Origin of the sequence: Bradyrhizobium sp. 61 (assembly GCF_023073075.1) — a bacterium.
Taxonomy (GTDB): domain Bacteria; phylum Pseudomonadota; class Alphaproteobacteria; order Rhizobiales; family Xanthobacteraceae; genus Bradyrhizobium; species Bradyrhizobium barranii.
In genome coordinates this window covers 111253-154010 of sequence record NZ_JADPIU010000063.1, presented here as the reverse complement: position 1 = coordinate 154010, position 42758 = coordinate 111253, and the positions used below count along the sequence as shown (strand labels likewise).

Sequence of the window (42758 nt, the reverse complement as noted above, 5' to 3'; positions counted from 1 at the left end):
GCAAGCGGTTGCTGTTTTCACCAAGGCAGGTGGCCGGCGACAACGCCGCGAAAAAAGCTGCAGTCAGCACAAGCGCACGGAGTGCCGTGGCGCCGATCACGACCTTACCTCGGGCGTGGAATCTGCTCATTTGGGTAGCGTGTAGTCAGTGGGTTCGTAAGGCAAGCCCAGATGGACGCAGTCACCGGAGAAGTTCGAGCTTATCGTTGGCCTTGGGGATGCCAAGACGCTCGGTCTCGTCGTCCGCTTCTGGCCCATCAGCGAAGTGGCGACACCTTTCATTGAGGTCCGCCTGGTGAGGTAGAGCGGACTGACTTTGCTCACTCTGAGTTCTTCGCATTTTGATCCAACTGAGACATTGGCGGTCCACTGCGCAACGGCTTTGAAGCCGGTTTCAGCCCTATCCGAATATTCGTGTTAGCCGCTAAGGCTGGTGGAAGGGCTGCGCGCTCAACGTTTCGGGGTGCGCCCGCGGATGTGGTCAAAGCCTTGCTTGATTGCGGCGAAGCGCGCTTCGATCATCGGCTCAAATTCGAGGTCGGTGAAGATATATGGCAAGTCCTTTTCGACGCCTTCGCGGACGAGTTCGCCGACATAGTTGGGTTCTATGCCCTGAGAGATGCGTTCCCGGAGCATATTGATCCACTCGGCACGTGGGCCCGAAGTCGGCAAGGGAGGAAGCGCCCCCTCGAAGCGTTTGGGGAGATTGCGTCTCGAGTCCATGATTTGAGTGCGGATGATCCCTGGACACAGCACCGATACGCCAATCCCTCGGGGCGCGAGTTCACGCCGCAGGCCCTCGGACAGCGCGACAACGCCATACTTGGAGACGTTGTATGCGTTGCTCTCTCCTGAAATGAGGCCAGCGATCGAGGCTGTGGAGACGATGTGCCCACCCTCGCCATGCTGCTCGATCAACGGCCCGAAAATCTCGATCCCCCAAATGGTCGCCATCAGGTTGACGCCCAAGGTCCAGTTCCACGACGCCTCGGTCCAGGCGCCATAAGGCCCACCGCCGCCGACGCCCGCGTTGTTGACGAGGATATGCACCTTGCCATAGCGAGCAGTCGTGGCTTCGGCGGCCGCCGCGAGTTCGGCTTTGAGTGAAACGTCCGCTTTCACGCCGTCGACATCGACGTTGGTGAGCCTCAGTTGCTCGAGCGCTGCGGACAGAGCCGCTTCTTCAATGTCGCAAAGCATGACCTTCGCCCCCGCTTGGGCGAAGGCGGTCGCGATCCCCAGTCCAATGCCTGACGCTGCACCGGTCACGAACACAGTCTTTCCAGCGAGTTCCTTCACGCGCGTTCTCCCCGTGCAAGCGGATACCCTCGCGCCAAAACGCCAAGTGTACCCGGACGCCATATGACCGCGTTTTCGAGGGATTGGGAAGCGTGCCGGATGTCCGTTCGTGGCCCATCATTGACATGGGCAACCAGGTATCAACGTCGTCTTCCATGCGCATAGCGGACGCGACAAGTCAGGAGCACACATCTGCTTCTGCGCTCGTGCCTTGGAGGCAACGCGGCGCTTCGGGGCGCGCTGTCACGAGCGTCGGCACCCGAGGTGTCTCCTCCGGCAGAACGATGAGCATGAAGACCCGAGGAGAATCACGCGTTGGCCGTGACGCGTAAGGTGTCATGGAAAGTTCGAGACGCCATCTCGACGGCGCCTCGAATCCAACCGGGTCATCTGGCCATCCGTTCGGACGTCCACGTGATCCGGTGACTTGCGGCTTTGCATTACCTGCAGATATGGCGGTTGCCGTCCCACCCGAGGTAGGTGCCCGTTGCCGGATCGTAGGATCGATAACGCTCCGCGCAGGAACGTGAAGCAGTGCCGTCTGCGCGAGCCATGGCGCTGTCCGCGCCTTGCGCAGGAGCTGCGCCATCCGGCAACTCGAGGCCCAGCCGACCGGCCGGCGTCAGCGTGCCGTTCAGGTTGCGATTGGGGTTCTCGCCTCGTACGTATCAGGATGGCTGCTCGCAAAGCCGGATTGCGCGTAGGCGGCGCTTGCGGTCAGGCCCGACAACAAAGCCACGGCAGCGAGAATTTTAAGTCCAGTCATGATCCATCTCCATCATTGCCCGGTGCAATCGTGCTGCCGGTGCGAGAGGAGTTGGATCGACATCTGCGCTGAACAAGCGCGCTTGATCGCATACCCGCGACCTGACGCGGTCTCGTCGTTCAAATGCAGAAAGAATCGTTTGCTTGTGGAACGCAAAAGAATGGGCCACCGCCGCCAGCAGCGCGCCTGTCTTTGCTCTCGTGCCCCGGACACAGCGCAGCGTCACCTCGACGGTGCGCTTGCGCGCGACCGGCGGGCGACGCTGGGGCTAGCAGCGGCCAGCGCTGGCCGACATCGGGTCCAGGTTCAACTGAAACAGAAAGCCAGCGGGCGGTATGGACTAGCGACGTCCTGATCGCTTGAGTTCGGCGACCTTAAACCTGTTGCCGGCGGCCAGGCTGCTGCAAAACCAGTGGGCCTTGTTTCGGTTTTCGCCCAGGAACACCTTGGTTTCAACGCAATCCAGGTAGGATTTATGGGTGATGGTGTCTCGGCACGTTGGCGAGAAAGGTCCATAGTCCGTACCGCCGCCCGACTCGCTGCATCCGACCCAGGGATCTTTGCCGCTTGGGAAGCTTGATGCACAGCCACCGTTGCAGCTCCTGGCGACTTTCTCCAGGCTGGCAAGCCTCCCCATCACCGAGCCCGGCGCATACGAAGGCGTGCTCGCGGTTGACGTTCGAGCGGTTGACGCAGTCCGACGCGGCGCCGTTGTGTTTGCTCCCCGCTCCGACACGTGCGGCTTTGCCACCTGTTTCGGCGCGTCGACCGTGACAGGGGGAATCGTGGCGGCGGAGCCAGTCGGGATTTGCGACGCTGCCGGGGCGCACAGCAAGGCAGTTGATAAGACAGCGACGGCTGAGGGCACGACAAAGCTTGACGAGAATTTCATGAGCATGTCCTTCCCAAATTCGGGACGGAGATGCCGCCCCGGTAAATGCACGGTAACATACATTTCGGATTGGGCAACCGAGGGTTGAGGTGGCATCTGCCTATAAACTCGCCATCCACACAAAGCGTGGCCCTCGGCGGAACGGCTCTGGATTGCTCCGTCGCAAGAGCTCCTCGCAACGACGGCGTGGAGAAGGAGCAGCGCGTCAACTTCGGTCTCGTGCCCCGACAGGAGAGGGCACAAATAAAAACGGGGCCGTGAGGCCCCGTCAAAAGTCCGTAGCTTATTCCGCGATCTTATTTGATCTTCTTACTTGATCTTGGCTTCGCGGAATTCGACGTGCTTGCGCGCGACGGGATCGTACTTCTTCTTGACCAGCTTGTCGGTCATGGTGCGCGAATTCTTCTTGGCGACGTAGTAGAAGCCGGTGTCAGCCGAGGACACGAGCTTGACCTTGATGGTGACCGCTTTGGCCATGTTCAGAACCTCAGGAATGAAGGGAATCTGGAGCCGGCCAAACGGCCCGCGTTGGCCGGCAACCTAGCCAGAAACCGCCTGATGTCAAGGTTTCGAAGCGTTTTCGAGCGAAGTGGGTACCGGTTCGCGTCAAGAAAACGCGTCAAAAACAACAACCTAGAGCCCCGAACGGGGCTCTAGGGCGGAAAACCACCCAAAACGGTCCCATTACGCCTCGAAGAACCGGTTTTTCGGCCGCGGCAGGCCCAGATTCTCCCTCAAAGTGGCCCCTTCATACTCTTTGCGGAAAATCCCGCGCCGCTGCAGCTCCGGCACCACCTTGTCGACGAAATCGTCGAGGCCGGCGGGCAGGAACGGGAACATGATGTTGAAGCCGTCGGAGCCGCGCCCGACCAGCCATTCCTCCATCTGGTCGGCGATGGTCTTGGCCGTGCCGACGAAGGATAACCCGCCATAGCCGCCGACGCGCTGGGCGAGCTGGCGCACCGTGAGCTTGTCGCGCCTGGCGAGGTCGACCATGCGCTGGCGGCCGCTCTTGCTGGCGTTGGTCTCCGGAATCTCCGGCAGTTGTCCGTCCGGATCGAAGCCTGAGGCGTCCGTGCCGAGGATGACCGAGAGCGAGGCGATGGCGCTGTCGTAATGCACGCGGCTGTCGAGCAGCGCGCGCTTCTCCTTGGCCTCATCGACGCTGTCGCCGACCACGACGAAGGCGCCGGGAAGAATCTTGAGATGTTCAGGATCGCGGCCGATCTTCTCCATGCGGCCCTTGATGTCGGCATAGAGTTTCTGGCCGTCGGCGAGGGGGCCGCCGCCGGTGAACACAGCTTCCGCCGTCTCTGCCGCAAGCTGCCTGCCGTCCTCCGATGCGCCGGCCTGCACGATCACCGGCCAGCCCTGCACGGGCCGCGCGATGTTGAGGGGGCCGCGCACCTTCAGATATTTGCCGTTGTGGTCGAGCACGTGCATCTTCGCGGGATCGACGAACACGCCGCTTTCGACGTCGCGCACGAAGGCGTCGTCGGCGAAGGAATCCCAGAGGCCCGTGACCACGTCGTAGAACTCGCGGGCGCGCTTGTAGCGCTCGGCATGCTCCATGTGGTCGTCGAGGCCGAAATTCAGCGCCGCGTCCGGATTCGAGGTGGTGACGATGTTCCAGCCCGCGCGCCCGCCGCTGAGATGGTCGAGCGAGGCGAAGCGCCGCGCCACGTGGTAGGGCTCGTCAAACGTCGTCGAGCCCGTCGCGATCAGGCCGATGCGCTCGGTGACGGCGGACAATGCCGACAGCAGCGTGAACGGCTCGAACGAGGTCACGGTGTGGCTGCGCTTGAGCGCATTGACCGGCATGTTCAGCACCGCGAGGTGATCGGCCATGAAGAAGGCGTCGAACTTGCCGGCCTCGAGCTTCTGGATCAGCGTCTTGATATGGCCGAAGTTGAAATTGGCGTCCGGCCAGGCCCCGGGATAGCGCCAGGCGCCGGTGTGGATGCTGATCGGGCGCATGAACGCGCCAAGCTTGAGTTGCCGTTGTGCCATCGCCCCGTATCCGTTCTGGGTGTCGTTAGGGAAGACATAGGGACGCCTGGGAACTCCGCCATTGGGGGAGGCGGGAAGATTTTTTCGTTTTTCGCGACGCGCTCAGCACAATCGCGTCATTCCAGGCCGCGCGCAGCGGCAAGGGCATGACGAATGCGGCCCGCATCGAACCAATCCCGCGCTCGCCCCGACCAAGCCAGGACCCGTGAGGAGACCTTCAATGGCAGGCGCAATGACCGTGGACGGCGGCACCGTTCGCATCGACCGGCCCATGCCCTGGGTCGGCCGCCTGCTGTCGCTGCCGCTGCTCGCAGCGAGCGGTTATCTCTTGTGGAACGTCGGCCTCGGCTTGCGCCAGGATTTTTCCGGCTTCGGCCGGCTCGCCGATGATCTCGTGCCGGTGCTGGTGTTCACGGGGTTGGGACTGCTCGTCGGCATCCCCGGAATGATCCTGCTGACGTACCGCACTTTCGTCGTGCTCAACGAGACGCTGCGCCAGATCGTCATCACCAGGCAGTTCGGCCCGCTCAATATCCGCAGCCAGCGCGATCTCGCCGACTATCACTTCGTCAGCATCACCGACGACTATGATGCGGATCTGACGACCTACGACGTCAATCTCTGCGGCAACAGAGGCACCGAGCCGATCACGCTTCAGAGCTTCACCAGGCGCGAGGAGGCGGACGAGCTCGCAAGCGAGATCGGCCGCGTCCTCAAGCTGCCGGCGCGCGACTATGTCGGCACCGAGCCTGATGATTCTTGATTAGGTCCAGCCACGGCCTGTTGCTACCCGTTGCGGAAATTGCCATCCTCGCGGCCGAACACCGCAATGGAAGGCCATGACCTCAGCGAATAATTCCGTTCCCGCGCTTCGACCGCGCGGCAAGGGCCACCAATTCCTGTTGTATGGCGACTCCTGTTCGGGCGTGCCGGGTGCATTGCACGAAAAGACCTTCGCCTCGGTCAATGCGGTCGTTCAACGCCTGAGGCCGCAGCCTGAATTCGTTCTCTTCCCGGGCGATGAAATCATCGGACTGACGCCGGATCCGGACGCGCTCCGCGCGCAGTGGCGCTATTGGCTGGATACGGAAATGGCATGGCTCGACCGTGCGGCCATTCCGATGTGGCACACAACCGGCAACCACACGACCTATGATTTGATGAGCGAGGCGGTGTTTCGCGCCGTGCTCGAGTTGCCGAAGAATGGGCCGCCGGGACAGGCGGGCCTCTCCTACTACGTGCGGCGCGGCGACCTGCTGATGGTGTTCGTCAACACGCTCTGGAGCGGCCTTGGAGGTGAGGGCCATGTCGAGCTCGCGTGGCGGGAAGCGACGCTCAGAGAACATGGCGATGCCCGACACAAGCTCGTCCTTGGCCATCACCCGGTGTTTCCCGTCAACGGCTTTACGGGGACGTATCAGCGCGAGATCGGCCACGAATACGCTCGCCCGTTCTGGGACATCCTGGTGAACGAAAACGTGCTCGCCTATCTGTGCAGCCACATCCTCGCCTTCGACGTGCAGGCGCATCGCGGTGTCCTGCAGATTTGCACCGCGGGCGCGGGAACGGCTCACAGGATGCCGGAAGGCGTCGAGTATCTGCATTGCATTCAGGCCGCGCTTGACGAGGAAGGCCTGCGTTATCAGGTGCTCGATACCGACGGCGTTGTCAGGGAGAGGATGGAATGGCCGCTGCGCGATCCTGATCCCGCCCTGTGGAGGGAGCTGCCGCTCGGGGAAACCGAAGCGCCGTTCAGCGGATGCGTGGCGAGCGGGCGGCGGATCGAGCTGAGGCTTATGGGGCAAAGCGCTGCGACCGATGTCGCATCGGCCCAGACGATTTTCACGGCTTTCGCGCCTGGTTCGATCGCGCCGTTCTGGCTTGGGCTTCGGGGACCGAAGCAAACCCTGACAGCCATCGTTGCTCGTGAGCCGGGGCGAAGCCCAACCTATTGGTTTGGACCTGATCTTCCGGCGGGCGAGGGTTTCGATATTCACGTCGCGATCTACCCGGACATGGGCCCGGGCGGTCTCTTGTATCGTCGTCACGATTCCACGCGTTGGTCGTCCTTCACCTCTGCGACGGCGCGAGGGTTGGAGCAGCTTGTGTGGCCGCAGCAATGGGCGATCGGCCACGGACAAGGTGGCAGCGAAGACCGCGCCTTCAGAGGTGCCGCGCTGAGTTTGCGGATCGCGTGAACGAGCCCGGGAGGGGTTCGGTGGCTGGATCAGCCCAAGATATCCTTCTGCATCTTGCCGCCGTAGAAATGGAAGAACGGCACCGGCGCATCGTGGCGGAGCGGGCCGGTGGCAAGGCGCGTGTCGAGCTCGTTGAGCACGTTGCGTGTCATCGGATGCAGATCGGCGAGCGGCTTTGAGCCGAGCTCGACCCAGACCAGCTCGACCAGCTCGGCATCCGCATGGATCACCCCCTCGACGCGGTGGGTGATCGCGGAGGCGTCCGCGGTGAAGAAGCGGGTATCGAACCGCTTGACGCGGCCGGGCGGGGTGATGGCGCGTGCGATCAGGAACAGGCTTGAGGGGTCGGGCAGCAGGCCCGCATCCGCGAACGGCTTCCAGGCGCCCTCGAGTTTTGCTTTCCCCTCGGTCTTGCGTCCGAGGCAGAGGCCGGTCTCTTCGCAGGCCTCGCGGATTGCTGCAATCGCAAGCGACTTTGCGCGCGAGGCCGGAGTCTTCGGGCTGCCCTTGGCGAGATTGGCTTCCAGCTCAGTGGTGATGGGTGCAGCACACGGCACGCGGTAATCGTCCTTGTCGACGCGGCCGCCGGGGAAGACGAACTTTCCGGGCATGAAGACCACCTTGTCGTGGCGCTTGCCGACCAGGACTTTTGGAATGCTGCCGCTGCGATCGACCAGGATCAGCGTCGCCGCATCGCGGGGGCGGAAATAGGGATGATGGTCGGCTTCCTTGCCCTCGTGGATCTTGGCCTTCTCGGCTCCCTGCGACGTATCCGTCATGTCCTCACCCAAACCGCTTTTTGATTATTTGCTTAGACCGGCGGAATACCATCCGGAGGGTTGTCGTCAAAGCCGTGCATGCGCAGAGCCCATTGCAAGCCGACCACAGCTCCCTTGACCGGCTGGAGCAGCGCGAGCGAGGCGACGAAGGTGAAGGGCAGATAGGCCGCGAAGCTGAGCCAGACCGGCGTGGTGTAGTTGGTCTCGATCCAGAGGATCGTGGGCACCACGATGTGGCCGACGATGACGATCACGAGATAGGCCGGCAGATCGTCGGCGCGATGCGGCGTGAAATCGAGGCCGCAGACCGAGCAATTGTCCGCGGTTTTGAGAAAGGCGCGGAACAGCTTGCCCTCGCCGCAGCGCGGGCAGCGGCTGCGGAAACCGCGCTTCATGGCCGTCCAGACGTCGCGCTTCTCGACGAGGCCGGTCTCGCGCGTCCAGATCTTTGGGGCCGTGCTCGTCGTCACCATGCCTTGCCCTTCTGCCCCCCGCCTTTTCCTTTGTTCTTGCCCTTGCCCTTCTTGGGTTTGCCGGACTTTTGCTTCGGCGGCTTGCGTTTTTTATCCGGACTGCGTCCAGGATGTGCCTTGAACGAGGGGCGGCGTTGTGGGCCGGGACGCCTGCGGTCGCGCGGTGCGGTCTCGCTGGAGGACGACAGCAGCTCGAAGCGCAGCGCGCCCGCGATGGGGGCCGCTTCGATCAGGCGGACGTCGACGACGTCGCCGAGTTGATACATGGTGCCGCTGCGCGTGCCGACGAGCGCGTGCCGGCTCTCGTCATAGTTGAAATATTCCGTGCCAAGGGATCGGATCGGGATCAGGCCGTCGGCGCCGGTCTCGGCGAGCTTGACGAACAGGCCGGCGCGGGTGACGCCGGAGACGCGGCCCTGGAAGCTTGCGCCGATGCGGTCGGCGAGGTGATGGGCGATCAGCCGGTCGACGGTCTCGCGCTCCGCCTTCATCGCGCGCCGCTCGGTCACCGAGATATGGGCTGCGACCTCGCCGAGGCTTTCCGGCGTCTCGCTGTCGGGCAGGGCGCCTTCGCCGAGGCCGAGCGCGCGAACCAGCGCGCGATGCACGACGAGGTCGGCATAGCGGCGGATCGGCGAGGTGAAATGCGCGTAGCGGCGCAGGTTCAGGCCGAAATGACCGTAGTTCTCGGAGGAGTATTCGGCCTGGGCCTGGGCGCGCAGCACGACCTCGCTCACCAGCGGGAAGTGGTCGTGGCCTTCGAGCTGCGCCAGCACGCGGTTGAACAAAGCCGGCCGCAGCGCGCCGCCTTTCGCGAACGGAACGTCCAGCGTCTCCAGAAACTCCGCGAGCGCGTGGACCTTCTCCAGCGTCGGCTCGTCATGCACGCGGTAGATCAGCGGGAGAGACTTCTTCTCGAGCATCTCCGCTGCCGCGACGTTGGCGAGGATCATGAACTCCTCGATCAGCTTGTGCGCATCGAGACGTTCAGGCACGACGACGCGATCGACCGTGCCGTCGCTCTTCAAGAGGATCTTGCGCTCGGGCAGATCGAGATTGAGCGGATCGCGCTCGTCGCGGGCGCGCTTGGCGCAGGCATAGGCGGCATAGAGCGGCCTCAGGATCGGATCGAGCAGGGGTCCGGTGGTGTCGTCGGGCCGGCCGTCGATCGCAGCCTGCGCCTGCGCATAGTTCAGCTTCGCCGCTGAGCGCATCAGGATGCGGTGGAAGCTGTGCGAGCGCTTGCGCCCGTCGGGGCCCAGCACCATGCGCACCGCGAGCGCGCCGCGCGGCTCGCCCGGCACCAGCGAGCAGAGATTGTTGGAGATGCGCTCGGGCAGCATCGGCACGACGCGGTCCGGGAAATACACCGAGTTGCCGCGATCAAGCGCGTCCCGGTCGAGCGCGGTGCCCGGCCGCACGTAGAAGCTCACATCGGCGATGGCGACATCGACGATGAAGCCGCCTCTGTTGTTCGGATCAGGATCGGGCTGCGCATGCACCGCGTCGTCGTGATCCTTCGCATCCGGCGGATCGATGGTGACGAGCGGGATATCGCGCCAGTCTTCACGTCCCTTCAGATTGGCCGGCTCTGCCGCTTCGGCTTCACGCTCTGCCGCGGGCCGGAACTGCAGGGGGATGTCGTGCGCGTAGATCGCGATCAGGCTGATCGCCTTCTCCGACTTGACCGAGCCAAGCTTCTCCTTGACCCGGCCTGAGGCCAGCCCAAAGCTGCGCGTGCGGACGATATCGACGCTGACGAGGTCGCCGTCCCGGGCGCCGTGCGTGTCGGCCGCGGCGATGTTCAGCTCGCGGTCGGCGGACTTCTTGTCGACCGGGACCAGCCGTCCGCCGCCTTCGGGAAGCTCGCGGAACACGCCGAGGATGCGGCTCTTCGTCTTGTCGAAGACCTTGATGATGTGGCCGCGATAGGCCGGGCCTTCGCTCTCGTCCGAGCGCTCGACGCGCAGCAGCGCGCGATCGCCTATGCCGGCCGCGGTGCCGGGCTTCGGCCGGCGCGGCATGACGATGAGGATTTTTGGCGGCTCGCCGCTTTCGACCTCGTCCCATTCGGTGGGGGAGGCGATCAGCTCGCCGTCACTGTCACGGCCGGTGATGTCGGCGACCAGCGTCGACGGGAGCGCGTCCGGCTCGGAAACCTTGTGGCGTTTCTTCTTGATGGTGCCGTCGTCGGCGAGCTCGCGCAGCATGCGCTTGAGCTCGATACGATCGGCGTTCTTCAGGCCGAACTCGCGCGCAATTTCGCGGGTCCCGACCTTTCCGGGATTTGCCTTGATGAAGGCGACGATGGCGCTCCGGTCGGGAAAGCCATGGTCATTCTTGCGTTTCACTTAACCTCTAATTCTTGATCTAGGTCTTGCCGGCACTCTTCTTGGCCGGAGCCTTGGGGGCGGCGGCCTTGGTCGGCGACGTTTTTGCGGTCGACGACACGGCGGCGCGCGCCTTGCTGGTGGATTCGGATTTGGGTTTGGCCGCCTTCTTGGCGGCCGGTTTCTTCGGCTTCGGCGCGGCGTCATCGCCGTCGGCGGCCTTCTCTGTAGCCTTCTTGGCCTTAGCCGGCTTCGCCGCCTTCTTCGGCTTCTTGCCGCCGCCCTTGGCCGCGCGCTCGTCGATCAACGCGATCGCCTGCGGCAACGTGACGGTGTCCTTTTCGAACTCGGCCGGGATCGTCGCGTTGACGCCGCCTGCCGTGACATAGGCGCCGTAACGGCCGCTCTTCACCGTGACGGTGCCGAGGGTCGGATGATCGCCGATCGCCTTGCCGGGGTCGGCGCCGAAGCGGCGGCTCGGGCCCTTGGCGACCTTTTCCGCGATCAGCGTCACCGCGCGGTTGAGGCCGATGTCGAAGACCTCGTCGCCGCTCTCCAGGCTGGCGTAGGTCTTCTCGTGCTTCACGAACGGCCCGAAGCGACCGAGACCTGCCGTGATCGGCTGACCGGTCTCCGGATGCTTGCCGATCTCGCGCGGCAGCGACAACAGCTTCAGCGCAAGCTCGAGCTCGACATCGCCCGGCGAGGTGCCCTTCGGGATGCCCGCGCGCTTCGGCTTCTCGCCTTCCTCGTAATCCTTGGGCTCGCCGAGCTGGATGTAGGGACCAAAGCGGCCGGCCTTGACCCAGACATCGCGACCCGTATCAGGGTCCTGGCCGAGCGAACGGTCGGCGGTGGTCTCGCTGTCGGCGGCGAGCTGGCGGGTGTAGCGGCATTCCGGATAGTTCGAGCAGCCGACGAAAGCGCCGAACTTGCCGGCCTTGAGATTCAGCCGGCCGTTGCCGCAGCTCGGGCACTGCCTGATATCGCCGCCATCGGCGCGGGGCGGATAGATGTGCTGGCCCAGCATGTCGTCGAGCACGTCGAGCACCTGGGCGACGCGCAGATCCTTGATCTCGTCGACGGCGCCGATGAAGCCGGTCCAGAAGTCCTTCAGCACCTGCTGCCAGGAGATCTCGTTGTTGGAGATGCGGTCGAGCTGCTCCTCCAGATTGGCGGTGAAGTCATATTCGACGTAGCGGCTGAAGAAGCTTTCGAGGAAGGCGACCACGACGCGGCCCTTGTCCTCGCCGTGCAGGCGCTTCTTCTCCAGCTTGACGTAGCCGCGGTCCTTTAGGACCTGGAGGATCGAGGCATAGGTCGAGGGACGGCCGATGCCGAGCTCTTCCATGCGCTTGACCAGCGAGGCCTCCGAGAAGCGCGGCGGCGGCTCGGTGAAGTGCTGGGTGACGGCGAGCGACTGTCGCTTGAGCGCGTCGTTCGGGCTCATCGCGGGCAGGCGGCGGGAGTCCTCGTCTTCCTCGTCGTCGCGGCCTTCCTGGTAGAGCGCGAGGAAGCCGTCGAACTTGACGACCTGACCCGTCGCCCGCAGCTCCAGCGTGCGGCCGCCGGCCTTTGCGGTGATGTCGACAGTGGTGCGCTCGAGCTCGGCCGATTCCATCTGGCTCGCGATGGTGCGCTTCCAGATCAGCTCATAGAGTCGGGCCTGGTCGGCATCGAGCTTGCGGCTCATGCTGTCGGGGCGGCGCGACATGTCGGTCGGGCGGATCGCTTCGTGCGCTTCCTGGGCGTTCTTGGCTTTGGCCTGGTACTGGCGCGGGGCCTCCGGCACGTAGGCGTTGCCGTAATCCTCGCCGATCACCTTGCGCGCCTGGGTGATCGCGGACGGATCGATCTGCACGCCGTCGGTACGCATATAAGTAATGAGTCCGGTGGTCTCGCCGCCGATGTCGATGCCTTCATAAAGGCGCTGGGCGATGCGCATCGTGTGCGCCGGCGCAAAGCCGTATTTGCGGCTGGCTTCCTGCTGCAGCGTCGAGGTGGTGAAAGGGGCCTGCGGATTGCGCCGGGCGGGCTTGGCATCGACCGAGGTCACGGCATAGGCGGCTGCTTCCAGCGCCTTCTTGAAGTCTTCCGCTTCCGCGCCGGTGCCGATGTCGAGCCGCTGGATCTTCTTGCCATCGGCACCGACGAGGCGCGCCTCGAAGGCATCGCCGCGCGGCGTCAGCAGCGTCGCGATCAGCGACCAATATTCGCGCGCGACGAACTTCTCGATTTCGAGCTCGCGGTCGCAGACGAGCCGCAGCGCCACCGACTGCACGCGGCCGGCCGAGCGGGCGCCCGGCAGCTTGCGCCACAGCACGGGGGAGAGGGTGAAGCCGACCAGATAGTCCAGCGCGCGGCGCGCCATGTAGGCGTCGACCAGCGCGCCGTCGATCTGGCGCGGATTCTTCATCGCATCCGTGACCGCCTGCTTGGTGATGGCGTTGAACACCACGCGCTCGATCTTCTGATCCTTCAGCGCGCGCTTTTCCTTCAGCACCTCCAGAACGTGCCAGGAGATGGCCTCGCCCTCGCGATCAGGGTCGGTCGCCAGAATCAAGCGGTCGGCGTTCTTCAGGGACTTGGCGATATCGTTGAGCCGGCCGGCCGCCTTGGGGTCGACCTCCCAGATCATCTTGAAATTTGCGTCCGGATCGACGGAACCGTTCTTCGCCGGGAGGTCGCGGACATGGCCGAACGAGGCCAGAACCTCGTAGGACGAGCCCAGATACTTGTTGATCGTCTTGGCTTTCGCCGGCGACTCCACAATGACGATATTCATGTAGTTCCAGTAGCTTACGGGGAAATTACGAGCCGCTTTCGATGAGATTCGGATCGGCCGTTTCGACCCGAACATGGGTGGTGAGGCCCTCGCTGTCAAATCGAGGGGTGTTGAAAGCATCACAAATGGGAAAAGTTTCATATCGAGAAAGTTGCAAAATACCACCTTGGAGTTGCGGTCAATGTCGGCGTAGAGTCCTCCCGGGGCATGGATTCGGGTGGGGTCTGGTGACTAAGCCAGGAAAGAAACGGGCGCGCGCCGCGTCAGGCGTGGCGGGAGGCTCGCGCGGTGAGGAACCAGGGGAGGGCGGCGTCGAAGAGGCCGTCGCCTTCATCGCCGAGCAGGTCGGGGCGTTGCGCAAGCTCGCCGAGCGCCACAAGCTCGATGTGCTGCATTATCTCCTGGGGATGACCAAGCTGGAGGCCGACGAGCACCTGCGGCTGCGGAGCAAGCGCAAGCTGTCGTAGCGGCGCTCACCATCCAATCCGTCATCCTGAGGTGCTCGCGTAGCGAGCCTCGAAGGATGAGCGGCCGAGATGCCGCAGCCGGGCCGTCGCCCTTCGAGGGCCGCTGAAGAAGCGGCCACCTCAGGGTGACGGCGATATATGGAGGCGCGCTGCATCGACGTCGTCATTGCGAGCGCAGCGAAGCAATCCAGAGTCTTTCCGCAGAGGGATTCTGGATTGCTTCGCTGCGCTCGCAATGACAAGGGGATCAGCCGCTACGGCCCGCCATTCTCGCCAGTCGTCGGCCGAGATATTCGGCCGTGCCGAGGTCGCTCTGCGGTAACGAGGCGTCGACCAAGTGTGTCGCCAGGCCAAGCTGACTGCCTAAACGATTCCGGCCACTCAGATCCTCCCCACCCGGAATATCCAGTCCGCACCAGAGCATGCCGTGCTGCGCGGCGAGAATGGAGAAGTAGGTCAATGTGTGGAGTTGATCGCCGCTTGCGCAGGCGCCCGTGGTGAACCCGGCTGCGATCTTGTTGGCCCATCTTTGCTGGCTCCATCGATCACTTGAAGCATCTGCAAAGGCTTTGAATTGAGCCGCTGGTCCGCCCATGTAGGTTGGGCTGCCGAATGCTACCGCGTCGGCGCCGTCAATCGTTTCCAGGAACCCCTCATTCTGAAACCGGCCTGACACGATGTCGTCGCCTGTGATTCGGCAAAGCGCGACGTCTGCCATGCCATCCGCTCCGCGCGCCAACGCATGCGCCAGCTTCTCGGTGGTGCCGGAGATGGAAAAATAGACGATAGCGAGCAGGGGCATGGCGGTGCCACTTTGGGGTGTTCAGCCATCTTTGACGCCGTCGATATTTTGTACAAGTCCCCCCAACGCAGTCATTGCGAGCGCAGCGAAGCAATCCAGAATCCCTCCGCGGTGAAATCCTGGATTGCTTCGCTGCGCTCGCAATGACGGTGTGGTGGCAGTGTGCCGCGATCAGGCTGACCGCCGCCGCGGTGCCGGTCGGGGCTTCAGCGTGATGTCGGCCAGGCTGAGCAACCGTCCATCCTCGGCGTGCAGCTCGAGCTTCTTCACCGGGCGGCCTTTGACGCGATCGACCATGACGGTGTCGATCTCCTCGGGCGTGTCGTCGAACTCCTCGCTCCATTGCCGGAGCGCGACCAGGATCGGGAAGAGGCCAAGTCCCTTCGGCGTCAGCACATACTCCTGGTAGGCGCTGCCGTCGGAGGCGGGGGCGGTCGCCAGTATGCCGTGTTCGAGCATTGAGCGCAGCCGCGCCGACAGGATGTTCTTGGCCATGCCGAGCTTGCCCTGAAACTCGCCGAAGCGGCGCATACCGAGCATCGCTTCGCGGATGATCAGCAGAGTCCACCAGTCGCCGATCGCCTCCAGCGACCGCGCGACCGGGCAGCCGTCACCCTCAAAACTCGTTCGTTTCACCATCGTCTGAGGTCTCCTCACATTCGCACGATGTCGGCGCCAATCACGCGCTTGTGTGGTTGCATCATAAAACCATACGGCTAGATTGCAATATGGTTTCATAATGAAACTACTGGAGAGGCGAGCATGAGACTGAGCGGCAAGACGGCACTCATCACCGGCGGCAACAGCGGAATTGGATTGGCAACGGCAAAGCTGTTCGTGGCCGAGGGCGCGAAGGTGATCATCACCGGGCGCAACAAGGAGACGCTGGAGGCCGCAGCAAAGGAACTCGGGCCGAACGGGCTCGCGCTGGTTGCGGACGCGACCGACGTCGCCGCGACTGAAGCGGCGATCAAGAAGGGCACCGAAAAATTCGGCAAGCTCGATATCGTGTTCGCGAATGCCGGCATCCCCGGCAGCACGCCGCTGGGCTCGACGACGCTGGATGTCTTTGAGAAGGTGATCAGCACCAACCTCACCGGCGTGTTCTTCACGGTGCAGTCGGCGCTGCCCTATATCAACGACAACGCCTCGATCATCCTCAACGGTTCGGTGATCTCCGTGCTCGGCGTTCCCGGCTACTCCGCTTACGGGGCCGCCAAGGCCGGCGTGCGCGCGCTGGCGCGGATCATGGCCTCGGAACTGTCGCCGCGCGGCATCCGCGTCAACGTCGTTGCGCCCGGCGCGACCCGCACGCCGATCTGGGGCGCCGCGATCGCAACGCCTGAAGCGGAGAAGGCGTTCGAGAAGCGCCTTGGACTATCCACGCCGCTCGGCCGCATTGCTGAACCGGATCACATCTCGAAGACGGTCCTGTTCCTCGCCTCCGACGATGCCGGGCACATCCAGGGCCAGGAGATCTTCGTCGATGGTGGCGCGGTTGCCTCTCCCGCGGGCGCACCGATCTATCGCGGCTGATCAACGTTTGCGAAAATTGAATCGGTCGGCGCGACGACATCGGTTGCGCCGGCCTGTTCCTACACCTCGGTGGCTGTATTCCTCTGAACCTTCCGTGAGGCGTTGAACCTTCGCTTGCGCTGCCAAGACCCTTTTGCGGGCAGGGTCATAAGACTCACTTTCAGGGAGCCCGCGATGTCAAAAGCAGCTCGTATTTCTTCGTCGATTTCAGAACCACGTATTTACACCGAACATTCCGCCATTCCAGCCAAGCACTCCGATACGTCCGAGTTCATCGGGGTGGCACTTTTCTCAGGCATCGGGCTTTTCATTTCGCTCGTCGCCGTCATTCTTGGCGTTCAGGGCGCCTGGTTTTAGCGCTGTCGAATTCTCAGCCGCCGCCGGGCTCCGGCAGCGGCTGGTGTCGGCGTAAGTCTTACGCCGCCTGCAGGCTGGTGGCAGCCTGAAGCGCTCCGGCCAGCGCTTTCTCACGATGCTCAGGGCCAACCTGGATGCCGTCGGCGACGATGAATTCGGGGCTCGTGATGCCCATGAACGCGAACACGCCACGTAAATAGGTTTCGAGGTGCTCGAGCGAGGCGGCCGGCGTGCCCGGGCCATAATAGCCGCCGCGCGAGATCGCCACGATCACGCGCTTGTTGCCGGCAAGGCCCTGCGGGCCGTTCGCGTCGTATTTGAACGTTTTCCCCGCCACCAGGACGCGGTCGATCCAGGCCTTGAGCTGGCTCGGGATCGTAAAATTGTACATGGGCGCGCCGATCACGACGATATCGGCATCGAGGAACTCGTTGAGCACGGCCGCGCTCGCGGCCAGGTCGGGACCGAGTTCCGCCGGCGCCGGCGCGCCTTGCGCGGCCGCAAGGTGCGAGCCGGAGAGGTGGGCGAGCGGAATCTGCGTCAAATCGCGGTAGACGAGGTCGAGCGACGGCGTCGCCTGCCTGAGACGGTCGACGATGGCGGCGGAAACCTGCCGTGAGACGGAGTGGGGGCCGAGCACGCTGGAGTCGATATGGAGGAGTTTCATTGGGGTTCACCTATGGTATAGATTTGTAACCCGCACTACATGAGTGACTGTCAAATTCCCCGCAAGAACGCACTTTTTTGAGCCATGGGCACATCTTTGAGACCTGCACACACCGATTTTCCTGCTCCCCAGATGCCGGATCGCGACCACGCGGACTGCCGCGGGGTCGCCTCGATCCTGGCGCGCGTCGGCGACAAATGGAGCGTGTTCGTCATCATGATGCTGAGCGACGGGCCCAAGCGCTTCAACGAGCTGAAGCGGATGATCAACGGCATCTCGCAGCGGATGCTGACCTTGACCCTGCGCGGGCTGGAGCGCGACGGCCTCGTCACGCGCACGATCTTCCCGACCATTCCGCCGCGCGTGGACTATGAGCTGACCGATCTTGGCCGCGGGCTCCAGCAACCCGTGATGGTGCTTGGGCTATGGGCGAAGGAGCACCAGGCGCAGATCGCGGCGGCACGCACGCGGTTCGATGAGCGCAACGACACCTAGAGAAGAGAGACGAGACCGCCGCCGTGGCGTTCGAGGCGGCCCGCAAGCTCGAGCTCCAGCAACACGGTGCGCACGATCGCCGGCGAGGCGCCGGACATCCGCACGAGATCGTCGATCGAGATGGGGACGGGGCCGAGCAGGCCGGTGATCTGGTCGCGGTCGTGTGATTGTGGATCGCTCTCGAACGGTTCGCTGTCGGGCTCGCTCGCCGGATGCATCAACGGACGCTCCATGATCGGTGCGACTGCATTGACGATGTCGGACGCTTCGGTGACGAGCGTTGCGCCCTGCTTGATCAGATCGTTGGTGCCGGCGGCGCGCGGGTCGAGCGGCGAGCCGGGCACCGCGAACACCTCGCGGCCCTGTTCGGCCGCCATGCGCGCGGTGATCAGCGAGCCCGAGCGATGCGCCGCCTCGACCACGACCACGCCGAGCGCGGCGCCGGAGATCAGCCGGTTGCGGCGGGGGAAGTCGCGGGCGCGCGGCTCGTGGCCGAGCGGCATCTCGGAAATCGCAGCGCCCGCGTGATCGAGGATCAAGGCGAGCAGGTCGCCATGCTCGGGCGGATAGATGCAGTCATGTCCGCCGGCGAGCACCGCGATGGTGCCGCTCTCGACACTGGCGCGGTGCGCCGCCTGATCGACGCCGCGGGCGAGCCCCGAAATGACGATGAAGCCAGCTTCGCCAAGCTCACGGGCCAACTGACCGGCGAATTTCAGTCCCGCGCCGGAGGCATTGCGCGAGCCGACGATCGCGATCATCGGACGCATCAGCGTCGTGGTGTCGCCGCGCACGGCGAGCAGTGGCGGCGCATCGTCGAGTGTCGCGAGCCGCGCCGGATAACCGTCCTCGCCGGGTGCAAGCCAGGCGATGCCGAACTTGCGGCTTGCGGCGAGCTCGGCCTTCGCCTCGTCCACGCTACAGATGCGCCCCGATCGCTGAGCACCGCCGCGGCGCGCCAGATCGGGCAGCCGCTCGAGCGCGGCGCGCGCCGTGCCGAAATGGTCGGCCAGCGATTTGAAGGTGCGCGGCCCGACATTGTCGGAGCGGATCAACCGCAGGCGGTCGATCCGTTCAGCCTCGGTCAGCTCAACGCTCGGATTGATGGCGTCCACGGCGTCTCCTTGTGGGAGCAGCATGGAACAACCTGAGGGCGTGGGCAACAGTGGCGTGTGGTTGTTTCTATCGCCCCAATCATGGGCGGAGGAGGAAAGGAGCAACGCGCTGCCTTATTCCTCAAGGCTTTTGCTATTCGATGACCTCGTCCGCGCGCACCTGCAACGACTGCGGTATCTCGAGGCCGAGCGCCTTGGCGGTCTTCAAGTTGATGACCGTCTTAAACTGCGTCGGCTGCTCGATGGGGATGTCGGCCGGGTTCGCGCCCTTCAATATCTTGTCAACGAAAACAGTGGCGCGGCGAAACATGGAGGTGAAGTCTACCCCGTAGCCTACCAGTGCGCCCCCCCGGGACGCGACGATGGGTGCGGCAATCGATGGCACGCGGCACTTGTCGACAATCGCCGCGACCAACGCCGAATTGGTGACAAACGCATTGGCGTCCGTGATGACGAGACCGTCCATGGCGGTGGAGCCGAAGATTGATAGCGCGTTGTCGAGGTCGCCGGGGACGTCAAGCTCGATCGGTCGCAGCTCAACCTTCATTGCCCGCGCGGCGTTCGTCATGGCACTCATGGTGCCGTTGTTCAGGGGGTTGCCTCGCTGCATGAGCACCCCTGCGCGGGTCATCGAGGGAGCTATGCTCGCAAGAACCTCTAACCGCTTCGCAGCTAGTTCTGTAAGGAAAAAGGTCTGTCCCGTAATGTTGCCACCGGGATGAGCCATGCTGGCTGCAAGGCCCAAGGTCACCAGATCGGGACCCACGATCATCACGGTTGGAATTGTGGTCGTCGCACGGTGCGCGGCAAGAACCCCGGGAAATGTGGCTGTCACGAGAACGTCGACGCCGAGGGCGACCAGTTCAGCAGCCAGCGCCGGAAGCCGGTTATCGTCGCCGTCGGCGTCGCGATATTCAACGTGGACGTTCTCGCCCTCAACCCAACCGAGACCGCGAAGCGCAACGAGGAACGCGTCGACCTCCGAATTTCGCGGTGGGGGGAGGAAAAGGCCGATCCGCGAGACGCGCTTCACTTGCTGAGCGCGTGCGGCCGTTGCCCACGCCAACGCCCCGCCAGCCAAAGTGATGAATCCGCGTCGTTTCATAGCACCGCTAAATCGCTTATCCTCTGGCAGAGAGTAAGCATTTTTCGACATTGGTCCAGCCGCGTCAATGAACAGGTTGGGTCAGAAGGCGCACAGCCTAAGCCGAGACGGCGTGAGCGTCCGACAGTCCGGCAATTCGAATCTCATCGCCTTGATTGTCGGGGCAATTTAGAACTAACGCAAAGGTTGCGGCGTTTCCGCGTTAGTGCCACGCGGCCCGACATTGTCAGAGCGGATCAGCCGCAGGCGGTCGATCCGCTCAGGCTCGCTTCAGCTCCACGCTGGGATTGATAGCGTCCACGGCGGCTCCTTATGGAGGCAACATGGAACAACCTGAGGGCGTGGGCAACAGTTGCGTGCGCTTGATCGGGCTTCAAAGGCGCTGCCGGAAGACCCGACGTGGTCGACGGGTCTTCCGCAAGGTCGTCGATTCAACGCGCGTGCGCCGCCTGAGCGACAGCGACGCCGCTCCGCGAGACGCGAGCGTCAAGGCTGAGCGCACCGGCACCGAAGGCAAAGATCTGGAGCAGGCCGCCTGCCATCATCACGTTCTTGAGGAAGTGGATCATCTGATTCTGGTCGGCAAAGTTGTTGTGGAACGAGACTGCCGCGGCCAGCGAGAATATGGCGAGCGCCAGCGCGACCGAGCGGGCTTGATAGCCCGCGATCAGCAGAAGACCGCCACCGAGCTCGACGAGAACTGCGATCGCATATGCCAACGGGGGCACCGGCAATCCCGCAGAGGCGATGTACGCGGTCGTCGCGCCATAAGCGGTGAGTTTGCTGAAGCCGCTCATTGCGAACGGGAGGCCGATCAGCAGCCGGCCAACGAGGGAAGCATAACGGGTCGTATCCATGGTCATCGCTCCTGTGCTTGGTTGAGGTCCGACGGCGGTGGCGCACCAAGCGTTTGTGGTCCGTAAGAGAGTGCGCGCCGCAGGGCCCTGCGTTGTGACCTCACACTGGCCCGATCGAATTGCGATAAAAATAGAAATAATTGAAAGATACTGTTTCCATTTTTGATCTCACCGGCGCGGCGCCCGCGGAGGCGAATGCTCTGGTCGAGCCGCTGGTCCCGGTCGACTGCACGCATGGTTCGACCGCGTCCACGTGCGCTTGCGCGACCTCGTCCCGATGCTAAAAGCGATGGCAATAAGAAGGGTATTGCCATGATCTCACTCGCCGACCTCCAGCGCCGCATCGAAGCGGGCGAGCTTTCGCCCGATGACGCCATCGCCCAGTCGCACGCGGCGATCGAGGCCAGGGAGAAGGACGTCCGCGCCTTTGTCCGTCACGACAAATCCGCGAAGGCGCAAGCCTCCGGCCCGCTGCGCGGCATCGCCGTCGGCATCAAGGACATCATCGACACCGCCAACATGCCGACCGAGATGGGCTCGGAGATCTATCGCGGCTGGCAGCCGCGCTCGGACGCGCCGGTCGTGATGATGCTGAAGCGAGCAGGCGCGACCATCATCGGCAAGACCACCACCACGGCGTTCGCCTCGCGCGATCCGACCCCGACGCTCAATCCGCACAATCTCGGCCATACGCCGGGCGGCTCGTCCTCGGGCTCGGCCGCGGCCGTCGGCGCCGGCATGATCCCGCTGGCGCTGGGCACCCAGACTGGCGGCTCGGTGATCCGGCCCGCCGCCTATTGCGGGGCTGCGGCGATCAAGCCGTCGTTCCGGATGCTGCCGACCATCGGCGTGAAGTGCTACTCATGGGCGCTTGATACTGTCGGCCTGTTCGGATCGCGCGCGGAGGATCTCGCGCGCGGGCTGCTGGCGATCACCGGCCGCACTGAATTCGATGGCATCGCCGCGGCCAAGGCGCCGCGCATCGGCGTGGTGAGGCAGGAGTTTGCCGAGGCCGTGGAGCCGGCGGCGGGAGAGGGCTTGCAGGCTGCGATCAAGGCGGCCGAGAAGGCCGGTGCCAGTGTCAAGACCATCGATCTGCCGGAGTCGGTGCAGGAAGCCTGGCGCATCCACCCGATCATCCAGGATTTCGAGGCGCATCGCGCGCTGGCCTGGGAGTTTTCGGAGCATCACGACGAGATCGCGCCGATGCTGCGTGCCAGCCTCGATGACACCGTCGGCTTGACGCCGAAGCAGTATGACGACGCGCGTCGGATCGCCCGCCGTGGCCGCCGCGAGCTCGGCGAACTGTTCGAGGGGTTTGACGTGCTGCTGACCTATTCGGCGCCGGGCACCGCGCCGGCCAAGGAGCTCGCCTCGACCGGCTCGCCCCGCTACAACCGGCTCTGGACGCTGATGGGCAATCCTTGCGTCAACGTGCCGGTGCTGAAGGTCGGCGGCCTGCCGATCGGCGTGCAGGTGATCGCGCGGTTCGGCAACGATCCGGGCGCGCTTGCGGCGGCGTGGTTCCTGGAGGATGCGCTGGCGAAATCAGGCTAGCGCAGGCTCAGCGGCGGGCAGCACGCGTTCGGCCTCGGCGCCTGTCGCGCCTTGTCCGAGCCAACGCTCGGCGGCCTCGCGGCCACTCCGGTGCAGCGTACGAATGAAGCCGCGGCCGAGATCGGTGGATGAGCGCTGCGCCAGGCCCTCAATGGAGTCTTCGGCCGCGATCCTGGAGAGCCGCAGCGAAGGTGCGGCTGTGGCTCGCGCCCATTCCAGCGCCGCGATCTCGGCGTTGAGAGCGGCGTTGGCTGCGATCTGGTCGAGCCTGCGGTCGATCGCGGCGAGCGTGATCGGCACGTAGCTGTCGCGCGTGGGCGTGACCTGGACGAGCAGCAGATCGGAGGCTGTCGATTCCTGCGCCAGGCGCACCAGCGGCGGATTGCCGCCAATGCCGCCATCCCAATAGGCCTCGCCGTCGATCTCGACGGCGCAGTGAACCAAAGGCGGGCAGGTCGAGGCCAGCGCGACGTCGGCGGTAATGCAATCGTTGCGGAAGATCTGCTGCTGCCCATCGCGGATTCGCGTCGCGGCGATCAGCAGTTTTGGGCAGGCCGCGTCGCGCAAGGCGGCAAAATCGATGTCGCGCGACAGTGCCAGCCGCAGCGGATCGAGATCGAACGGATCGAACTGGCCGGAGCGCAGCGTCGGACCGAACGCGACCGAGCTTCCCGCCGGCGAGAATCCACCGACCAGCATCAAGGAGCGGAACGAGGCCTCGTGCATCAGGCGGGCCCAGAACCGGTTCAACCGCGAATGGGCGCCTTCGCGTCCGCCTTCGGCGAGGCCGGAGGCGAGCAGCAGCGCATTGATGGCGCCGGCACTGGCGCCGCTGATGGTGTCGATGTGGATGGTCGGGTGTTCCAGCAACCGCTCCAGCACGCCCCAGGTGAAGGCGGCAAAAGTGCCGCCGCCCTGAAGGGCTAGCGACAATCTTTGCGGCGGCCATTGGCCGGAGTGCGGCTGCATGGGCGCGACCGGCGCGGCAATGGTCACAATCTCGACTGGCGCTGCGGCTTGCGCGACGGGCGCAGGCTGGGTCACTGGCGGGGGAACGGGAGCAGGTTCGGGCGCGGGCCGCGGCGAGGGCGCATCGCACCAGACATTGGTCGCTGAGAGCAGCCGGCTTGCTGCGGTGCTGGAAGCACCGTGCGAACCGGACCCGTCATGCGCGCCGACAATCTTCTCGCTCATTCTGAGCTACCGCGTAACGCCATTTCCGCTGTCAGGATGACAGGCGTGGAACTCGTTCGCCACTCCGGCCGCGAGCAGCTTCCGAGTTGCGAACAGGAATTGGCACATAATGCGGAGGCGGTGCGGCGATATCCGTACTTTTTCCGGCCTTGGGATTTTGTTTTGACGCGTTTTCTTGACGCGAACCGGTATCCACTTCGCTCGAAAACGCTCTAGGCCTTCTCGCCGATCCGGCTTTCCTTGCCGGATTGCAGTCGCTTGATGTTCTCGCGATGCGCGTAGAACAAGAGCAGCGTCAGCGCGGCGAACAGCGATGCAAGCGCGAGGTGCCCGAACCACCACAGGAAGATCGGGGTGATGAATGCCGCCACCAGCGCGGACAGCGAGGAGTAGCGGGTGGTGAAGGCGGTGGCGAGCCAAAGCAGGCAGAACACGATTGCGCCGGGCCAGAACAGGCCGAGCAGGATGCCGATATAGACGGCGACGCCCTTGCCGCCTCTAAACTTCAGCCAGACCGGGAAGAGATGGCCGAGGAAGGCGCCGAGCCCGGCCACCATGGCGGCATTGGGTCCCGCGATGTAGCCGGCGATCACCACCGCGACCGTGCCCTTGAGCGCGTCGAGCAGCAGGGTGCCCGCGGCAAGGCTCTTGCGGCCCGTGCGCAGCACGTTGGTGGCGCCGATGCTGCCGGAGCCGATCGAGCGAATATCCTGCGTGCCGGCGAGTTTGGTCAGGACCAGCCCGAACGGAATCGAGCCGAGCAGGTAGCCGATGACGAAGGCCACCGGCAGGAAGGCTTCAAGCCCCATGGCCGCATCTCCATGCTGAACTGCGACGCCACGCATGAATTTGCCCGTCAGACATGTTCGTAGACCGTCCGTCCGCCGACAATGGTGCGCACCACGCGGCCTGTAAAGCGGGCCTCGTCGAACGGGGTGTTCTTGCAGGGCGATTTGAGGTCGGCGGGATCGACCACCCAGGGGACGTCGGGGTCGATCACGATGACGTCGGCCGGGCTGCCCGTGCGCAGGGTTCCACCCGGCAGGCCCAGGATCTCGGCCGGCCGCGTCGACATGGCCCGGATCAGCGTCTTCAGGTCGAGTTCCTCATTGTGCACGAGGCGAAGGCCCGCCGGCAGCATGGTCTCGAGCCCGATGGCGCCGGGTGCGGCTTCCGCGAACGGCAGGCGCTTGACCTCGACGTCCTGCGGATTGTGGTCGGACATGATGATGTCGACGAGGCCGGAGGCGACCGCTGCGACCAGCGCGCGGCGGTCGTCCTCGGTCCGCAGCGGCGGCGACAGCTTCAGGAACGACCGGTAGGGGCCGATGTCGTTCTCGTTCAGCGCAAGATGATTGATCGAGACGGAGGCGGTCACGGCGAGGCCGGCGTCGCGGGCGCGCGTCAGGACGTCGAGCGAGTCGATACAGGTCAGCGATGCCGCGTGATAGCGCCCGCCGGTGAGCGCGACGAGACGCATGTCGCGTTCCAGCATCACGGCCTCCGCCGCGTTCGGGATGCCCATCAGGCCGAGCCGCGAGGCGAACTCGCCCTCGTTCATCACCCCTTCGCCGACGAGATCGGGATCCTCGGTGTAATGCACGATCAGCGCGTCGAAATCGCGCGCGTAGGTCAGCGCGCGGCGCATCACCTGCGCGTTGATCACGCTCTTGTCGCTGTCGCTGAAGGCGATCGCGCCGGCGGCCTTGAGGAGGCCGAACTCGGTCATCTCCTCGCCGTGCATGCCCTTGGTGAGCGCCGCCATCGGCAGGATGTTGACGATCGCGGTGTCGCGGGCGCGGCGCATCACGAAGTCGACGGTCGCCGAATTATCGATCACCGGAGACGTGTCGGGTTGGCAGATGATGGTGGTGATGCCGCCGGTCGCAGCCGCCTGGCTCGCGGAGGCAAAGGTCTCGCGATGGCTGAAGCCGGGCTCGCCGACGAAGGCGCGCATGTCGACCAGGCCGGGGGCCACGATCTTGCCGGCGCAGTTGACGACGTCGGTGCCCTCGGGGACGCCGGCAGCGCCAATGCCGCGGCGGGTCTCGCGGATGATTCCGTCGGCAATCAGGACATCGCCGGGGCCGTCGAAATCCCTGGAGGGATCGACGACGCGGGCGTTGGCAAGCAGGATGGGACGGCGGTCAGTCAGCATGAGCATCACGCGTTCGGCAAGTTGCGGGCGAGCGCTTCGAGCACGGCCATCCGTACCGCCACGCCCATCTCGACCTGTTCGCGGATCAGCGATTGCGCGCCGTCGGCGACCGCGGTGTCGATCTCGACGCCGCGGTTCATCGGGCCGGGATGCATGACGAGCGCGTCCGGCTTGGCGTAAGCGAGCTTTTTCTGGTCCAGCCCGAAATAGTTGAAATATTCGGAAGTCGACGGCACGAAGGAGCCGTTCATGCGCTCGCGCTGGAGCCGCAGCATCATGACGATATCAGCGCCGTTGAGCCCTTCGCGCATGTCGCGCGCAACCTCGACCCCCATCCGCTCGATGCCGGGCGGCAGCAGCGTGGAAGGGCCGACGACGCGGACACGGGCGCCCATGGTGTTGAGCAGGATGATGTTGGAACGGGCCACACGCGAATGCAGCACGTCGCCGCAGATCGCGACCACGAGGCCCTCGATCCGGCCCTTGTTGCGGCGGATGGTCAGGGCGTCGAGCAGCGCCTGCGTCGGATGCTCGTGCGCGCCATCGCCGGCATTGATCACGGAACCGTCGACCTTGCGCGCCAGCAGTTCCACCGCGCCGGAGGCGTGATGCCGAACCACCAGAATGTCCGGGTGCATGGCGTTGAGCGTCATCGCGGTGTCGACCAGCGTCTCGCCCTTCTTGATGGACGAGGAGGAGACCGACATGTTCATGACGTCGGCGCCCAGCCGTTTGCCGGCGAGCTCGAACGAGGACTGGGTCCGGGTCGAGGCCTCGAAGAACAGATTTACCTGCGTCCGTCCACGCAGGACGGTCCGCTTCTTGTCAACCTGGCGGTTGAGCTCGACATATTCTTCGGACAGGTCGAGGAGGCCGGTGATGTCGGCCGCGGAAAGGCCCTCGATGCCCAGCAAATGCCGGTGGCCGAGGACGAAGGTCGATTTCGATGTCATTAAAGCGAGAGCTATAGGCGCGGATGGCTGGGGGGGCAAGGGCCAATGCCGGGGCGGGGAGTTATCCCCTGATCTGTCGGTGCGGGCTCATCCTCTCCGTCATGCCCGGCCTTGTCCCGGGCATCTACGTGCTTCATTCGCATTTGACGTAAAAGGCCGTGGATGGCCGGGACAAGCCCGGCCATCACGATGTGGGGAGCTCCAGTTGAAAACAATTTTGACCGCGCTCTTGGCAGCAACCGTGATCAGCGCAGCCCACGCCCAGTCGCTCCCCGGCGGCTTCGTCTATCTGCGCGACATCGATCCCGGCATCATCCAGGACATCCGCTACGCCAGCTCGAACAATTTCGTCGGCCGTCCGCTCGCCGGCTACGGCGCCGGCGAATGCGTGGTGAAGCGGGAGGTGGGGCTGCGGCTGAAGGCGGTCCAGCAGGAGCTGGCAGCGCAAGGCCTGTCGCTGAAGATGTTCGACTGCTACCGGCCGGCGCGGGCCTCGCTCGACATGGTGAAGTGGTCGCAGAACGGCTACGAGACGGCGGCCGAGCGGCGCTACAATCCGAAGATCCCGAAGAGCGAGCTGTTCCGCCTCGGCTACATCGCGAGCCGCTCGCAGCATTCCACGGGTGCGGCGCTCGATCTCACGCTGGTCGATCTCAAGGCTGACAATTCCGCCAGATACGATCCGTCAAAAGCCTATGCCGATTGCACGGCGCCGGTCGAGGCGCGATTGCCGGAGGGCAGCGTCGACATGGGCACGGGCTACGACTGCACGGACATGAAGGGGCACACTGCGGCACCGTCGATCAATCCGGAGCAGCGTGCCTGGCGCAAGCGGCTGGTGGCCGCGATGGAGAAGCAAGGCTTTGTGAACTATGCGAAGGAGTGGTGGCATTTTTCCCTGCCGGGGGCGGACGGGGCGGCCTATGATTTCCCGATTCCGCCGCGAACGAAGTAGATCGTCGTGCGACGGCCCCGGAATGACGGTGCCGTCCCAACGAAAGCGCTTGAATGGACTCCCTCAATCCCGATCTCCCGCCGATGACCGTGACGCCAGCCGCACCGCGCGTCTGGAAATTCTGGGGCACGGCGGTGTGGGGCCTGCTCATCTTCGTCGCGATGTTTCTCGGCCAGGTCGGTGCCATCCTCTATCTGGCCTGGGAACGTGGCGATCCCCTCGACCTGATGTCGATACAGCGTGTCGGTCGCGAGCCCGCGGCGCTCGCGCTGTCGGTGACCATGGGCCTGCCGGCGACGCTGGCCGCGGTGTGGCTCGCCATCCGCATCAAGAAGGCCTCGTTCGTCGACTATCTCGCGCTGCATTGGCCGTCCTGGAAGCAAATGCTGTTCGGCGCCATCGGGCTTGTCCTGATCGTGGTCGCCTGGGAGACGATGTCGCGGAGCCTCGGCCGCGAGGCGACGCCGGGCTTCATGACCGATCTGTTGAAATCGGGCCGCGACAAGGGCGCGGCTGTGATGCTGCTGTTCGCGTTCAGTGTCGCTGCGCCGATGTCGGAGGAGGTTTTGGCGCGCGGCTTCCTGTTTCGCGGCTGGTCGGCGAGCTTCCTGCGCGTGCCCGGCGCGATCATCCTGTCGTCACTGGTGTGGACGGTCGTGCATCTGCAGTACGACATGTACTTCCTCGCCGAGGTCTTCTCCATCGGCCTGTGGTTCGGCTACATGCGCTATCGCGCCAACTCGCTCTGGCTCACCATCGTGCTGCATGCGCTGAACAATCTGACGGCGGTGGTGCTGACGATGTGGCTGGGGAGCTGAGGCCTCGCACGAGGGTCTAAGCCACCAGCGCGATCGCGATCGGCATCGTGACCGCCGCCAAAATCGTCTGCAACGTGATGATCTGCGCCAGTAGCGGCGCATCGCCGCCCATCTGGCGGGCCAGCACATAGGCGCTGGGCGAGGTCGGCACCGCCGCGCAGATTGCGACGATCGCCAGACTGTCGCCCGAGAGCCCGAACCAGGCGGCGAGCGCGAGCGCCAGCACGGGCATCAGCGCCAGCTTGAACGCCACGCCGATGGTTGCGCTCACGCTCGGGCGGAGCAGGCCCTTGAGCTGCAGGCCGGCGCCGGTGACGAGCAGGCCGATGGCGAGCGAGGAACGGCCGAGGGCATCCGCGACCTCGTGCCAGATTCTTGGCAGCGGCAGATGAATGACGTTGATGACGAGGCCGATCACGCAGGCCCAGATCAGGGGATTGCGGACCACCGTCATGACGATGGCGCGGGCGGACTGCTTCTCGGGTGAAGCATAGTGCGCGAGCACGGCGACGCTGAACACGTTGACCAGCGGAATGATCGCGACCATCGCCACGGAGGCCAGCGCCAGCCCGACGTCGCCGAACATGTTGGCGGACACCGAGAGCGCCACATAGGTCTGCCAGCGCGGCGCGCCCTGGAAGATCGAAGTGAAGGCGGGACCGTCGATGTCGAACCGCGCGAGCGCCGGGCGGAGCGCGAGGCAGAGCAGCGACATCGCGAGCACCGACAGCAGTAGCGCGCCGCCGACGCCGGCGACCGGCACCCTGGCGAGGTCGGCCTTCACCAGCGTCTGGATCAGCAGCATCGGGAACAGCACGAAATAGGTCAGCCGCTCCAGCCCGTGCCATTGCGTGTCGAGCCGCATCAGGGTGCGCCTGAGCACCACGCCGAGCACGATGAGGATGAAGACCGGCAGCAGCGCCGCGATCACGACGGCCATGGCAGGCGCCTATTCCTTTTTCAGAACGAAGTCGGCCCCGCGTGTCCCGTAGCGGCGCCTCTTCGGCGTGATGGTGTGTTTGGGGTCCATCCAGTCGCCGGCGATCTCGTTGTCCGTGCTGAAGCGCGCGACGTACAGTCCGCCGAGGACGGCATCGTCGCCCTTGAGATATTCGGTCTCGGTCCACTTGATCAGCGGGCCGTCGACTATTCCCTTCACTTTTGTCCGGGTGCCGTCAAAGCTTGGCCACTCCATGGCGCCCGTGAATTCAGCCCCAGAGATCGCGTCGATGGTGAGCTTGACTGGAAAACTGCCGTTGATGTCGTGCGAATACTGGTTGAACGTCCCGGACCACGTGCCTTTGAGCTCCGACACGGCATGATCCTCCGCGGAAGAGGAACCCTGCACAGCGAGGAGAACCAGGAGGACGGCGCCGATCGAAATTTTTGCTCTCGTCGGCAATGCCATGTTGTCGCTTCCGGGAATTAGGCTTGTCGCAAATTGGCGAGGCGGTCGAGCGCGCCTTGCAGGATGAAGATCGCGGCGTGCTCGTCGATCACTTCGGCGCGCTTGGCGCGGCTGACGTCCATGCCGATCAGCTCGCGCTCGACCGCTGCGGTCGACAGACGCTCGTCCCAGAGGCCGATGGGGAGTGTGGTCAGCCCGGCAAGGTTGCGGGCGAAGGCGCGGGTCGATTGCGCGCGCGGGCCCTCGCTGCCGTCCATGTTGATGGGCAGGCCGAGCACGAAGCCGACCGCCTTGCGCTCGGCCGCGATCGCGAGCAACCGCGCCGCGTCCTGCTTGAACGCCTTGCGCTGGATGGTCTCGACGCCCGTCGCGAGGCGCCGGTCCGGATTGGACACGGCAACGCCAATGGTCTTGGTGCCGAGGTCAAGGCCGACCAACCCGCCGCGTTCGGGCCAGTGGGTTGCAGCATCGATCAGGGGCAGGATAAGAGCCGGCATGGGACTAGCGCTTATCACGCGTCGCGCCGCGGAGTGAACCCGGAACATGGATGCACTGACACTATTCGGCCTGTTTGCCGTGACGGCGATGCTGGTCTGCTATGCCCTGGAGGATCGCAGCCATTGGTTCGTGCTGCTGTTCGCGGCGTCCTGCGCGCTCGGCTCGGCTTACGGCTTCCTGCAAGGCGCCTGGCCGTTTGGCCTCGTCGAATCCATCTGGGCCTTCGTTGCATTGCGGCGATGGCATCTGAGGCCGCGATGACGGACAGGTCGGGCGAGGGCGCCTGCCGGGCGGCAGGCCGATCCTCGCCCGCTTTGGACGTCGCCGATCAGCGGATCGCAATCGGGTTGATCATGGCCTGCACGCCGCCGGTCCAGCGCGGCTGGCCGAGCACGAACAGGAATTCATAGCCCTTGTCCTTTGCGAGCGCCGCCGTGTCCATGTTCTCGAGGATGTAGGTCCCGTTCATGGCGAGCAGGATCTGGTGCACCTCGAACACGTTCTTGGACTCGAACGGCAGCACCTCGAGCGCCCAGGTGTCGGCACCGATGGCGACCACGCCCTTGCGGGTCAGATACTTCGCGCCTTCGACGCCGAGACCGGGCTCGCCGGCCGAGTAGCGCTTGTCGTCCTTGCCGATCAGGCTGAGCCAGCCGGTATGGAAGATGACGACATCGCCCTGGCGGATCTCGACGTTCTGCTGCTTGGCGGCTTCCTCGATCTCCTTGACGTTGAAGGCGGTGCCTTCCTTCACGATGTCGGTCTTGAAATAGGCGGCCATGTCGAGCAGCACGCCGCGCGTGACCATCGGTGGGACCTTCTCGATACCGAGCTTCTTCAAGCCATTCGGATCGGCGAAATCGGCGAGCTTGTTGCCGTTGTAATAGACGTGCTCGACGCCGAGATGGCCGAGACCGTCGAGCTGGCTGCCGATGCCGACCCACGTATCAAGGATGTCGTCGTTATAGGTCGCCTTGTTCGGACCGAGACCCGGGCTGCCGGCCTGTCCGGGCTGAACGATGGTGAGCTTGAACGTGCGTGGCGGATAGGCGGGTGTCTGTGGCGTGACGGGAATGCCGAGGGCGTAGGTCTTGCCGGTCTTCACCAGCGAGGCGGCCTTCACCACCAGCTCCGGCGTCATGTAATTGGCGGCACCGATCTCGTCGTTCGGTCCCCATTTCGATTTGGTCCAGTCCTGTGCGCTTGCAGTTCCTGATATCGCCGACAACGCGGCGACACAGCACAACACGAGCGTATTGCGCATCGATAGTCCTCCCGATGTTTTGGCTTCGTTATGTTTTCGCGCTGGCCAGTGACGCATCCTAACGTAGAACGGATGCGTGCTTCAAAGCATTTCGAGGTGCTGCGCTGCGGCGGCTGAACGCAGCGCAGACTAATTCAAGCGCGATGGATTTGTGACGAATTTCGTCGCGTGGAACGCTGCGCCGGTGTCAGGCCGCGATGACGTCGTTGTCTTTCTTCAGGCAGGACATGAAACCTTGAAGCGCGCTGTATTGATGTCCGCCGCTGCGCTGGATGAAGAGCGTCTCGACGCGCGCATGTGACGGGCTCAGCGCGTGGATCGACACGCTACCGGCCATCGCGCTGCGTTCGACCACGGCGCGCGGCAGCAGCGTTACGCCCATGCCGGCGGCGACACAGCCGATCATGCCGTCGAGCGTGCCGAGCTCGAAGCGTGCGGCCGACGGCCAGCCGAACTCGACAAAGATCTGTTCGAGACGCTGGCGGTAGGTGCAGCCGGTGCGGAACACCAGCGCAGTCGGACCGGACTCCGGCGTGCCGGCGCGCAGCTCGGCGAGCGAACCCCAGCGCCGCGCGCCGACCAGCACCAGCTCTTCGCGAAACGCGCTCGTCGCAGTGAGGTCGGCATGTGCGATGGGACCCGCGACGAAGGCGCCGTCGAGCGTGCCTTCGAGCACGCCCGCGACGAGGTCGGCGGTGGTCGCGGTGCGCAGGCTCAGCCGCACGGCAGGGAAGTTGCGGTGGAAATCGGCGAGGAGGGACGGCAACCGCACGGCTGCCGTGGTCTCCATCGAGCCGATCGCGAGCGGTCCCTTCGGCTCGCCGTCGTCACGCGCGGCAAGCACGGCCTCCCGTGATAGCGCGGCCATCCGTTGTGCGTAGGGCAGGAGGCGTTTGCCGGCGCCGGTCAACGTCATGCCGCGGCTGTGGCGCTCGAACAGCGGTGTGCCGATCTCCGCTTCCAGCGCCTTCACGCGCTGGGTGACGTTGGATTGCACCGTGTTCAGCTCTTCGGCGGCGCGGGTGATGCCGCCGGTACGGGCGACCGCGGCAAAGGTCTGGATATCGCTGAGTTCCATGGCGTCGTTTCGCTTTTGTGATGGCAGCGTTCGCAACAATTCATTTTTCGAGAATGCTAGTCGCGCCTAGTCTTCCTGTCCAGATCAGGGAGGGGCTATGCCCATTGAGACGTCGCTGACCAGGCTGCTGGAGATTGAGCATCCCATCCTGCTGGCGCCGATGGACATCGTTGCCGGCAGCCGGCTTGTGACGGCCGTGAGCCGTGCCGGCGGTTTCGGCATTCTGGGCGGCGGCTATGGCGAGAAGGTGTGGCTGGAGCAGGAGACTGCGAAGCTCGCGGGGTTGTCGGCGCCATTCGGGATCGGCTTCATTACCTGGAGCCTCGCCAAGCGGCCCGAGCTACTCGATGTCGCTCTTGCCGCAAGACCGTCTGCGATCATGTTGTCGTTTGGCGATCCCGCGCCGTTCGCGCCGAAGATCAAGTCCGCAGGCGCACGCCTGATCTGCCAGGTGCAGGATGAAGCCATGGCGCGGCAGACGCTCGATGCCGGCGCCGACATCCTGATCGCGCAGGGCACGGAGGCGGGTGGTCACGGCGCCTCTCGCACCACCGTCGATCTCGTGCCTGCAATCGTCGATCTTGCCGCGGGCCACGTGCCTGTCGTCGCGGCCGGCGGCATCGCCGACGGGCGCGGTCTCGCCGCCATGATGATGCTGGGCGCGAGCGGCGTGCTGCTCGGCACGCGCTTCTATGCGAGCCAGGAGGCTGATGGTGCGGAGGAGGCCAAGCGACGCATCTGCGCAGCGAACAGCGGCACGACCGTGCGCGGCATCATCTTCGATCTCTCGCGCAACAATGTCTGGCCGGCGCCGTTCACGGGAAGGTGCCTCATCAACGACCACGCCAGGCGCTGGATCGGCCGCGAGGTCGAGCTGATGCAGAATGTTGCCGCAGTCGCGGCGGACTATGCTGCGGCAAAGGCCGCCGGCAATTTCGACGTCGCGGCGGTGATCGCGGGCGAGGCGGTCGGATTGATTCATGATATTGCACCGGCCGCCGAGATCGTGGAGCGGATTGCGATTGAAGCGGAGCAATTGCTCGCCGGCCGGCGCAACTCGGTTTCTTCTTTTCCTTCTCCCCTTGTGGGAGAAGGTGGCGCGGATGCAATCCGCGCCGGATGAGGGGTCTGTCTCCGCGGATGCAAACCCCTCACCCGTCTCGCCGCTGCGCGGCGATCCACCCTCTCCCACAAGGGGAGAGGGAAGAGCGAACATGAGGCAAGAATTATGTGGCCTGACCGTCGACTGATCGATCTCTTCAAGACCGAATTCCCGATCGTGCTGGCGCCGATGGCCGGCGTGATGGATGCCGAGCTGGTGATCGCCGTGGCAGAGGGCGGCGGGCTCGGCTCGCTGCCGAGCGCGATGCTGTCGCCGGAGAAGGCGCGCGAGCAGGTCAACATCATTCGCCAGCGGGTGAAGGCGCCGGTGAACATGAACTTCTTCTGCCACACGCCGGTTGACCTCACGGCCGAAGCCGAAGCGCGCTGGAAGCAGCGGCTCACGGGCTATTACACCGAGCACGGCCTCGATCCCGCCGCGCCCATCAACGCCGCGAACCGTGCGCCGTTCGACACCGCGTTCTGCGAGGTCGTCGAGGAGCTGAAGCCGGAGATCGTCAGCTTTCATTTCGGCTTGCCGGAGCAGGGGCTGCTCAAGCGCGTCAAGGCGGCCGGCTGCCTCGTCATCTCGTCCGCCACGACGGTGAAGGAAGCAGTCTGGCTGGAAGAGCGCGGCGTCGATGCCGTGCTTGCGCAAGGCGCCGAGGCCGGCGGCCATCGCGGCATGTTCCTGACCGACAAGATCTCCGAGCAGCCCGGCACCTTTGCGCTGGTGCCGCAGGTCGCCGACGCCGTGAAGGTGCCTGTCATCGCGGCCGGCGGCATTGCCGACGGGCGCGGCATCGCCGCGGCCTTCGCGCTCGGCGCCTCCGGCGTGCAGATCGGCAGCGCCTATCTGCGCTGCCCGGAATCCAAGGTCAGCGCGGGCGGGCGCAAGGCGCTGGCTGAAGCGCGGGACGATTCCACCGTCATCACCAATGTCATGACCGGGCGTCCGGCGCGCGGCGTCCAGAACCGCCTGATGCGCGAAGCCGGCCCGATCTCGCCCGAGGCGCCGCCTTTTCCCCATGCCGCGACCGCGCTGGGGCCGCTCAAGGCAGCTGCCGAAAAGCAGGGCAGGGTGGATTTCACCAATCTCTGGGCCGGCCAGGCCGTGGCCCTGGGCCGTGAGGTCCCCGCGGCCGAATTGACCCGGGATTTTGCCAAATCGGCCCTGGCCCGCATGAAGGGACTGGCTGGCTAAGGTCGCGCCGCCGGTTGCGGCGCAAAACCGGCCTCTGCTATACGGCAGTTAGATTTTGCCGTGAGAGGCCTTATATAATGTCCGTCGACGACGCTACCGTCCGCCGCATCGCGCATCTGGCGCGCATTGCGGTTTCCGAGGGCGAGGTTCCGCATCTGCGGGGCGAGCTCAACGCCATGCTCGCCTTTGTCGAGCAGCTCTCGGAGGTCAACGTCGAGGGCGTGGAGCCGATGACCTCGGTCACCCCGATGCAGATGAAGAAGCGGCAGGACGTGGTCAATGACGGCGAGATCGCCGACGATATCGTTGCCAACGCGCCCGCGACCGAAGGTCACTTCTTTCTTGTGCCCAAGGTGGTCGAGTGACGTGGCGTTTTCGAGCGAAGTGGAAGCCGGTTCGCGTAAAGAAAACGCGTCAAACTAAAGAGCCTTAGGACCAAGTCCGATGTGCATGCTTTGCGACGATGAGAAGGCCTATCAGGCCTACATGAACTATCTCGACAAGATGGAGCGGCAGGGCAAGGCTGCCGATCCCAACGTCGCCGTCAATGCCGTGCTCGACGAGATCGAGGCCGCCGCGAACGCCGCCGCCAAAAAAAAAGACGACCCGGCCAACGACAAAACCCTGTCTCCGTTCTTCTGCAGCCCGATCAATAAATGACCGATTTGACATCGCTGACGCTCGCCGAGGCCCGCAAGGGTCTCGCGGCCAAGACTTTCACGTCCCTCGAGCTGACCGACGCGCATCTGAACGCGATCGAAGCAGCACGCGTGCTCAATGCCTTCGTGATGGAGACGCCCGATCGCGCGCGCGACATGGCGAAGGCCGTGGACGAAAAGATCGCCAAGGGTGAGGGCGGCCCGCTCGCCGGCATTCCGCTCGGCATCAAGGACCTGTTCGCGACCAAGGGCGTGCGCACCACGGCGTGCTCGAAGATCCTCGGCAATTTCGTGCCGACCTATGAGTCCACGATCACCTCCCAGCTCTGGCGCGACGGCGCCGTGATGCTCGGCAAGCTCAACAATGACGAGTTCGCGATGGGCTCGGCCAACGAGACCTCGTGCTTCGGCCCCGTCGGCAATCCCTGGCGGCGGGAGGGAAGCAACACGACGCTGGTGCCGGGCGGCTCGTCCGGCGGCTCGGCCTCGGCCGTGGCGGCGTTGCTGTGCATGGGTGCGACCGCGACCGACACCGGCGGCTCGATCCGCCAGCCGGCCGCGTTCACTGCGACCGTCGGCATCAAGCCGACCTACGGCCGCTGCTCGCGCTGGGGCATCGTCGCCTTCGCCTCCTCGCTCGACCAGGCCGGTCCGATCGCGCGCAGCGTGCGCGATAGCGCGATGCTGCTGCGCTCGATGGCCGGGCACGATCCGAAGGACACGACGTCGGTCGACATTGCCGTGCCGGACTATGAGGCCGCGATCGGCAAGTCCGTGAAGGGCATCAGGATCGGCATCCCCAAGGAGTATCGCCTCGACGGCATGCCGGCCGAGATCGAAAAGCTCTGGAGCGAGGGCGCGGCCTGGCTGAAGGCGGCCGGTGCCGAGCTCGTCGAAGTGTCGCTGCCGCACACCAAATACGCGCTGCCGGCCTATTACATCGTGGCGCCGGCGGAGGCGTCCTCCAACCTCGCGCGCTATGACGGCGTGCGCTACGGACTGCGCGAGCAGGGCAAGAACATCATCGAGCTCTACGAGAACAGCCGCGCCGAGGGTTTTGGCGCGGAGGTGAAGCGCCGCGTCATGATCGGCACCTATGTGCTCTCGGCCGGCTATTACGACGCCTATTATCTGCGTGCGCAGAAGGTGCGGACGCTGATCAAGAAGGATTTCGAGGACTGCTTCGCCAAGGGCGTCGACGCGATCCTGACGCCGGCGACGCCGTCGGCCGCCTTCGGCATCGGCGAGAAGGGCGGGGCGGATCCCGTCGAGATGTATCTCAACGACATCTTCACGGTGACTGTGAACATGGCGGGTCTGCCGGGCATCGCCGTGCCCGCCGGCAAAGATGCGCAAGGCCTGCCGCTCGGCCTGCAGCTGATCGGCCGTCCGTTCGATGAGGAGACGCTGTTCTCGCTCGGCGAGGTGATCGAGCAGGCCGCCGGCCGCTTCACGCCCGCGAGGTGGTGGTGAATGTCGCAGCGTTCATCGCGAGCCTCGACGGCGCGGCGCCCGCGCCGGATCTGAACGCGCCGCTCGCCAGCCTCTGGTGGGCCGCGAAGGGCGACTGGGATCAGGCGCACAAGATCGTTCAGGACGAGAGCAGCCGCGACGCCGCCTGGGTGCACGCCTATCTGCACCGGGTCGAAGGCGATCTCGGCAATGCCGGCTACTGGTATCGCCAGGCCGGCCAACCCGCGGCAAAGGATTCATTGGAGGCGGAGTGGGAGCGGATCGCTGCCACGCTGCTCGGGAGCAGGACATGAGCACGGCCACGCACAAGCTTCTCAAGGGCGCCACCGGTGACTGGGAGATGGTCATCGGCATGGAGATCCATGCCCAGGTGACGTCGAACTCAAAACTGTTCTCGGGCGCCTCCACCACGTTCGGCGGCGAGCCGAACAGCCACGTGTCGCTGGTCGATGCCGCGATGCCGGGCATGCTGCCCGTCATCAACGAGGAATGCGTCAGACAGGCTGTCCGGACCGGGCTCGGGTTGAACGCGCAGATCAATCTGCGTTCGGTGTTCGACCGCAAGAACTATTTCTATCCGGACTCGCCGCAGGGCTACCAGATCAGCCAGTACAAATCGCCGATCGTCGGCGAAGGTGAGGTCGTGGTCGAACTGGATGGCGGCAAGACCGCGACCATCGGCATCGAGCGCCTGCATCTTGAGCAGGACGCCGGCAAGTTGCTGCACGATCAGTCGCCGTCCATGTCCCATGTCGATCTCAACCGTTGCGGCGTGGCGCTGATGGAGATCGTCTCCAAGCCCGACATCCGCGACGCCGAGCAGGCCAAGGCCTATGTGACCAAGCTGCGCTCGATCCTGCGCTATCTCGGCACCTGCGACGGCGACATGGAGAAGGGATCCTTGCGCGCCGACGTCAACGTCTCCGTGCGCAAGCCGGGCGCACCGCTCGGCACCCGCTGCGAGATCAAGAACATGAACTCGATCACCTTCATCGGCCAGGCGATCGAGTACGAGGCGCGGCGCCAGATCGAGATCCTCGAGGACGGCGGGGAGATCGACCAGGAAACGCGGCTCTACGACCCCAACAAGGGCGAGACGCGATCGATGCGGTCCAAGGAAGAGGCGCATGACTACCGCTACTTCCCCGATCCCGACCTGCTGCCGCTGGAATTCTCGCAAAGCTTCGTCGACGAGCTGAAGACAGAGCTGCCGGAGCTGCCGGACCAGAAGAAGGCGCGCTTCGTCGCTGACTTCGGCCTGTCGGCTTACGATGCGAGCGTGCTGGTCGCCGAGCGCGAGAGCGCGGTGTTCTACGAGACGGTGCTGGACACGCTCGGCAACCGTGCCCGCGACGGCAAGATGGCGGCGAACTGGGTGATCAACGAGCTGTTCGGCCGTCTCAACAAGGAAGGCCGGGATATTACGGCCTCTCCCGTCAACGCCGAGCAGTTGGCTGCGATCATCGACCTGATCGGCGAGGGCACGATCTCCGGCAAGATCGCCAAGGATCTGTTCGAGATCGTCTGGCAGGAGGGCGGCGATCCGCGCGCGCTGGTCGAAAGCCGCGGCATGAAGCAGGTCACCGACCTCTCGGCGATCGAGAAGGTGGTCGACGACATCATCGCGGCCAATCCCGACAAGGCCGCGCAGGTCAAGGACAAGCCGCAGTCGCTCGGCTGGTTCGTCGGCCAGGTGATGAAGGCGTCCGGCGGCAAGGCCAACCCGCAGAGCGTCAACGACCTCTTGAAGTCGAAGCTCGGCATCTGACGTCACACGTTCGAACGAGGTGACGGATACGCTTCGTCACCTCGCTTCCGGTTCGCGCTGCGACGCTCGCGCGCACCCTCGGCGGCAAACTCCATCCCGACCGACGGCGATGCGGCGGCCGAATCGCCGCCACGCGATTCGCGCAAAACGGCGGCTTCCACACGCGCTGACGAGCGCTTGCGCCGTTAAGCATGAAAATATTTTCGTTGCCAAAACTCGCGACTCAGAGTCCGCGAAGCGCCCTTTCGCGGCGATCGCGGGATCGACGATGCGCATCATCGCATCGCGCATGCGCAATGCGCGCGTGCAGAAAAATACTTGCCGTGTAGTGTTTTTCTGCAATCGCATCTCGCGCAAACATCGACGATGCGGGCACTCCCCGCGATCGCAAGCACGCGTCATGCAGTGCGCCCGCATCGCGCTCGCCAAGCGCAGGCGCGTTGTGCCGTCAACACTTCTTTAAGCGAGAAGCTGTTTTTTTCGTCGTGTTGGTGTATTCGGGATGAGTGTGCATTCGATCCCCGACTGCATGCAGCGATTACAGCCATCTCACACATCGGAGGGCAACATGGCCAAGAAAGCGAAGAAGGCGAAGAAGGCGAAGAAGGCGAAGAGCGCAGTGAAGAAGACTGCGAAGAAGACCCGCAAGGTCGCGAAGAAGAAGTAACTTCGCTTCTGAAGTTGCCGGCTCCTAGAGAGCCGGCACGTCATCAGCGCCTTCTAACAGGTTCTGGTCGGCGATAGAGGGTGTCGGCGAGACATCAGGCCAACGGTCGGATCGTTCTCTTTCGCGGGTTCGCTCGCCAAAGTACGGTCCGGCAGAAGAAACAAGTTTTCTTCGTTCGGTGCGGTTCTCCTTCTCAAGGGCTCCGCAATTTCACAAGCGGCCTTCGGGCCAACGTGGAATCTGGTCCTGACGTGTTCGCCGACGCCCTCGTTCTTTTGAGGCCGGGGTATTGCCGGCATTCCCTTTTCCCACATTGCTGATCTGACCGTGACGTGGCCGCGCTGCCGTGGGGCAGGCGAGGGCTGCGGCGAACTGTCGTTTGCCGCGACGTTCGCCGCGCAGGCGCAATGCGAAGCCGTCGTTCCGATTGCTAAAGTCGCGCGCTTCGCGCTGCGGGGCCTGCCGGCCACGGGGTGGCGCCGCCACGCGAGGCGCCCGTGTGGCCTTGCCGGCGCGCCCCTCCCACAACGCGCCCCGCCCATGAATTGTAACCGCAGGGCGCGCGTCACCGCGCGCGATGGTTATCGTTCTCTCAAAATCCCAGGGTAAACCGAATCTGACGAATCGCAGAAGTGCCTGCAAAGCGGAGACTTCTTGCATTCGTCGCGTGCGCCCCGTGCGGGTGCGTTTACGTCTGCTTCATCGCGATACTTAAACTGCCATTCAAATTTGCCCGCCATCATCGCCTTCAACAAGCCGGCAAACGGCATGGGGATGAGTTGAACAGGTCTTTGGACGGGAGCCGCGCTCTGGGGAACGAGGCGGCAGAAAAAAAGGGGATGCGTTATGTTTCAGGGTACTTTCGATCTGGAGACGGCGACGCCGATCGACGCGAGCGCGCTGTCGGACGTGTTGTTCGAGCGCGGGATCTATTGGGCGAGCGGCCGCTCCGGCCTCGTCGACCTCGTCGCCGCACATAAATGGTTCAACCTCGCCGCGCTGAAGGGCCGCAAGGACGCCGTGGCGCTGCGCCAGGAAGTCGCCGGGCAGATGTCGGACGCAGAGATCTCGGCCGCGCAGCGCGAGGCGAGGGCGTGGGTCTCGGCTCACTGAGCCGAGAATCGCATTCGCACCCTTGTCTTCACGGGCAGCCCGATTGCGCTCAATCAAGTTCCTTCGTCGAGTCGCCACCTGGACCCGCGCGGCATGACCGAGCCGCCGCCCGACGACTCCGCTCTGGAACCCGGACGGCCGCACAAGACGGGCCTCTTGCCGGGGATATAGAGGTCTTGGGCCTTCCGTCCCGGCGCAGCTCCGGCGTCTGGTTCAATATCTGAGCCGGCGAGGTGGTGCTGAATGCGCCCTGGCAGCGGCGGATCCGGCAATCCCGTGGATGGATGCACACATATATAGAGAGCGCGAATCGGCTGCGCGTGCCGCGCTGATCCATGCGCCAGGCTTTCGCGGTCGTCCGGCGGTCGCTTTCAGGTGAAAGAACGCACAGACCTTGATTCTGCCGCTTGCGGCTCGCCGCCGTGTCGGGCATACCCGGCATATTGGAGACGTGGCCGAGTGGCTGAAGGCGGCGGTTTGCTAAACCGTTATAGGCTTGTAAAGGCCTATCGAGGGTTCGAATCCCTCCGTCTCCGCCAGCCGAGCTGTCCGCTCCGGTCTCAATCATCCCCACCATCGATAAAGAGCCTTCGCAGCGCGCCTTGAGCGTTGCCGCGACCATGTCTGCGCCTGGTGGAGAGTCGCGGGAAGACCTGTGTGCCTTCTCCTTGAGTCTCCTTCTGATTCCACGATTCGTGCGCGTCAAAGCCTGTTCAGGCCGGAGTTCCGTCCACAATGCCTCAGGTGGGGAATTTTGACGGCAAACGGAACCGTCCTAGAAAAATAAGCAAAAACAATATGTTGCGAGAGCGCTTCGATCACATCTGCGTGTTATTTGTGCAACACCCTTCGGAAAACAAACGTCATGGGCCCGCTACGGAGCGTTCTCTTGTTGTGTGTGCAAAGACGTTCGGTAATTGTGACTGAGCGACGGAGGGGGGCATCCCGAGGTCGTCCCGTTTTAGGTGGTTCGCTTAAGTCCCTCGCGTTCAGCGGGTGTGTCCGAAGGCGCGAAGCGACTAAGCGGTGAGTTAAGGGACAAGGGAACCAACCTTAGGGTGTCGTCACCCAGCGGATCCGGAACCTTCCCTATAGAGCAAACTTGGAGGTTTAACATGAAGTTGGTTAAGAGCCTTTTGCTCGGTTCAGCGGCAGGTCTGATTGCCGTTGGCGGAGCACAGGCAGCCGATCTCCCCGTGAAGGCCAAAGCGGTCGAATACGTGAAGATCTGCTCCCTGTACGGTGCCGGATTCTACTACATCCCGGGCACTGACACCTGCATCAAGCTGGGTGGTTACCTGCGTGCTGAAGTCGCGATCAACGCTACCGATTTCAACGGTAACTTCAGCAGTGTTAACGGTTCTGCGAACCGTCTGACGAACTACTACGTCACTCGCGCCCGTGAAGACTTCAACGTCGACACGCGCACCGCGACCGAATACGGCGTGGTTCGTACCTTCGCCGACGTGGTGTTCTCGTGGACGACGGATAACTACTCGGGCAACGGCACCGGCAACGGCTCCACCGTTTACTCGCAGCTCGGCAGCACGGGCGTTGGCGGACCCAACAATGCCACCTCAGGCGCAATCGCCGGCGGTACGCTCGGCGTGTACTACGCCTTCATCCAGTTCGCGGGCTTCACGATGGGTAAAGCTGTTGCCCAGTTCGACGCTCCCTGGACCAACTATCCGGGTAACAACTTCGACGGTCTGACCGGCGGCGGCGGCACGGTCACTGGTGTGAACCAGTTCACCTATACTGCCGACTTCGGTCAGGGCATCACTGCCGCGATTTCGGCGGTGGATCCGACGGCCTACTATCAGAGCAACCTGTACAACACCAGCGCCGGCGTTTCGGTCGCGAACTTTGGTACCGGCGGCTACGGCATCAATGCCTTCGGCGGCACGCGGGCTCCTGACATCCAGGGTATGGTCCGTATTGACCAGGCTTGGGGTCT

43 protein-coding genes and 1 tRNA gene (1 of these 44 running past the window's edge) are annotated in these 42758 nt (G+C 64.3%); 20 read left to right on the top strand and 24 right to left on the bottom strand.

Annotated features, from left to right (window positions below; all coding sequences use genetic code 11):
* Positions 1–450 precede the first annotated feature (450 nt).
* From IVB46_RS21895 to IVB46_RS21880, 5 genes are all read right to left on the bottom strand, one after another.
* Positions 451–1299 carry an SDR family NAD(P)-dependent oxidoreductase gene (locus tag IVB46_RS21895; protein ID WP_135215738.1) on the bottom strand — a complete coding sequence of 283 codons (849 nt, stop codon included), beginning with the start codon at positions 1297–1299 and terminating at the stop codon, positions 451–453.
* Positions 1300–1739: 440 nt separating this feature from the next.
* Positions 1740–1853, bottom strand: a complete 114-nt coding sequence (locus tag IVB46_RS21890; RefSeq protein ID WP_247343452.1) for a BA14K family protein — start codon at positions 1851–1853, stop codon at positions 1740–1742.
* 80 nt (positions 1854–1933) lie between these two features.
* On the bottom strand, positions 1934–2065 hold the full coding sequence (locus IVB46_RS44910) for a hypothetical protein (protein ID WP_256468619.1): 132 nt from the start codon (positions 2063–2065) through the stop codon (positions 1934–1936).
* A gap of 1201 nt (positions 2066–3266) precedes the next feature.
* Positions 3267–3434, bottom strand: coding sequence for a 50S ribosomal protein L33 (rpmG, locus tag IVB46_RS21885; protein ID WP_007603295.1), 168 nt, complete (start codon positions 3432–3434; stop codon positions 3267–3269).
* A 207-nt stretch (positions 3435–3641) separates the two neighbouring features.
* Positions 3642–4967, bottom strand: coding sequence for an LLM class flavin-dependent oxidoreductase (locus IVB46_RS21880; protein WP_063982799.1), 1326 nt, complete (start codon positions 4965–4967; stop codon positions 3642–3644).
* A 220-nt stretch (positions 4968–5187) separates the two neighbouring features.
* Here IVB46_RS21880 and IVB46_RS21875 point away from each other — a divergent pair, with 220 nt between their 5' ends.
* Positions 5188–5730: a hypothetical protein gene (locus IVB46_RS21875; protein WP_247310076.1), complete on the top strand. Its 543-nt coding sequence runs from the start codon at positions 5188–5190 to the stop codon at positions 5728–5730.
* A gap of 76 nt (positions 5731–5806) precedes the next feature.
* Entirely contained in the window at positions 5807–7165 is a 1359-nt protein-coding gene (locus IVB46_RS21870) for a metallophosphoesterase (protein WP_247343449.1), read from the top strand.
* Positions 7166–7194: 29 nt separating this feature from the next.
* Here IVB46_RS21870 and IVB46_RS21865 read toward each other — a convergent pair whose 3' ends face one another.
* The 4 genes from IVB46_RS21865 to topA are packed head-to-tail and all read right to left on the bottom strand — an operon-like array spanning position 7195 to position 13532.
* A complete protein-coding gene (locus tag IVB46_RS21865) occupies positions 7195–7944 on the bottom strand; it encodes an NUDIX domain-containing protein (protein ID WP_247310073.1) in 750 nt (249 codons plus the stop codon).
* A gap of 32 nt (positions 7945–7976) precedes the next feature.
* Positions 7977–8417 carry a DUF983 domain-containing protein gene (locus IVB46_RS21860; RefSeq protein WP_063982804.1) on the bottom strand — a complete coding sequence of 147 codons (441 nt, stop codon included), beginning with the start codon at positions 8415–8417 and terminating at the stop codon, positions 7977–7979.
* Positions 8411–10768, bottom strand: coding sequence for a ribonuclease R (gene rnr / locus IVB46_RS21855; RefSeq protein ID WP_247310070.1), 2358 nt, complete (start codon positions 10766–10768; stop codon positions 8411–8413). Before rnr ends, IVB46_RS21860 begins: the two co-directional genes overlap by 7 nt.
* Positions 10769–10787: 19 nt before the next feature.
* Complete coding sequence (gene topA, locus IVB46_RS21850; protein WP_247310068.1) at positions 10788–13532, bottom strand: type I DNA topoisomerase; 2745 nt, start codon at positions 13530–13532, stop codon at positions 10788–10790.
* 227 nt (positions 13533–13759) lie between these two features.
* Between topA and IVB46_RS21845 the strand changes: the two genes are divergently transcribed.
* Positions 13760–13999: a hypothetical protein gene (locus IVB46_RS21845; RefSeq protein WP_247310066.1), complete on the top strand. Its 240-nt coding sequence runs from the start codon at positions 13760–13762 to the stop codon at positions 13997–13999.
* 247 nt (positions 14000–14246) lie between these two features.
* On the opposite strand, the gene IVB46_RS21840 is transcribed toward IVB46_RS21845, so the two are convergent.
* Both IVB46_RS21840 and IVB46_RS21835 read right to left on the bottom strand, forming a co-directional pair.
* Complete coding sequence (locus IVB46_RS21840; RefSeq protein WP_247310064.1) at positions 14247–14801, bottom strand: flavodoxin family protein; 555 nt, start codon at positions 14799–14801, stop codon at positions 14247–14249.
* 171 nt (positions 14802–14972) lie between these two features.
* Positions 14973–15440 (bottom strand): helix-turn-helix domain-containing protein, encoded by a 468-nt coding sequence (locus IVB46_RS21835; RefSeq protein ID WP_063982808.1) that lies wholly within the window; start codon positions 15438–15440, stop codon positions 14973–14975.
* A gap of 123 nt (positions 15441–15563) precedes the next feature.
* Between IVB46_RS21835 and IVB46_RS21830 the strand changes: the two genes are divergently transcribed.
* Together IVB46_RS21830 and IVB46_RS21825 are read left to right on the top strand one after the other, a co-directional pair.
* A complete protein-coding gene (locus IVB46_RS21830; RefSeq protein ID WP_071913097.1) occupies positions 15564–16337 on the top strand; it encodes a glucose 1-dehydrogenase in 774 nt (257 codons plus the stop codon).
* 174 nt (positions 16338–16511) lie between these two features.
* Positions 16512–16694 (top strand): hypothetical protein, encoded by a 183-nt coding sequence (locus IVB46_RS21825; protein WP_071917406.1) that lies wholly within the window; start codon positions 16512–16514, stop codon positions 16692–16694.
* A 58-nt stretch (positions 16695–16752) separates the two neighbouring features.
* Here IVB46_RS21825 and IVB46_RS21820 read toward each other — a convergent pair whose 3' ends face one another.
* The gene (locus IVB46_RS21820) at positions 16753–17361 is read right to left on the bottom strand and encodes an FMN-dependent NADH-azoreductase (protein ID WP_014494708.1); all 609 of its coding nucleotides are present in this window, start codon (positions 17359–17361) and stop codon (positions 16753–16755) included.
* Between the two features lie 84 nt (positions 17362–17445).
* Between IVB46_RS21820 and IVB46_RS21815 the strand changes: the two genes are divergently transcribed.
* Positions 17446–17856, top strand: a complete 411-nt coding sequence (locus IVB46_RS21815; RefSeq protein WP_247343445.1) for a helix-turn-helix domain-containing protein — start codon at positions 17446–17448, stop codon at positions 17854–17856.
* On the opposite strand, the gene dprA is transcribed toward IVB46_RS21815, so the two are convergent.
* From dprA to IVB46_RS21800, 3 genes are all read right to left on the bottom strand, one after another.
* A complete protein-coding gene (dprA, locus tag IVB46_RS21810) occupies positions 17853–18995 on the bottom strand; it encodes a DNA-processing protein DprA (RefSeq protein WP_247310062.1) in 1143 nt (380 codons plus the stop codon). The two genes, IVB46_RS21815 and dprA, sit on opposite strands and share 4 nt — an antisense overlap.
* Before the next feature lie 109 nt (positions 18996–19104).
* Positions 19105–20076: an ABC transporter substrate-binding protein gene (locus tag IVB46_RS21805; RefSeq protein WP_247343441.1), complete on the bottom strand. Its 972-nt coding sequence runs from the start codon at positions 20074–20076 to the stop codon at positions 19105–19107.
* Positions 20077–20507: 431 nt separating this feature from the next.
* The gene (locus tag IVB46_RS21800; RefSeq protein WP_247343437.1) at positions 20508–20939 is read right to left on the bottom strand and encodes a DoxX family protein; all 432 of its coding nucleotides are present in this window, start codon (positions 20937–20939) and stop codon (positions 20508–20510) included.
* Positions 20940–21245: 306 nt separating this feature from the next.
* Here IVB46_RS21800 and IVB46_RS21795 point away from each other — a divergent pair, with 306 nt between their 5' ends.
* Positions 21246–22490 (top strand): amidase, encoded by a 1245-nt coding sequence (locus tag IVB46_RS21795; protein WP_247310057.1) that lies wholly within the window; start codon positions 21246–21248, stop codon positions 22488–22490.
* Here the strand turns inward: IVB46_RS21795 and IVB46_RS21790 are convergent.
* The 4 genes from IVB46_RS21790 to IVB46_RS21775 all read right to left on the bottom strand — a co-directional run bounded on the left by IVB46_RS21790 (position 22482) and on the right by IVB46_RS21775 (position 26795).
* Positions 22482–23684 carry a patatin-like phospholipase family protein gene (locus IVB46_RS21790; protein WP_247310055.1) on the bottom strand — a complete coding sequence of 401 codons (1203 nt, stop codon included), beginning with the start codon at positions 23682–23684 and terminating at the stop codon, positions 22482–22484. The genes IVB46_RS21795 and IVB46_RS21790 overlap by 9 nt on opposite strands.
* Before the next feature lie 212 nt (positions 23685–23896).
* Positions 23897–24493, bottom strand: a complete 597-nt coding sequence (plsY, locus tag IVB46_RS21785; protein WP_247310053.1) for a glycerol-3-phosphate 1-O-acyltransferase PlsY — start codon at positions 24491–24493, stop codon at positions 23897–23899.
* Positions 24494–24540: 47 nt separating this feature from the next.
* Positions 24541–25848, bottom strand: coding sequence for a dihydroorotase (locus IVB46_RS21780; protein WP_247343434.1), 1308 nt, complete (start codon positions 25846–25848; stop codon positions 24541–24543).
* Positions 25848–26795: an aspartate carbamoyltransferase catalytic subunit gene (locus IVB46_RS21775; RefSeq protein ID WP_014494716.1), complete on the bottom strand. Its 948-nt coding sequence runs from the start codon at positions 26793–26795 to the stop codon at positions 25848–25850. The genes IVB46_RS21780 and IVB46_RS21775 overlap by 1 nt, the downstream gene beginning before the upstream one ends.
* Before the next feature lie 205 nt (positions 26796–27000).
* Here IVB46_RS21775 and IVB46_RS21770 point away from each other — a divergent pair, with 205 nt between their 5' ends.
* Positions 27001–27750 (top strand): M15 family metallopeptidase, encoded by a 750-nt coding sequence (locus IVB46_RS21770; protein WP_247310049.1) that lies wholly within the window; start codon positions 27001–27003, stop codon positions 27748–27750.
* 53 nt (positions 27751–27803) lie between these two features.
* Entirely contained in the window at positions 27804–28568 is a 765-nt protein-coding gene (locus IVB46_RS21765; RefSeq protein ID WP_247310047.1) for a type II CAAX endopeptidase family protein, read from the top strand.
* Positions 28569–28584: 16 nt separating this feature from the next.
* Here IVB46_RS21765 and IVB46_RS21760 read toward each other — a convergent pair whose 3' ends face one another.
* From IVB46_RS21760 to ruvX, 3 genes are all read right to left on the bottom strand, one after another.
* Positions 28585–29508 carry an AEC family transporter gene (locus tag IVB46_RS21760; protein ID WP_247310046.1) on the bottom strand — a complete coding sequence of 308 codons (924 nt, stop codon included), beginning with the start codon at positions 29506–29508 and terminating at the stop codon, positions 28585–28587.
* A gap of 9 nt (positions 29509–29517) precedes the next feature.
* Positions 29518–29883, bottom strand: coding sequence for a hypothetical protein (locus tag IVB46_RS21755; RefSeq protein WP_247310044.1), 366 nt, complete (start codon positions 29881–29883; stop codon positions 29518–29520).
* Positions 29884–29993: 110 nt separating this feature from the next.
* Positions 29994–30473: a Holliday junction resolvase RuvX gene (ruvX, locus tag IVB46_RS21750; RefSeq protein ID WP_247310042.1), complete on the bottom strand. Its 480-nt coding sequence runs from the start codon at positions 30471–30473 to the stop codon at positions 29994–29996.
* A 46-nt stretch (positions 30474–30519) separates the two neighbouring features.
* On the opposite strand from ruvX, the gene IVB46_RS21745 reads away from it, so the two are divergent.
* Positions 30520–30735, top strand: a complete 216-nt coding sequence (locus IVB46_RS21745) for a hypothetical protein (protein WP_247310040.1) — start codon at positions 30520–30522, stop codon at positions 30733–30735.
* 67 nt (positions 30736–30802) lie between these two features.
* Here IVB46_RS21745 and IVB46_RS21740 read toward each other — a convergent pair whose 3' ends face one another.
* Both IVB46_RS21740 and IVB46_RS21735 read right to left on the bottom strand, forming a co-directional pair.
* Positions 30803–31738, bottom strand: coding sequence for a cyclase family protein (locus tag IVB46_RS21740; RefSeq protein WP_247343430.1), 936 nt, complete (start codon positions 31736–31738; stop codon positions 30803–30805).
* A 187-nt stretch (positions 31739–31925) separates the two neighbouring features.
* Positions 31926–32816 carry a LysR family transcriptional regulator gene (locus IVB46_RS21735; RefSeq protein WP_247310037.1) on the bottom strand — a complete coding sequence of 297 codons (891 nt, stop codon included), beginning with the start codon at positions 32814–32816 and terminating at the stop codon, positions 31926–31928.
* Positions 32817–32913: 97 nt separating this feature from the next.
* On the opposite strand from IVB46_RS21735, the gene IVB46_RS21730 reads away from it, so the two are divergent.
* The 10 genes from IVB46_RS21730 to IVB46_RS21685 form a co-directional block, all read left to right on the top strand.
* Complete coding sequence (locus IVB46_RS21730; protein ID WP_247310034.1) at positions 32914–33939, top strand: nitronate monooxygenase; 1026 nt, start codon at positions 32914–32916, stop codon at positions 33937–33939.
* A 105-nt stretch (positions 33940–34044) separates the two neighbouring features.
* Positions 34045–35121 (top strand): nitronate monooxygenase family protein, encoded by a 1077-nt coding sequence (locus IVB46_RS21725; RefSeq protein ID WP_247343428.1) that lies wholly within the window; start codon positions 34045–34047, stop codon positions 35119–35121.
* A 77-nt stretch (positions 35122–35198) separates the two neighbouring features.
* The gene (gene gatC / locus IVB46_RS21720; protein WP_247310030.1) at positions 35199–35486 is read left to right on the top strand and encodes an Asp-tRNA(Asn)/Glu-tRNA(Gln) amidotransferase subunit GatC; all 288 of its coding nucleotides are present in this window, start codon (positions 35199–35201) and stop codon (positions 35484–35486) included.
* A 79-nt stretch (positions 35487–35565) separates the two neighbouring features.
* Positions 35566–35781 carry a hypothetical protein gene (locus tag IVB46_RS21715; protein ID WP_014494728.1) on the top strand — a complete coding sequence of 72 codons (216 nt, stop codon included), beginning with the start codon at positions 35566–35568 and terminating at the stop codon, positions 35779–35781.
* On the top strand, positions 35778–37253 hold the full coding sequence (gatA, locus tag IVB46_RS21710) for an Asp-tRNA(Asn)/Glu-tRNA(Gln) amidotransferase subunit GatA (RefSeq protein ID WP_247310028.1): 1476 nt from the start codon (positions 35778–35780) through the stop codon (positions 37251–37253). Before IVB46_RS21715 ends, gatA begins: the two co-directional genes overlap by 4 nt.
* Complete coding sequence (locus tag IVB46_RS21705) at positions 37244–37546, top strand: hypothetical protein (RefSeq protein WP_247310026.1); 303 nt, start codon at positions 37244–37246, stop codon at positions 37544–37546. Before gatA ends, IVB46_RS21705 begins: the two co-directional genes overlap by 10 nt.
* Positions 37543–39021 carry an Asp-tRNA(Asn)/Glu-tRNA(Gln) amidotransferase subunit GatB gene (gatB, locus tag IVB46_RS21700; protein WP_247310024.1) on the top strand — a complete coding sequence of 493 codons (1479 nt, stop codon included), beginning with the start codon at positions 37543–37545 and terminating at the stop codon, positions 39019–39021. The genes IVB46_RS21705 and gatB overlap by 4 nt, the downstream gene beginning before the upstream one ends.
* Positions 39022–40534: 1513 nt before the next feature.
* Positions 40535–40801: a hypothetical protein gene (locus IVB46_RS21695; RefSeq protein ID WP_014494734.1), complete on the top strand. Its 267-nt coding sequence runs from the start codon at positions 40535–40537 to the stop codon at positions 40799–40801.
* 445 nt (positions 40802–41246) lie between these two features.
* Positions 41247–41340: transfer RNA gene (locus IVB46_RS21690), tRNA-Ser, on the top strand.
* Between the two features lie 576 nt (positions 41341–41916).
* Positions 41917–42758, top strand: partial view of a porin gene (locus tag IVB46_RS21685; protein ID WP_166097085.1) — the 5' portion only. 730 nt of this gene lie beyond the right edge of the window; the window shows 842 of its 1572 coding nt (coding positions 1–842); the start codon lies at positions 41917–41919; the stop codon falls past the right edge of the window.

Excerpts from the sequence above, each read along its gene's own strand:
- gatA (WP_247310028.1), top strand. The coding sequence starts at position 35,778 with ATGACCGATTTGACATCGCTGACGCTCGCCGAGGCCCGCAAGGGTCTC.
- IVB46_RS21825 (WP_071917406.1), top strand. The coding sequence starts at position 16,512 with ATGTCAAAAGCAGCTCGTATTTCTTCGTCGATTTCAGAACCACGTATT.
- IVB46_RS21870 (WP_247343449.1), top strand. The coding sequence starts at position 5,807 with ATGACCTCAGCGAATAATTCCGTTCCCGCGCTTCGACCGCGCGGCAAG.
- IVB46_RS21830 (WP_071913097.1), top strand. The coding sequence starts at position 15,564 with ATGAGACTGAGCGGCAAGACGGCACTCATCACCGGCGGCAACAGCGGA.
- IVB46_RS21805 (WP_247343441.1), bottom strand. The coding sequence starts at position 20,076 with ATGAAACGACGCGGATTCATCACTTTGGCTGGCGGGGCGTTGGCGTGG.
- IVB46_RS21790 (WP_247310055.1), bottom strand. The coding sequence starts at position 23,684 with ATGAGCGAGAAGATTGTCGGCGCGCATGACGGGTCCGGTTCGCACGGT.
- IVB46_RS21880 (WP_063982799.1), bottom strand. The coding sequence starts at position 4,967 with ATGGCACAACGGCAACTCAAGCTTGGCGCGTTCATGCGCCCGATCAGC.
- IVB46_RS21730 (WP_247310034.1), top strand. The coding sequence starts at position 32,914 with ATGCCCATTGAGACGTCGCTGACCAGGCTGCTGGAGATTGAGCATCCC.
- topA (WP_247310068.1), bottom strand. The coding sequence starts at position 13,532 with ATGAATATCGTCATTGTGGAGTCGCCGGCGAAAGCCAAGACGATCAAC.
- IVB46_RS21765 (WP_247310047.1), top strand. The coding sequence starts at position 27,804 with ATGGACTCCCTCAATCCCGATCTCCCGCCGATGACCGTGACGCCAGCC.
- IVB46_RS21780 (WP_247343434.1), bottom strand. The coding sequence starts at position 25,848 with ATGCTCATGCTGACTGACCGCCGTCCCATCCTGCTTGCCAACGCCCGC.
- IVB46_RS21865 (WP_247310073.1), bottom strand. The coding sequence starts at position 7,944 with ATGACGGATACGTCGCAGGGAGCCGAGAAGGCCAAGATCCACGAGGGC.
- IVB46_RS21795 (WP_247310057.1), top strand. The coding sequence starts at position 21,246 with ATGATCTCACTCGCCGACCTCCAGCGCCGCATCGAAGCGGGCGAGCTT.
- IVB46_RS21860 (WP_063982804.1), bottom strand. The coding sequence starts at position 8,417 with ATGGTGACGACGAGCACGGCCCCAAAGATCTGGACGCGCGAGACCGGC.
- IVB46_RS21695 (WP_014494734.1), top strand. The coding sequence starts at position 40,535 with ATGTTTCAGGGTACTTTCGATCTGGAGACGGCGACGCCGATCGACGCG.
- IVB46_RS21835 (WP_063982808.1), bottom strand. The coding sequence starts at position 15,440 with ATGGTGAAACGAACGAGTTTTGAGGGTGACGGCTGCCCGGTCGCGCGG.
- rpmG (WP_007603295.1), bottom strand. The coding sequence starts at position 3,434 with ATGGCCAAAGCGGTCACCATCAAGGTCAAGCTCGTGTCCTCGGCTGAC.
- IVB46_RS21775 (WP_014494716.1), bottom strand. The coding sequence starts at position 26,795 with ATGACATCGAAATCGACCTTCGTCCTCGGCCACCGGCATTTGCTGGGC.
- gatC (WP_247310030.1), top strand. The coding sequence starts at position 35,199 with ATGTCCGTCGACGACGCTACCGTCCGCCGCATCGCGCATCTGGCGCGC.
- IVB46_RS21890 (WP_247343452.1), bottom strand. The coding sequence starts at position 1,853 with ATGGCTCGCGCAGACGGCACTGCTTCACGTTCCTGCGCGGAGCGTTAT.
- ruvX (WP_247310042.1), bottom strand. The coding sequence starts at position 30,473 with ATGCCGGCTCTTATCCTGCCCCTGATCGATGCTGCAACCCACTGGCCC.
- IVB46_RS21800 (WP_247343437.1), bottom strand. The coding sequence starts at position 20,939 with ATGACCATGGATACGACCCGTTATGCTTCCCTCGTTGGCCGGCTGCTG.
- IVB46_RS21745 (WP_247310040.1), top strand. The coding sequence starts at position 30,520 with ATGGATGCACTGACACTATTCGGCCTGTTTGCCGTGACGGCGATGCTG.
- dprA (WP_247310062.1), bottom strand. The coding sequence starts at position 18,995 with ATGCTGCTCCCACAAGGAGACGCCGTGGACGCCATCAATCCGAGCGTT.
- IVB46_RS21715 (WP_014494728.1), top strand. The coding sequence starts at position 35,566 with ATGTGCATGCTTTGCGACGATGAGAAGGCCTATCAGGCCTACATGAAC.
- gatB (WP_247310024.1), top strand. The coding sequence starts at position 37,543 with ATGAGCACGGCCACGCACAAGCTTCTCAAGGGCGCCACCGGTGACTGG.
- IVB46_RS21735 (WP_247310037.1), bottom strand. The coding sequence starts at position 32,816 with ATGGAACTCAGCGATATCCAGACCTTTGCCGCGGTCGCCCGTACCGGC.
- plsY (WP_247310053.1), bottom strand. The coding sequence starts at position 24,493 with ATGGGGCTTGAAGCCTTCCTGCCGGTGGCCTTCGTCATCGGCTACCTG.
- IVB46_RS21815 (WP_247343445.1), top strand. The coding sequence starts at position 17,446 with ATGGGCACATCTTTGAGACCTGCACACACCGATTTTCCTGCTCCCCAG.
- IVB46_RS21740 (WP_247343430.1), bottom strand. The coding sequence starts at position 31,738 with ATGCGCAATACGCTCGTGTTGTGCTGTGTCGCCGCGTTGTCGGCGATA.
- IVB46_RS21820 (WP_014494708.1), bottom strand. The coding sequence starts at position 17,361 with ATGAAACTCCTCCATATCGACTCCAGCGTGCTCGGCCCCCACTCCGTC.
- IVB46_RS21875 (WP_247310076.1), top strand. The coding sequence starts at position 5,188 with ATGGCAGGCGCAATGACCGTGGACGGCGGCACCGTTCGCATCGACCGG.
- IVB46_RS21760 (WP_247310046.1), bottom strand. The coding sequence starts at position 29,508 with ATGGCCGTCGTGATCGCGGCGCTGCTGCCGGTCTTCATCCTCATCGTG.
- IVB46_RS44910 (WP_256468619.1), bottom strand. The coding sequence starts at position 2,065 with ATGACTGGACTTAAAATTCTCGCTGCCGTGGCTTTGTTGTCGGGCCTG.
- IVB46_RS21840 (WP_247310064.1), bottom strand. The coding sequence starts at position 14,801 with ATGCCCCTGCTCGCTATCGTCTATTTTTCCATCTCCGGCACCACCGAG.
- IVB46_RS21725 (WP_247343428.1), top strand. The coding sequence starts at position 34,045 with ATGTGGCCTGACCGTCGACTGATCGATCTCTTCAAGACCGAATTCCCG.